This is a genomic window from Pedobacter sp. UYP30 (assembly GCF_040547165.1).
In the GTDB taxonomy this organism is placed as follows: domain Bacteria; phylum Bacteroidota; class Bacteroidia; order Sphingobacteriales; family Sphingobacteriaceae; genus Pedobacter.
Map to the genome: position 1 here is coordinate 1 of NZ_JBEPPD010000011.1, position 57,671 is coordinate 57,671.

Consider the following 57,671-nt stretch of genomic DNA (forward strand, 5'->3'; position numbering starts at 1 on the left):
ATTTTATGAAGGCTAAAATATTCTCACCCCTAAAAATATTGTTCATATATTCGATTTTGATACTAATATACGTGTTTATTAAGTAAGTAACTCGAAATATTTTTATCATGAGGGTAGTTTGTAATTGAATAAAAAAGGTTTTCAATTTATAAAACTGAAAACCCTTTATTTTTAAAACCTCGTTTACGAAGCTGCCATCTTTTGCAATGCTTCTGGATATCGGTCGCCTTTCATAGCACCAATTGCGAAAGTTTTATTTAATAGATTCATTTCTTCGGCAGTAAATTCAATTGACAACGCTGCGATGTTTTCATCTACCCGTTTTGGTTTGCTCATGCCGACAATCGGAATAATATCTTCTCCTTGATGTAAAGCCCAAGCTAAAGCAAGCTGACTAGCAGAAACGTTTTTTTGACTGGCCATATCCTTTAAAAATTCAATCAGTTTTAAGTTATGTTCTATATTTCCTCGCTGAAATCTTGGAAGCATATTTCTATAATCCTCTTTTGGAAGCGGAAAAGTCATATTTCCAGTTAGCAAACCATAACTCAATACAGAATACGGAACCACACTTACTCCTAATTCTCGTGCGGTAGGTAAAATTTCATTCTCTATAAATCGGGTTGCTAAAGAATATTCAATTTCTAAAGCAGATACAGGATGAACTTTATTTGCTCGAATCAACTGTTCAGCATTCGCTTCTGAAAGCCCTAAATAACGAACTTTCCCTTCATCGATTAAATCTTTTATAGCACCTACAGTTTCTTCAATAGGTACATTTGGATCAATTCTAGAAGGTTGATACAAATCGATTTCATCAACTCCTAATCGGGTTAAGGAATAGGCACATGAATTTTTTATTGCGTTAGGTCGTCCGTCTAATCCAAGGAAATGACCTTTATGATCTCTCAAAGCTCCAGTTTTAACACTTATAAAAGTCTTGTCTCTTCTGCCTTTTATTGCCTCCGCTAGCATCAATTCACTTATTCCCATACCGTAAAAATCGGCAGTATTTAGAAAGTTAAGACCCGAATCAATTCCGTATTCCAATGTTTGAATGGATTGTTTTCTTGCAGTTTCTAACTCTTTTGGATCTTCAATTATTAATCTAGAACCCATAGATATAGCTGAAACTTCTGGTCCGTTTATTCCTAACTTTCTCATTTTCATAATCTCTTCGCTTTAATTAATTTGATAGTATAAAGATAGCATTGATAAAGAAGAGAGAAAAGATTTGAATTGCTGTAAAAATGTTCTAATTGTCGTTTTTTTAAGACAAGCTTTTTCGGTATTCCAAAGGACTCATTCCCGTATATCGCTTAAAAAAACTGCCAAAGTAAGAAGCTGTAGCAAAATTTAAGTGTTGCGAAATCTCCGAAATATTTAGTGCTTTAGTTTGTAATAAAACTTTAGCTTCAAGACAAACAATTTCGGTAATTATGGCACTGACAGTTTTTCCAGTTTGATTTTTTAAAATTTGCGAAAGATGTTTTGATGTTATAAAAAGTTTTTCTGCATAAAATGGAACATCTCGATGTTCTGTGAAATTTTCAGACAATAATTCCTTAAATTTCTCTGTCAGATAATAGGATCTTGAAAAGGAATTATTTTCTTTTTTGATTTGAATGTCGTTTAAACTTTCGAGTTCAAAAAGCAAAACTCGAACTAGCGCTTGAATGCTTTCTAATTTAGTCGATAAATCAGAATTTTTCTTTTCTTCAATTTGATCAAAAAGCATCTGAATTTTTACGAGCTCATCGGGATTTAGAGTAATATAATGTTGTCCGTTACTTTTGAAAAAAGAAAATTTCTTTAAAAATGAGGTGTCCACTAACCCCGAAACGATAAAATCTTGGGTAAAAAAAAGGCTTTTTGCTTCAACTGGGTATTTATTAAGAATCCATTTTCTAATATCATCCGGAGCAACTACAACTATACAGGGCGCTTTAAGCGAATAGGCTTCAATTCCAACAATAAATTCTGCTTGTCCTTTAAGAACAAGTCCAAGGCTATACATTTCAGACCGATGCGGCTCTAAATGACGATTAGGTATAATTTCCTGTGGTTTGAATATAAAGTTCTCATATTCTAAATCCAAACCAAATTTTTCATTAATTTCAACTATACCAAGTTTTTTAATTTCTTTCATGATAGCTTATTTTTAGAAAGATTAATTTAATTCAGAATATATGAATTTTATTTACTTTCCAGCAACTGCATCATTTTCAACCAAATTCTTATCAATTTTGCAACCCCGCTCCGCAAAGGCTCTGACTTTGAAGTAGCGATTCTCGGCTTTTAACCGATTTTATTTTAATTTTAATGTCAGTCAGAGACTTACGAATACGTTCACAAAGTCCGAGACTTTGCGAAGCAAAATTAGATAATTCAAATTACTCCTTTGCCGACATTTCCATAAATTCCAAAGTTTTTCTCGTTGATTTTGCAATCTCAAAAGTCAATAAAAGTATTAAACTTGTAGGCGTTTGTTTTTCATTCATTTTACAAATATTACTATAAATTTGTACCAATTGTATTTACTTGCTAAGACAGTTAAAATGGTAAGGAATGCAAGCGGAATCTATTTTGTTTAATTACCGTTTAAAAAATGCAGTATCAATTTCCCGCATTTTTCAGGATTTTCCAACCAAGGTAAATGTCCTGAATTTTGAACAGGATAAAACGTTCCATTTGGCATCGCATCGACAATTTTCTTCCCTGTTTCTTGCGATGCAAAATTATCATTTGTCCCTAAAATCAAAGCGGTTGGCTGTTGCAGTTTCGACAATTCTTCGGCTTTAATCTCTGGTATCATATTTTGAATTAGACTGATAGAGGAGATGCCATAATGTGGTAGGTTTTGAAATGCAAAGTAGGCTACTGCGAGTTGTTGTGGAAGTGTTGCAATAAAATCTTTAGAATGTCCCATAATTTTGAGCATATTCAAAGCAGCTTCTACTTTTTTGGGTCTCATTAATTTCATCGCCAACTTGGTTAACGCCGGAATCGCAATTAAGCGCATAGCTAGTGGCGGTTTTCCTCCCATAATATTTCCAGGGTTTCCCAACAAAACTAGTCTTTTTACTTTATCGGGATGTTCTAATGCCAATAAGGTACTCCAATGTGCACCCATTGAATGTGCCACTACATCCACATTTTTCAAATTCAAAGCTTCAAAAATAGTATTCAAAGTCTGATGTGCAAATTCTCGAATGTTAACAGTGTTGTGATCCATTCCTTCGCTTAAACCACCTCCGGGTCTGTTAATAGCAATTATTCGTCGCCCTTTGAATTCAGCAATAAGCGAGGCTAGTGGAAAAGCGTCGCCAGTATTTCCTGGCACAATTACTAAAGGTTCTCCCATACCAAATTCTAGAACTCGGATTTTATAACCGTTTTCGGGCAAGGTTATATATTGTTCTTTTGGTTCAATAGTATAGAAATCAAATAATGCTTTTTCTGCTTTTCTAGCTGCAATTACTTTTGGGTCATTGTTGTCTAAAGTTAATATCTCGTTTTTCATATTTTCATTTTTTTTGGTTTAAAACTAAACCGCTGATTTGAAGAAAATTTTCTTGTTAATTGAATAATTTTCAGACATTCACAATCCTTTTTTACCTTATCTTTTTAAAAAAATCGGATTGATTAAGAATTTAACCAGTCTTCCGATTCCTGATACAGTTTTGTAACCGTTTCTGGTCTATCAATCCCAGGAAGTTCATTGTTTATTTCATAACCACTTTTACTTAAAGCATACGAAACATTAGCATAACTAGGTCTGAATTTGGCAATTTCTTCGGTAGGAATAGTAATGTCAGCCGTTGGAGTCACTGGTATGAGACTATCTTTTTCATAAATACCTTCCATGGAAATTATTGACCAAGCCCCGTCAATTCTCTGTGTTTTGTATAAAAGTTTCACATAAGATTGTAATTCTACCGTGTGACCCTGCATATCCATTCGGATTTGAATTGTTGCCATCGTTATTGCAACTGCCTTATCATTGTTAATCCAAATTAAAGTATCAAATAATTTGTGTGGTGCATACGTTTCCATTTTGCTAGAAGCATCTACAAACTCATGTCCAGAACCTTTAAACCACGAAATTGTTACGGTCGAATTATCTGCAAAACATTTCTTCATTTCTTCCCATTGCGCATTGTCTCTGCAAAAACGTTCGAATTCAATTAACTCTTTGATATCAAATTTATCAACAACATTTTGAATCGAATTCTCAGTTGGTTTTTTCAAAAGTATTTTCATAATCGTATAATTTATAGGTGTTACTCAGTTTATGCTCTAATTAATAATAGGGCAAAATTAGGTCGAAACAAAAAGCTGTGCATTGACCTAAGTCAAAAAAACTATTTTGATTTAATTCTGCTCAAAGTTTCTTGTGAAATATCTAAATAGGTCGCCACTATTCTATTTGAAAGTCGCTGAATGTAGTGAGGACGCTCTTTTAAAAGTTTTTCGTAACGTTCTTTGGCAGATAAAGTCACCAAATCTTCAATCCTGTTGTTTTGGAAAGTAAAAGCAAATTCTAACATTTTTTGATAGAAAGTAGCCCAACCGGGAACTTCATTTGTAAACCTAAAAAAATCTGCTTGTGACATAGAAAGCAACTCTGAATCTTCTAAAGCATCAATAAATTCAACAGAAGGTTTTTGAGTTATAAAACTGGTAAGTGCAGTGACAGGGTTATCGCCAAACGAAATCAATCTCGTTTTCTCCTGACCTTCTTTTGTGATATAGTAAGTGCGGACACAGCCTGTTATTAAAAAATAAAAATGAGTGCAGATTTCTCCCTGAGACAAAATAATTGCATTTCGCTTTACTTTCTGATGCTTGAAATTAGCGATTATTTTGTTTAAGTCTTGTTCTTCAATTATTACCAATTGGGTTATAAATTCTTTAAATATTTCGCTCATATTAAAATTACTAGAATTGTGTTTAATGACAAGCTAATGAATAACTCAATAAATTTAATAAAATATGACTATCCGTAACTAATACTAATCGTAATATGGAAGTAACTTTAAGCATTTTTCCGAACCTTTATAATTTTATATTCTTTGCAACTCTGCGTCTTTGCAACCTCAGTTTCTCGCAAAGGCGAAGAATGTGAAGTAGATCTTAGTATAAATAACGGACGTTTTCTGACTGGCCATTTCCTTTAAAAAACTACTAATCTTTTAAGTTATGTTCTATGTTTCCTTGCTAAAATCTTGGAAACGTATTTCTATAATAACCTTTCGATAGCCGAAAAGTCAAATTTCCTGTAAGCAAATCATAACTCAACTTTTAGAGCAATTTATGTCTACTCCTTTTTTTTGTTGATCCATCCTAGTTCAACATAAATTTTATTTACTTCTGCGGGACGGTCTGTTCCAAGAAGATCTTGGCTGATAGTGCCTCCAACTAATTGACGTTTATACGAAAGCCAGCGATAAGAGGGACGAAGACCTTTTACATCTTCTGAATTGATTTTCAGGTCCTCTCCAGGTATTGCAGAAGCCAATTCATCTGATTCATTTATGGAAGTCAATGCCGTAATTTTCCATTCGCCTTTGCGTTTTTCTACTCGATAAAGTAAGCGCATGTAAGAAGTCAGAACGGCCTCAACCTTGTTTACATAAACTCCACGAGTGGTCGTCGTAGGATATTCTACGAATGATTTATCTCCATTCTGAAAAATCAGCGCGCTACCACTACGATTTACTAGAGGAAGTTCTTCTGCGACTTCATCAGGGCTTTTACCTACAAAAGTATTTACTCCTCCGCTTTGCCAACTGGTATGAATTTGGGCATCATCAGCGTAGCATTTCGCAAGTTCTTTATTCCTATGACTTGCACGATACATCCTTTATGCGACGATCAAATTGTTAATTGCTGTATAATCTACAGCTCCGGTAACAGATAGTTTTTCAGCTTTATTTCTATCGTTCATAAAAGCATCCTGTAATTCCTTAACGGGCAAAATTCGTTTAGCACTCATAATTCTAAAATTTACAGCGTACACAGCACCAACAATCAATAATAACATGATTGCTATACTAATTGGACTACCTAATTTTTTAAATATTTTTATCTTGATGGTAGGTTATAATTGAATAAAAAAAAGGTTTTCAATTTATAAAACTGAAAACGCCAACTATTTTTCATTTCCCTTCTCGCGCATTTGCTTCAAGGCAGAAGCCCAGTCTGTTAACTTATCCAACATGAGGTTTGCCGAGTTTATTAGCGCTTCATTTCCTTCAAAAACATTTTTATCATTAATAAACTGTGTAAAAAAAGGAATGCTTACCGCTTGCGGTAATGGCATCATCCCGAGGGTGGTTACAGGGAGTTTTAAATCTTGCACGGCTCTTGTGCCGCCAGAAACCCCGCCATAGCTAACAAATCCCATGGGTTTTTCTTGCCATTCTTTAACAAGAAAGTCTAACGCGTTTTTTAACGTTGCCGGATAGCCATAATTATATTCGGGCGTTACCATTACAAAGGCATCGCCCTCATCAATGGTTTTGCTCCATTGTTTTGTGTGCGCGTGGGTATATTGCTGTAAACGTGGATGCTCGGGCTCATCCATAAATGGAAGGTCTATCTCTTTTAAATCAAGCACTTCAACGTCGAAATTTGTATGTTGCCTTGCTATTTCTTCAAACCAGCGGGCCACTATGGGGCCTTTTCTTGTAGGCCTCGTACTGCCTATAATAATCTTCAATTTGTACTTCATTTTTATAAAAGTTAGGTGTTTTAATTATTTAACAATCGGGTTGTAGCGATGTTTTGCTATCTATTTTTTAATATTGCTTCGGCAGATAAATAACTGCTTGAAACTTTTTGCTTATTTTATTCGATAACTTACAAAGGCAATTCTTTTACTGTCTGGCGACCATGATGGTACATTTATGGTGCCTTGCCCGCCGAAAAATTTTGCCATTACTTTTATTTCCTTTGTCTTTAGGTTCATGAGTCTCAACATGACGTTTTTGTTGGCCGGGTGCAAACCTGCGGGCACCTCTGTGCCAAAAGTTATATAAACTATCCATTTGCCATCTGGAGACGGGTGGGCAAACCAGTCGTTGTATTTATCTCTAGTTACCTGCTCTTGGTCGCTACCGTCTGGTTTCATGCGCCAAATTTGCATGGTTCCGGTACGGGCAGAATTGAAATAGATATATTTTCCGTCGGGCGAATATTCTGGGCCATCGTCTAGCTGTTCTGCATTTGTCAACCGGGTTTCTTTACCGCCCTCTGCTGGCATAGTATATACATCAAAATTGCCGTTGCGTTCTGCACAGTATGCCAAAGTATTGCCATCGGGCGACCACCCGTGCCAGTAGGATGGGCCAGAGGTGGTAATTTTTTTTGGCATTCCACCATCAATTGGAACAGTATAAATCAACGAACCGATTCCTTGTGTATCGTTGCTTATAGCCATTGTTTTACCGTCTGCAGAAATGCCGTGATCGTTGTTAATTCTATTCGCAAATCCAGTGTTGATTTTTTCTGGAGTTCCTCCCTCAACCGGAATTTTATAGAGCGAGCCACCGCTGTTGTAGATTAGCGTCTTGCCGTCGCGCGTCCAATTTGGCGCTTCAATATGTGTATCAGTATGGTAAATCACCGTTCTATCCAAAGTGGAAACAGATATGGTTTCCAGGCTACAATCAACCTCTTGCTTAGTAGAATCAAGCTTATTGTCATCACCCTTTATAGACATCCCGTTAGATTTGGTGGTATTTACAATGGCAATCTCGCCTTCTGCTTTGAAAATCTTACGAGTTTGTGAATATCCAACCGTTGCCATCATCAAGGTTACGGTCGATAAATAAATTGCCCAAAATTTTACTTTCATTGCTTATGAGTTTAAGATTACGATTGTTGGTTTGTTATGCCAGAAATTCAAGCCCAGTTATTTTTTCCGCTAACCCCCAAAGTTTTTGAGCCACTTTTTTATCCATTGCATTTTCTTGGATGTTTGCTAAAGTTGGGTAACCTCTCAATCCACTCTCTTCTGGTTCGTACATATTTCCTCCGCTTGCCTGCTCAGAAACCGCTGCATAAAGTACCGATAAAGCACCCTGCCAAGGCTCCATAAATGTCCCGAGCCGTTCTTTTCCTATGGCGATCGCTTCGGCACTCAAATGCCTAGTTAATTCTGTATTGTTTGCACCAGGTTGGGCAGCGATGGATAATACTTGGTGTCCTTTAGCCTTAATTCTCCTATCAAGTTCTATAGAAAATATCAGGTTTGCCAATTTGCTCTGCCTGTATTCGCGCAAAGCATCATAATCTTTTTCTGCTTTGAGGTTTTCAAAATCAATTACCGCAGTTTGATAACCGTTGCTACTGAGCGTTATGATACGAGAATTTTCGGTTTTTAAAAGTAGCGGATACAATAATCCCGTAAGGTAAAAATGACCTAAAAAATTGACGCCAAATTGCATTTCAAAACCTTCGTTTGTTTTAGATTCGGGCGGTGTGGCTACCCCTGCATTATTTATGAGCAAATCTAGCCCCTGGTGTTGCTGCATAAAAGTATCGGCAAATTGTTTTACAGAGTCTAAACTTGACAGGTCAAGTATGCTAACTTCCAAGGAACCGTTGCCTTTTCGATTTTTCATTTCCTTAATGGCTTGGTCAGCTTTTTCTTTATCCCGACAGGCAATAATTACTTTAGCCCCTGCCCGATATAATGCCAATGCTGTCTCGAAACCGATGCCGGTATTGCCTCCTGTAACAATTATAGTTTTATCTTTTTGGTTGGGAATATCTTTTGCTGTCCACATATTAATTAAAGTTTTTTGAGCACTTGACAGAATTTTTTATCAGAATGAATATTAAAAAACGATTACAGCGTTGCCATATCGATTACAAAACGGTAATGCACATCGTTCTTCAATATTCTCTCGTAGGCGGTTGCTATATCTTTAATATCAATAAGCTCTATATCGGTAACAATGTTATGCTCCGCGCAAAAATCTAACATTTCTTGTGTTTCATGCAGGCCACCAGCGCCAGAACCTGTGATGGTGCGGTTGCCGCCCGATAGTAAAAAAGAAGAGACTTTTAATGGTTCTATAGGCATCCCAACTGAAATAAAAACACCGTTTGATGCCATCGATGCGATAAATGGTGTAATATCATGATCTGCGGCCACGGTATCAATTATAAAGTCGAAACTCCCTTTTACGCTATCAAATTGTTCCTCATCGGTGGTAACTACAAACTTGTGCGCACCTAGGTCTTTTGCATCTTTTTCTTTAGATGGCGACGTACTTAATACAGTAACTTCTGCACCAAAGGCAACGCCAAATTTCACTGCCATGTGTCCTAATCCGCCGAGCCCAACGACTGCAAGCTTATGCCCTTTGCCAACCTTCCATTTTTTAAGTGGTGAATACGTGGTAATGCCCGCACATAATACTGGTGCAACTGCGGCCAAGTCAAGGTTTTCTGCAACGTGGTGTGCAAATTCTGCTTTTACCACAAGGTTGTTTGAATAGCCACCATAAACAGGGTCGCCATCATGATCTTTGGAATTGTAGGTTTGCACTGGAGAAATCTGACAAAATTGTTCTTGTCCGTTGTCGCACTCTTTACAATGTCCGCAAGAATCTATCATAACACCGACAGCGGCGCGATCGCCTTTTTTAAACTTGGTAACGTTTTTACCTACTGCAGCAATATGGCCAACAATTTCGTGGCCTGGTACCATTGGGAAAATTCCGGGTCCCCATTCGTTGCGGGTTAAATGGATATCGGTATGGCAAACACCGCAAAAAGCAATGTCTATCAGTACGTCATCATCGCCAACTTCTTTACGTTCGAATGTCCATGGCTTTGGTATTGTTTTGGCATCCATTGATGCATATCCTTTAGAAGCTATCATAGTTTTTTATTTAGTATTGAATTTATATTTTTTCGAATGCCATCGCAAATTCTTTCGCAAAATCTTCCAATTTTGTCGGGCTCATTTCTGGCTTTCCGATTGCTTCACCGATAATTTCAGCAGATTGACTTGCGGTCATTTCATCACACGCCATATAAATCAAGATTTTCTTAAGCCAAAACTTAGAACTGTGCAGCTGAGACTATTCGATTAGATTAAAGGCCTCTCATTTGAAATTGTTTGTGTTTTTTATAACAAAGTTTCTCTTACGACTTTAAGATGATTAAAGTCTGGCTCTCAAAAACTTTTGTGCTTTATTAAAAAGGCATTATCCATTTCTGAGTCTGCAAATAAAAAAGCGTTGTTCAAAGTAGCAAAAAATTTTGATGCCTGATTATTTAAGTTCTTCTTGAAAATTTTAACGGTTTTAAATCCGATTTTTTCCTAACCAGATAGCCAATTAAATCAATTAAAACTCTGTCTAAATGTCACAGGAGAAAATTTTGTTTTACTTTTAAACAACCTGCTGAAAGACTGTGAATGCTCAAAACCGAGCTGGTAAGCGATTTCACTAAATTTGATAATGCAAAGATGGGAAACGCTCTTTTTTAAGATGTAGTAGAATTGAGGATTCTTGTAACTGAAATGAGGAAAGCTATTATAAAGAAGAACTCGTCAACAGATATGAATTTAGACGATATTAATCCATTATATATCTAACAGGAATAAAACTCTATTAAAATAGAAACTTGCTAGGCCATTCTAAAAGGAAACGATAAAACCATCAATAGGTATTATTTTAATTTTTTTAAAACAAACCTATGCATCAAATAGGCGGTTGTTAACGAGATTAGAAGGCCAATTAATGTTCCCCAATAAAGGCCAATAGAAGGGTATAATAACCTGATGGAGATTATATAGGCCATCACATTTATAAATCCACTAATCAACAAGGATTTTGCTAAACCAATTGACACTTTTGCGCCGCGACTGTTATGTAGGATTACAAGCGTGGATACGAAAACTGCAGGAAAAGACGCGAGTATTCCGCCGAATAAAGGATTTAAGAATTTAGATGCAAAAACCGCTGAACCGATTATAAAACCAGCAAAAAGTGCTCTTAGCAAAAGCTGTGATACTTTAAGTTCTGTCTTTTCTCCTGATATGGAAGATGCGCCAAATGTTTTTTCGAAAATAATTGCACAAACAAACAGCACCAAAATACAAATGGCCAAACCCCAATTAAAGTTATTAAAGCGAAATAAGATGATTATATAAGAGCATACAAACCAAGTTAACAAGGCACCACCCATCGACTGCCATAAACCTTTTTTAGACGCCGCTGCATACACCAGCATAAATGGGCCATTCGCCGCAAATGCCAAAGGTACAACTGCGGTAGATTTAACCACACTTTCCACCCCTTGACTTAAGCCTATGAAAAACAGAGCTACAACAACCGTACTTGGTAATCCAGCAATAAGTCCCCCAACTTTAGTCCCGAATTTGTTTACTATTACCGTACTTAAGGCAACCCAAATGCCGCCAATAATTACACTTAGCATTACTTTAATTACAAAAGCTTGATCCATATCTCTTTTAAGTCTACAACATGATTCTCGTCGAAATGTTCAATTAATTTCAAGCATACATCACAACGTTTTGACGGTAGGTTTTAGCTTTACTAGCTAGGGCCCTGACAAATATTTCCATATAAACCATAAAGACTTTTAATTTTAACGTTTGTGGCGTACAAATACAATTAAGAAAGTTATAAAATCGATTTCTTGCCCTTAATCTTTCTTGTATATTGCATATTTATTATAATTCACCAACAAATAGATTGAAGCTTATTATTCAAATTATAATGCCACAGACTTCTTCCTCAAAGATTATCCACAAACCTTTCCATGCCTTTATTCTTGCATTATTTTTTATAATTGGCGGATGCGTAACGGTTAAGGCCCAAAACCAAGCTATAAATCTGCAGGCTGAGCATTTGGATGCGCCTTTGGGTGTAGATAACAATCATCCACGGTTAACGTGGCAAATGGATGATTCGAGTCAGGGCGCAAAGCAGACCGCTTATCAACTATTGGTAAATACCGATTCTGTTCTACTGGCAAAAGGCCAAGCGCAGACATGGAATTCGGGCAAAATAAAGGCTGACATCAGCCTTGTAAATTATAATGGCAAAGCCCTACAGCCCTTTACCAAATATTATTGGCGGGTCAAACTCTGGAACAAAGCAGGGCTTAAAATGCAGGATAGCCGAATAAGCAGCTTTGAGACCGGCATGATGAAAGGAACAAACTGGAAAGGAAGCTGGATAAGTGATGGCGGAAGTATCGATACACGTCCTGCACCTTATTTCCGTAACGAATTTAGAACCACAAAAAAAATAAAGTCGGCCAGGGCGTATATTGCAGTTGGCGGCCTTTATGAACTTTCTATCAATGGCAAAAAAGTAGGCAACCATCGGCTCGACCCGATGTTTACCCGTTTTGACAGAAGGATTTTATATGTAACCTACGACGTAACGAACCAATTACAGCAGGGCAAAAATGCCATCTGTGTTTTGTTGGGGAATGGATGGTACAACATGCAATCGTTAGCTGTATGGGATTTCGACAAAGCTCCCTGGCGGAATCGTCCCGCATTTTGTATGGATCTGCGGATAACTTATGAAGATGGAACTTTTGAAGTTATCTCTACCGATGATAGTTGGAAGACGCACAGTAGCCCGATTGTTATGAACAGCATTTATACCGGCGAACATTATGATAGCCGATTGGATATGCCCGGGTGGAATAAGGCAGGCTACAATGATAAAGATTGGAGTGGTACAAGATTAAGAGCAGCACCAGCACAAAATATTGTTAGCCAATTAATGTATCCCATTAGAAATGTGGATGAAATTCCAGCACTATCCATCAAAAAATTTAGCGATTCTACGTATGTATTTGATTTGGGAAGAAACATTGCAGGCGTTACAAAAGTGAAACTAAGAGGCGATAGCGGCACGGTGGTACGTATTAAACATGGCGAGAGGTTATACCCAAACGGGCATGTAGACCTTTCTAACATCGATGTGTATTATAGGCCCAAAGATGATAGCGATCCTTTTCAAACAGACATTGTAATATTAAATGGCAAAGGTGAGGTAGAGTTTATGCCCAAGTTTAATTACAAAGGCTTTCAGTATGTAGAAATTACAAGCAGTAAACCAATTTCACTAACTAAAAACGACGTTACAGGATACTTTATGCACAGCGACGTGCCTGTTGCTGGCAGCATAAATTCATCAAATCCATTGATCAATAAGTTGTGGTGGGCAACAAACAATTCGTACCTATCAAACTTAATGGGCTATCCTACAGACTGCCCACAACGTGAGAAAAACGGGTGGACGGGCGATGGACATTTTGCGGTAGAAACAGGCTTGTTCAACTTTGACGGGATTACGGTGTATGAAAAATGGCTGGCAGACCATAGAGATGAGCAGCAACCAAACGGGGTGCTTCCAGACATCATTCCTACCGGCGGATGGGGTTATGGCCATGCGAACGGTACCGATTGGACGAGCACCATTGCTATTATCCCGTGGAATTTGTACCTTTTTTACGGCGATGGTAAACCGTTGGCAGATAATTACAACAACATAAAATCTTACGTAAACTATGTAGATAGGATAAGCCCGAAAGGCCTTACCGTATTTGGTCGGGGCGATTGGGTGCCGGTAAAATCCACCTCTTCTTTAGAATATACGTCTTCTATTTATTTCTATGTAGATGCAGAAATTTTGGCAAAAACTGCAAAGCTGTTCAATCATAAAGAAGATTATGAACACTACACAGCTTTAGCCGCGAAAATCAAAAAAGCTATAAATGATAAATATTTCAACCCAAAAACTGCGATTTATGGCAAAGGCGTGCAGACCGAACTGAGCATGGCGCTGCAATGGGGTATCGTACCAGATGAGTTTAAGAAACAAGTTGCACAAAACTTGGCAGATAGGGTTGCCGCAGACAATATGCACCTTGATGTTGGGGTACTAGGAACGAAAGCAATTTTAAATGCGTTGAGCGATAATGGACAAGCAGAAACGGCTTACAAACTTGCCGCACAAGACACATATCCATCATGGGGCTGGTGGATAAAAAATGGAGCAACGACACTTTACGAAAACTGGAAAATAGATGCTCATCGCGATATTTCTCTAAACCACATGATGTTTGGCGAAATAGGAGCTTGGTTTTTTAAAGGCTTGGGCGGGATCCATCCAGATGAAGCTCATCCAGGCTTTAAGAATATTTTATTGAAACCGAACTTTGTAAAAGAATTGGATTTTTTCGAAGCAACGCACAACAGTCCTTATGGAAAAATTGTTTCTTCATGGAAAAGGAGAGGAAAAAAGATAATTTATGAGGTAGTTGTTCCGGCCAATTCGTCTGCCACATTGACCTTTCCCCAACAAACTATCGAAGTATATCTAAATGGTAAAAAGATTAACAGTATTTCCAACTACCAAGTGGCGGCAGGCAGTTACCAGTTTACCGTTTTTCAGTAACATAGTAAGTTAAAACACCAAATATGAGTAGAAGACGATTTTTTTGTATCGTATTATCGTTCGACAGCCTCTAGTTATCTGCATAAATCTATGCATTAGTACTTAAAGTTAGTAATTATCTCAGCGCTACTGACTCTATTTTGTTTATTTAGTGAGGTATAGCAAAGCTGACCCGTCGGTAGCATAATTCACAATGTTAGTTGAGTTTGATGTTATGCCCAATTAATCATTAATCGTTCGGAGTAGTCTTTTTTTAAAAATTTTAAAATATCTCTTAGCCGCTGCACAAAATCTAAGTCTCAGGTATATTTTACTGTCGATGGCAGCCCAAAACAAACGTCGTGCAAGCGTAATTTCAAACCACAAACACCCTCAAGCTCCTTGGGCCGTGCGCGCCCAGCACCAGGCTCTGCTCAATATCTGCCGTTTTGGATGGACCGGCGATAAAGGCCCCGAAACCGTAAAATTTATCTGCAATCAGCTCATAAGCATGATGTAGTGTGGGCACTATTTTTTCTTTTTCTAATACAAAGACCAAATGCTGGGGAATAAAGGGCAGCAACCTCTCGTGATAAAGTTCATCATTTACCCAGCAAGCTCCGTTTTCTGCTACGCCAAAATGTGTGGGCAGAAGCATCAGTTCTACGTCAGCTAAATCGTGATTATCGGTGCCGCTGTATTCTCCTGCAATGGCATCCAGTTCTCGAACAGCAGATACCACCCGCTTTCCCTTTAAATCGAAATCGCTTTTAATTTGTGTGATGATCTGCTCGTAGCATTCCACCTCATAAACCGTAGCGCCAATTCTTTCTGCTGTTATTATAAAATTCTTTAGATTTCTTTCAGCGCTATCTTGGTTCTGATAGAACAGATCCAGGTTGGGCAAATCCCGTAATCCGGGCTGATTCTCTTTTACGGCGGCCAATATTTTTTCTCTACTAGTCATTGTCTTTTCTGTTTTTGCTGTACCATTCGCCAAAAGATGATCTAGGTACCTCGGGCATATCCCTATGTAAATACCATGCGTTAAACTTGTTGTTAACTACAAAGGGGGCATATTTTAGCGTCTTCCTGGCTGCCTTTCCGGCAATCCTGTATAAAGTTGGCGATGCCAGGGTCTTGGCCATTACCTGCATGGCCATCGCTTTTTTAGCATCTACATAACCCTCTTTTACAATTACCTGTCGCCATTTATACAGTTGTTCGTGTATGTCTATTTTAACCGGACAAACATTACTGCAAGAACCGCAAAGAGACGATGCAAAGGGCAAATCTGCATTTGCTTTCATATCCCAGTTGGGCGCTAGGATAGAACCAATTGGTCCTGCTATCACACTATGGTAGCTATGCCCGCCACTGCGGCGATAGACCGGACAGGTATTGAAACAAGCGGAACAGCGAATACATTTTAAAGAATTTCTAAAATCTGGCCTTCCCAGTTGTACGGTTCTTTTGTTATCTACCAAAATAATATGGAGTTCCTTCCCGTCCGCAGGTTTTGCAAAATGGCTGGAGTACGTTGTAATCGGTTGCCCGGTCGCACTGCGCGTCAACAGCCTTAAAAATACGCCCAAGTGTTTCCTTTGCGGGATGATCTTCTCGATGCCCATGCTGGCGATGTGGATGTCTGCCAAGTGGGCGCCCATATCTGCGTTCCCCTCATTGGTGCACACCACAAACTCGCCGGTCTCTGCCACCGCAAAGTTCACTCCGGTCAGTGCTGCCCTACGGGTCAGAAAGGTACTCCTCAAGCTTTGTCTCGCAGCTTCTGTCAACAGTTGTGGGTCGGCATTTCCCTTTGGTGTGCCTAGATATTTATGGAACAGCTCGCCAATTTCCTCTTTCTTTTTGTGGATACACGGCAACACAATATGACTCGGCGATTCTCCCGCCAATTGTACAATGCGTTCGCCAAGGTCAGAATCGATCACATCTATCCCATTTTCGGCCAAGAAATCGTTCATGTGGCACTCTTCGGTCAACATAGACTTGCTCTTTACCATTTCCGTGATCTTGTGCTTCTGCAATAAGTTCAGCACAATCTCATTGTGCTCTTTTGCATCTGCCGCCCAATGGATAACGATTCCGTTGGCAGTCGCATTTTTCTCGAACTCCCGCAGATAATTGTTCAGGTTGGAAAGCGTGTGGTTCTTTATCTGAGAACCAGCCTCGCGTAACTCTTCCCATTCGGGTATGGTGTGGGTTTCGATGTCCCTCTTTTTCCTTACGAACCAGAGTGTCTCATCATGCCAATCTACCCGTTTTTCATCTCTATTAAAAACTTCTGCCCTTTCTGCGTGGTCTGCTACTTTCATTTCCCTCCTCCGTTCAATATTTCTGCAATGTGGATTACTTTGAGCGTGCTCTTATCGCGGCGCAACAGGCCTTCCATGTGCATTAGGCAGGACATATCTACACCGGTAATGTATTCAACGCCATGAAGTACGTGGTCTGCCACCCTATCCTTCCCCATTTTTACCGATACCGCTTCTTCGGCCACGCAAAAGGTGCCGCCGAAACCACAGCATTCGTCTACCCTGCCCAAATCAATCAGTTCGATGCCGTCGACCATGTTCAATAGATGCACCGGTTTGGAAAAAGGCGGGGCGTTGAGCTCGCTCATCTGCGCAAGCTTTAAGCCCCTTAAACCATGACAACTTTGGTGGATACCAACTTTATACGGAAAGCTGGCCCTGATGTTTTCTACTTTTAAAATATCTGTCAAAAAGGTAATCAGCTCATAAGTTGTGGCCCTAATTTTTGCTGCTTCTTCTGGAAACCTTTCATCGTGCAGGTGGTCCTTGATGTGCAGCACGCAACTTCCGGATGGGGCCACGATGTAATCGTAACCTTTGAAATTATCCACAAAGTTTCTATCGCAACCACCTGTTAAGTGTTCGAAACCCGAGTTTGCCATCGGCTGCCCACAACAGGTCTGGTTTTTGGGGTACGTAACCTCGCACCCGAACTTTTCCAGCAGCTCTAGCGTTGCAATGGCAGCGTGCGGATAAAACTGGTCTACATAACAGGGAATAAACAACGCAACTTTCATTTCTTAATTTTTTATGGACGACACGAACAATTTTAACCCAATCATATCGGTCGGCAGGGGTTTTGTGTTCCAATGTTTATGGATGGCAACGGCAGCGCCCATGGCGGTCGCCTGTGCCATAGAAGCAGCATAGACCTCTATCTTGGGGAAGACCATGGCCAATAGATTCATAAATATTAGGTTTTTAGAGAACCCTCCATCTACAAATATTCTTTTTACCGAGGTGTCTTTCAAGACCAACTGGGTTGATTTATATTGTTTGAACACAAGCGTAAAAATCAAATAATGATAGGCTTCCAGATCGTCCTTAAAGTCTTCCATCTGCTTTTCGGCAAAGTTTAGGTCGCCATCGTTCAACGTATCAAAATATTCTGCCAGGCTACCTTTTGGCAGATACTTTTTAATGATCGCCAGCGACAACTTGGTTGTTCGGTGTTTCCCCACCGCATAGCCAAAATGCTCTGCGATGCGTTTCCCCTCTTGCTCATGCTCAAAACCGGTAAATAGTCGAGAGGCTTTTATCGGCTTTGCCTGATAAGACAAGTAACAAAGACAATCTTTATCTAATTCTGCCTTGGTTAATGGTTGATTGTTGAAGGGGTTTAAGCTAATGCACCAAGTCCCGGTAGATAACAAGATAAACGGTTCTTTGAAACTCTCGATGTATGGAATTAAAGCCGCCGAACTATCATGTAAACCAACTCCAGTTAAATAGTTTTCACTTGGGAAAGTAGATTGCATCACATCATTTCCTGGAAAAATTGGAGCTAGTTTCTCAGCTAAATGTTCTTTGTAAACCCAGTCGTGGTAATCTTGCTTTTCGAAATCCCAAAAGTTGGTATGGCAACCAATGCTGGTAATATCGCTGTGCATTTCTCCTGTAATAATAGAGCTCATGTATTGAGGCAGATGCAAAGCATATTTTATTTTTTTAAAAAGTTCGGGCTTTTCATACTTAATACGATACAACTGCATTCCCGAATTTAAACTTCCTAAGATTGGCGATGTAGTGCTAAGCGCTAACTTTTCTTCTCCGCCGTAGGCACCATAAAACTGTTCTTTTAAAGGTATTGGGTATTCCTTTAGGTAATTATATAGCGGCGCTAAAGGTCTTCCATTTTCATCGACATAAACTAAACTCGCGCCATAGGTAGAAAAATTGATTGCCTTAATATCAAATTGCTTATTTCTTAAAACTTCGTGTAAAGAATCAAAAACAGAAAGTCGTAGGCTCTCCAAATTTTCGCATGTATCCCCGTCTTCGTCTTGCGTTTCTAAAAATCTGGCCGAACGTTCAAAAACTATTTTATAATCCTCATCAAATAAAAATAGCTTTTTATTGGTTTTTCCGATATCGAATATGGCTATAACTGGAATTTTCATTTTAGGTTAGATTTGAGAAGTGAGGTTTGAGATTTGAGATTTGGGCATGCAAAACTTATAACTAAAGTTAAGACACGTAAAACTGTAAACTCCGCGGTATACTATTCGTTACACATGTTTTAAAACACTCAAGACCATTCTTCACTGATAACATTTGCGGATGAGAATATGATCGATTAGAAATCTTATGAAAAATGAAAGATTCTCATATCTCAAATCTAATATCTCATATCTTTTTTATAGTCCTGTTGCTTTGCTTTCCAAGCCTCTCTCCTTTATCAAGGTTTCTCTCACCTTAGCGGTTCTGAACAATTTTATAGGGTCTAAGGCGCCACCATTTTGTAGCCTTGCCTCTGCAATCAAGGGGCGGACATCTGTACGGTAGGCCTGTTGCAAGATCTCTTGTGCCAGCCCCACATCATTGCTTTGCTGGGCCGCTTTCAATGCCGTTCTATCGACCAACAAAGCCTGTGCGTAAGCCATCATAATCGCCTCAACCGATTGTAATAAATCTTCTAAAGGGTCCTTGATGTTGTGCGAGGCATCAATCATCCAGGCCAGACCTGCTGCGTGGTCCATCTTGGCATGATCCATGCCGTCTACCAGCTCGCTAAAAATCAGGAACAGTTGGTAAGGTTTGATGGCACCGGTTGTTAAATCATCGTCGCCATATTTAGAATCGTTAAAGTGGAAACCGCCCAACTTGCCCTCCATCAACAACAGAGAAACAATCTGCTCTATATTTGCATTTGGCAAATGGTGGCCCAGATCTACCAATGTATAGGCTTTTGGCCCTAATTTGGTTGCGTACAACAAAGACTGCCCCCAATCTGCAACCGTAGTTGAATAGAAGTTGGGCTCGTTCGATTTGTACTCTACGAACATTTTCCAATCTGCTGGCAATGCGGCGTAAATTTCTTTCAGACTGGCCAGGGTATTCTCAAAAGCTTCCCTAAAGTTAAGCTGACCCGGAAAACTAGAGCCATCTGCCAACCAGACCGTCAAAGATTTAGAGCCCAAAGCTTTGCCATGCCTGATGACTTCGATATTATGGGCGATCGCCTGGTCCCTCACATTTTTATCTACGTGTTGCAAGGAGCCGAATTTATAGCTGTATTGTTGGTCTGCCTGATCCTGAAAGGTGTTAGAGTTCATCGCATCGAACTTTAGGTTCAACGACTTTGCCAAACCCATAATCTTTTCAATATCTTCTGGAATATCCCAAGGAATATGTAGAGATATGGCACCACTAGACTGGTTTAATTGGTTTAACAAACCAATATCTTCCATTTTCTCCTCTAAACTGCTTGGCTCGCCACCGCCGTTAAAGCGGCCGAAACGCGTTCCTCCAGTTCCTAAAGCCCAGCTGGGAATGGCGATTTGAAAATCTTTTATTTTTTGAATATATGAATTAGCTCCTTCGTTATCTTCTAAAAAACTTGCTAGTTTCTTTTTATGTTTTGCAGTCAAACTTTCGTTATGCTGCTCAATATGTTTTTTATCTAATCTCATAATTGATTGTTAAGTTCCAATGGACCAATATCATTATTTAAGCGGTTTCTCTCTGCACCTCGTCATTTCGAGGTACGAGAAGTCTCACATGCAAAGTCGTCATATAGTGTTCCACACCTATTTGTGAGATATTTCACTGCGTTCAACATGACGACCTTTTTAAATAATGACATTGTCCAAAACGAAATGTAAATTTCATGATTTATCCACAATAACCCCTCTCCTCCGGAGAGGCTGGGTAAGGCTTTTTTACCTCGCAAATGCCATCGCTACCCCACCATCAACGTTCAACATATTCCCTGTCGATTTTGACAATAGACCGCCCGTAAACGCGAAGCAGGCATTTGCGATATCGACCGGAAGAATAATTTTATTCAGCAAGGTTCTTTTTGCATAGAAATCGGGGAGTTCTGCAACGGTAATCCCATAGGCCTTTGCCCTTCCCTCTGCCCAGCCTCCAGACCAGATGTTGCTGTCGCTGATCACCGCATCTGGGTTGACCACGTTTACCCTGATGCCCGCTGCGCCCAGTTCGGCGGCATTTAACCTGCTCAGATGTAACTGGGCGGCTTTTGCGCTCCCGTAACCGGCGTTGTTCGGCCCGCTTACCAAGGCGTTCTTGCTTACGATATTGATGACATCGCCGCCCATTCCCTGCTTTTTCATAACGGTTGTTGCAGCTTGGGTTACCAAGAACTGGCCTTTTACCAATACATCGTACAGTAGGTCCCAGTCCTTTTGGGTATGGTCTTCTATGGTCTTTGAGATGGACAAACCTGCATTGTTCACCACGATATCCACCCCGCCAAAGCTTAATGCCGCAACGCTCATTGCCTCCTCAATTTGTTCTTGGTTGGTCACGTCTAATATCGCAGTGGTGTAGGCATCTTTGCCAAAGTCCTTGCCGAACTCCTCGGCAGCTTCTGCCAACCGCTCGGCGTTCATGTCGTTTAAAATTACGCAAGCGCCCTCTTCTACAAACTTTCTGGCAATTGCTTTCCCGATCCCACCGGCACTGCCGGTAATCAGCGCAACCCTGCCCGATAAGGCTTTTGGCTTTGGTTGACGCTGTAATTTTGCTTCTTCCAACAACCAATATTCTATGTTAAAAGCTTCTTGACGGGGCAATGAGGTATACTCAGAAACTGCTTCTGCACCTTTCATCACGTTTATGGCATTGGTGTAAAACTCTGCCGCAACACGGGCGGTCTGTTTGTCTTTCGCAAAAGAGAACATTCCAACACCGGGGTAGATGATGATTACCGGGTTGGCATCTCTAATTGCTGGACTGTTTGCATGTTTGCATCCTTCATAGTAGTCTGCATACATTTTTCTGTAAGCTTCAAATGCAGGCGCCAATTTTTGTTTGACGGCTTGTACATCGCTCAAATCGGCATCTTTTGCCAGACCTAAGACCAACGGGCTTATTTTGGTTCTCAAAAAGTGATCTGGGCAACTGGTGCCCATGGGTGCCAATCTTTCCAAATCATTGGAGTTTATGTATTCTAAAACTCTCGCATCATCGGTAAAATGTCCAATCATAGAGCGCTCGCTAGAGCAGAATCCTCTTAATATCGGTGCCAACTCTGCTGCCTTGTTCCTTCTATCTGCGCTATCCAAACTCTCTATTTTTTGGCCACCAAAAACAGACCCTTTTTTGCCGTAGTTTTGCTCTAAATATTCGGCGCATTTTTCAACCACTTCTAGCGTATTCACATAGCTTTCGTAGGCCGTATCGCCCCAGGTAAACAGACCGTGCGAACCCAGCATAATTCCCTTAATGCCTGGATTTTTATCTAAACATTCTTTCAGTTGCAGCCCCAGGTCGAAACCCGGTTTTTGCCAGGGCACCCAACCTATCGCGCCACCAAACAACTCTTTGGTTATCTTCTCTCCATCCTTGGCCGCCGCGATCGCGATTGCCGCATCAGGGTGTAGATGGTCGATATGTTTGAAAGGCAAAAAGCCATGTAAAGGCGTATCGATAGAGGGCGCTTTTGAACTTAGGTCATAGATGCAATGGTTGAATAATTCAACCATCTCATCTTCGTGCTCCATTCCACGGTATACATTTTCTAAAGATCTTAACCTATCGACATACAGCGCCGCCAGACCGCTCTTCTTTAACGTGCCGATGTCTCCGCCAGAGCCCTTAATCCACATGACCTCTGTTTCTTCTCCGGTCAATGGGTCTTTTGCTGTTGCTTTACATGATGTGTTCCCCCCGCCGTAATTGGTCAGCCTTAGATCTGCGCCCAATAAATTCGACCTGTATATCAAGAGCGCTACCTCATCGCCCGAAAGTTTGGCCGCTTCGGTCTCGTCCCACAGGTAGCTTACATGTTTGAAAGAAGTGTTTTTAACTGACATATTATTTTAGCTAATGTTTGTTTTATTATTTGATTGAGTTTCCGTACCCCACCACAAGGACAGATAGCAATATAATGACGATTCCAGCGACGACGGTGCCAAAGGTTTTTCTCCGCACACCTTTCCATTCTTTTAATATAAGCCCCCAGAGGTTTGCAACTATAATGATAAAAGACATGTGCAGAATCCATGAGCTGGGACCATTACCTAAACGACTTTCGCCCATTCCGTAGAAGAAGAACTGTAAGAACCAGGTAGTTCCAGCAATAGCAGAAAAAAGATAATTTTTGAAAATTGGTGTTTTTTTATTGGTATAATCTCCAAAGCTTTTGTTGCGGAAATTTAAGATCATGCACCACACGAAGTTGGTAAGCAGGCCGCCCCACATAATGATGATGTAGGTTACGTTGTTCTGGTACAAAAACTCGCCCTGACCGGGATGTACCGCCTTCCATGCCTCATTCGCTACATTGGCCATATCTTTTCCAGAATCAATTCCAAAAGCAAAGCACGCGCTTAAAACTCCTGAAACTATTGCAACAAATAGCCCCAAACCAATCTTAAACTCTGTGCCAGATGCATCTGTTTCTGTACCCCCAAGGTCTTTGTCCTTCATCTTCCCCGCCACGCCGCACACGGCGATGCCGATTATGCCAACGAGCAGCCCCAGCAGGACCATCTGACCCCAGGCGGAACCTGCAATCATACCAATAGAATCTTTCCCCGCCTTTGGGTAGAACTGATAGTATACGGACGGGATTAAGGCCCCGAAAACAGAACATAGGCCCAAGATGATAGAGCTGCCCAATGCCACCCCAAGGTACCGTACGCCCAATCCGTAGGTAAGGCCGCCAATCCCCCAAAGTGCGCCGAACAGAAATGTATAGAACAGAACCGAACTAGAGGCGCCGCGAATAATATCGGCGAAACCGGGGATGGTTAGATAGGCGGCCAATGGTGGTACGATCAACCACGAAAAAACGCCGCCGACTATCCAATAACTTTCCCAAGACCATCCTTTTACCTTTTTGTATGGGATGTAAAAACTGCCCGAGGCAAAACCGCCAAAGAAATGATAGATAACTCCTACTAGTGCCTGCATATATTGGTTTTAAATTGGTCTATTATTTGGTTTCGGTAAAAATAGAAAGTAAAACCAAAAAGACTGTCATGTGCCATCATGTACCACCCAAACTCCGGCACCCCCCACAAGTTCCAAGGGAAAACTGGTAAAATTGAAACCCAAAGGTGACTACAATTGTGAAGATTTTTTCACCAAAAAAAGTAAAAAAGGAATGGCATTACCAAACATAACGAGTTTAGCAAACAATTCCAATCGGCCAAAACAAATTTTTTCTCAAATCTCTATTGGCAATATTTTTCTAGACAACTTGACAAGAAAAACTCATAGTTACCCGCCAAAATATTTCTATAAAAACAACTTACTACTTCTTTTGCTTCGCAATAAACGTTAAGAAAAACTAGATTTTGACCGTCAAATATCTCGGCCAAAAAAGAGGTTTCCTACTGGTAGCCCGGTAAAATAAACCCGGGCGAAGCGATAGCCCACAGCCCCGTTTTTTTTTACGGGGCGAGGACTTTAGCGGAGCACGGGACCTGCTGGACCTAAGAACCACAGACACTTCGTTTTCTAAAAAAAAATCCTGATGGCTAACCAGCGAATTCTATTGCTCAACTTTTTGCTCAGCCCAATTATCAGTTCTAAAGGGTACAGCCGGAAAACCTTCCTTATTTTGCAAATTGGTAACGGGATAGTTAAAAAAAGCGTAGCGAATTGCAACCGGATGTTTTACCTTATCGCAACTTAACATAACCTTATCTCCAATTATTTCTGCTTTGGCAGGATAAAAAACCTTGTTTGCGCCAGCAACGGCAAAAAATTTTGGCGCTTCGCCATCATTGGTATTTAATCCCGAACCTAAGGTTTTAGGCTCGAAATGGATAATGGCTTTTCCTTTTTGAAACCCCGCATAAACATAATGTGGGCCTTGATAAACCACGCCCGATTTTCCGTAAACTCGATTTAGAGCGGTTTTTGCCAAACGTATGCCAACTAGCCGCTTATTTTTTGGATGTAGATTTTTAGAGTCAGAAACATCTATGTTAAGTACCATTTCGGTATTGTTTAACTCCGAGACTTTTTCTTGAGCTTCTCTAAAAAAGGCATCTTCGTCCAACGATGGATCTTCCTTATCATGAAAGAAAGGTGCAATCTGTACGTAATAAAAAGGCAACTGGCCCTGCCCAAAATCTTTTCTCCAAGCTTTAATCATTTCTTCGGTTGCGCGAGTATAACTTTCGCGCTCCATGTGATTGGACTCTCCTTGATACCAAGCAAACCCTTTAATGGAAAGGTTTTTGAGCGGATAAATCATGGCATTGTAAAGCAAAAAAGGACGCATCACTTTCTCAAAAGAAAAGCCTGCATTAATTTTTTCTTTAGATTTTGGACTTTCTAAATACGGCTTTAGATAAACCCTATTTAGCATGGTATCTGCCGCCAGCACATTTTGTGGCAGATAAGCTTGCACGCCCGAAGCGCCAATGCCGCTAAAAACTAATCCTATCGGGATATCCAATTGCTTTTGAAGTTCTTCGCCAAACACATAACCAACGGCACTAAAATCCTTTACAGTTAGGGGGGTGCATTCCTTCCAATTGCCCTTAATGGTACTAATGGGTTGGGCGCTAAAATTTAGCCCGGCGTTAAAAAGCCTAATATTCGGTTTGTTAGCATTGGCCATTATGGTATCTGCGCCATCCATTTCTTTTACAGAAAATTGCATATTAGATTGCCCGCTGCAAAACCACAAATCGCCAATAAGTAGGTTGGTTATTTCTACTTTATTATCGGGAGTATTTACTGTGATAGAATGTTTAGTATAATCGCCACGCCTAATCTCGGGAACCTCTATTGTCCCGATAAAATCCCCCGAATTATTGGCGGTAACCGTTATGGGATTTGGCATCCAATCGGCCTGAATGCTAACCAATGCTTTCGGAACCGCGGTGCCCCAAACTTTAAAGGATTTGTTTCTTTGCAAAACCATGTTGCTCTGCAATACATCTGCCAGTTTTAACCCGTTGTTTACCTGTCCAAATGCCGCTTGGAAAGTCAAAGAGATTAACAATATAAGTATTTGGTTGATTTTCATTATGATCGGTCTATTTTTTTACTTATTTCCCCAATCTTTATTGGGTGCGGGGCCCATCTCCAACTCCAGCGTTCCACCATCCATAATGTTTTTGTAACTCAACCAGCATTTGTTATAATTCTTTCCATTAAGTTTAGCTCTTTGAATATACACGTTCGATGAAGAATTATTACTTGCTATAATGGTAAATGGATGATCTTTATCTGCATTTAAAGAAACTTTTTTAAACACTGGACTGGTAATTTCAAACCTAGTGCTGCCGGGCGTAATTGGATGAATTCCGCTTGCGGCCAATATATACCACGCCGACATTTGGCCCACATCTTCATTTCCTACTAAACCTTCTACGGTGTTATGATAAGCGCGTTTACAAATCAGGCGTGTCCATTTTTGAGTGAGCCATGGAGCGCCAACCCTATTAAAGAGAAAAGGAACGTGATGAACCGGTTCATTGGCATGATTGTAATAATCGTTCCACATCATGTTTCTTGGTGCTTTTCCGAAGAAATTTTCTAAATCTGCCTTTACCTTTTCGTTTCCTCCCATCAATTTTACCATCCCATCAACATCTTGCGGAACAAACCATCCCTGTTGATAAGGGTTACTTTCCAATGTTCCATACCCTTGTTTTAACCTTCCTTCGGTAGGCCATGGCACCCAATTTCCATCTTTATCTTTCGGTCTAAACCATCCTTTCTCTGCGTCAAAAATATTTTTATAGTCTTTAGATCTTTCCAAATATTTCGCCTTATCGGCAGTTTTGCCAAGGCCCTTGGCCATTTGAGAAACACACCAATCGAAATAGGAATACTCCAAAGTCTTCGAAATTCCTATGCCATCATCTGTGTAGCCTTTGTCTCCATTTCCAAATTGCTCAACACTGTTTACCGAAAGCTGGTAGGCCTTATTTACATCAAAACCTCTAATACCTTTTACATAAGCATCGGCAATAACCGAAACCGCCGGATTACCAATCATGCAGCCGCTATAAGCATTTAAAAACTCCCATCGTTCTAAATAATTTTTATTTTTCTCATCAGCCAAAGTCACCAAAGAATTAATCATATCACTTACAACTGTGGGATTAATGATGGTTTGTAAGGGCATTTGACTTCTAAAAACATCCCAACCACTAAAAATAGTTCGTTTAGTAAAATTTGCCGATTGATGGGCTTTTCCATCTCCGCCAGGATAATTCCCATCTACGTCTTCAAATATTCTCGGATCTATTTGTGTGTGATATAGCGCCGTGTAAAAAATTCTCTTTTCGTTTTCTGTGCCACCCTCAATCTTTATTTTAGATAAAGCCTTGTTCCATAGCATAACTGCCTGACGATGGACTGCATCGAAATTAAAATCTTTAATCTCAGCACTCAGATTTTTTTTAGCTCCATTTATGCTTACAAATGAAATTCCTGCTTTTAAAACAATTTGTTCTTTCTCTGCTGTTGGAAATTCTGCAAAGAAACCGAGGTGTTTACCTTCCAATTCCTTTTGCCCTTTCAAAACTTTTGCCTCGGCAATACGCTGCTGATATTTCGCACTGGTTACGTCTTCTCTTTTTCTTTTCCAGTCATCGGGAATATCTGCAGACCAAATACCTTGACTTTTAAAAGGTTTGCTAAATTTGGCGTAAAAGTAAACGGTATAATCGGCATGTCCATCGCCATCTCCCCAACCTCCGCCATCTGGTGTACACTTCATCCAGCCTTCGATGGTATGATCATCCAAAATTTTTACATATTGGGTGGTAGAGGTACCACCTACCCTTCTGGCCAGATCAATCTGAATACGTGAGTGCTCATTTTTGGGAAAGGTAAATCTTAGCATACCGCTGTGAGGGGCGGCGGTTGCCTCCGCTTTGATTTTATAGTCTGTTAAATTAGCCGAATAAAATCCTGCAGATGCTTTCTCTGTTTTCTTGTCATACCTAGAACGATAACCTCCATCGGGATTCTCTAAAGACCCCGAACTTGTTTTTAATGCGCCGATAGTTGGCATGACTAAAAAATTCCCTAAATCTCCATACCAACCCACACCACTCATTTGGGTAAATGCAAACCCCTCTATACTCTTATGTTCAGAACTATAGCCAGAGCCATTATCGCCACCGGTAATGGTATTTGGACTTACCTGCACCATGCCGTAGGGCGTTGCGGCTCCCGGAAATGTTTTGCCCAAACCATGATAAACACCTGCATCGCCCACACTGGTGCTCGCCCCGATAAATGGATTTACATATTGAGATAAATTAACAGAAATATTTTTTTCTTGTGCCTTGCAGGCGATAAATTGAAGAGAACACAGTGCCCCAACAAGGATAAGTTTACTCGAAATCATTTTAAAATTCTTGGCTTTCACGGATAGTGATGGTGTGGTTTTTTGGTTGGTTGATTTTATAAATTTCAGCAAGTTAAGGTTTTCTGGCGCTGATGACGTAATTAATCTTAACCCGCTCATCCAGAAGATAATCAAATAATACAGCTCACGAGAGACTAAAGCCGAACGCAATCAGATTTTTATATGTGATATTTCCTTATTTGGGCTAAACAACCAAAAAGCGCAAGATTTCTCGCACTAAAGAGAAGAACGAAGGGTTAAATAAAATGGAACTTCAATGTCTTGCGGAGCAGATTGGTTTTCCCTCACCAACTTTGCGGCCATACTTCCCATCCACTTAAAATCTGTAGAAACCGTAGTGATGCCATTTAACAATAATTTTTTTAAAGGCGTTTCATTGTAAGAAATTACCCCTACTTCTTTTCCCATCTTTAGGTTTAGCGATATGATACGCTCTATCAATATCACCAGATCATCTTCCATCAAATTAATGTAGACTTCGCCAGAAGCAATAGGTTCGGTTTGAATGTCTCTAACAATTGCATGATTAAAGGCATATTGTTGGCAAAAACGCCGAAAACCATTTATAATGTCTTTAGAGAAATAACTTTTTTCTGGAAAAATTATTTTTAATGTATGATATTTCGTTAACGCTTCCTTTGCTTCTGTTAACGCTCCGTAAATATCTTTTTCGAAATTTTCATAAATAGATGAATAGGGACTGTTTACACCATCGAGTTTCTTATCTAAAAGGATAAGTTTTTTTTGTGGCAATGTGTTGATAATTTCATGTGCATTTTCACCGCCCTCTACAAAATGCGGAATGATAACGTAATGGGTATAAGGGGTGTGTTTGTTCTGGATAAGCTTTTTAAAAATAGAAAAATCGTTGTTATAAATGTAAAAGTCTATAGAAACGTCCTCGCCAAGGGCAGCAACAAAAGAATCGTAAATGATTTTTTTGTGGGCTGATAACTTATTAAAAAGCAAAAAAATCTTGATTTGCTTCTTGAAATCAGCGTTTGAAATGTAAAATCCTTTGCCCGGAACAGAAACAATTACTCCTTTCTTTTTCAGGTAGCGATAGCCTTTCTCTGCAGTATCCCTTGATATTTCTAGCACATAGCTCAACTCATTTATAGATGGTAAAATATCGTTCTTTTCTAAATTTCCATCTTCTACTGCAGCAATAATAGAGTTGCTTAACTGCAAATATTTCGGGGTGGCAGAATATTCATCTACATATATAAACTTAAAGAACTCGTCTGCCTTCATAAGAAAAAATTAGAACACGAAAGTTAGCTAAATGATTTAGATATTTAGAAATGATATTTACAGAAAGAACTTATTTTTAAACTCCTATCCAACTTATAAGTCATACCTAATATTTTCCTATCGAACGATTTTTACCCCCTTTGGCGCATCAATTTCTGATTTAATTTTGCCATTTGCGAGTTTAGTGTGTTTAACCTTTAAAATACCGTAAGGAGTTGGAAAAGTGCCCTCTACAAACTTTAGATCACCCAAATGTGGTTCAATCTTAATCACTTTACAACCTGGAGCCATCACTTTTATTCCAAGCACATGCTCAGTTAGCCAAGGTGTTGGCCCAGCTGCCCAACCATGGCATAAACTCAACCGAAACCCTACATAACAATAGGCTCCGTAAGAAGAATGGATGTCTTTTTTCCCTTCTGGCACAAGCTGATCGATCCGGCCGGCATTGGGCAACCAATCCATATTAAAATCTTCCCAAAACGTGGTAGCCCCAAGGTTGATCATGGCGCCCCAAAATTTACGAATGGCATCTAAAGAACCCTGATAATCGCCTGCTTTTGCTTTTGCCTGCAACATATAATACCCATAAAAAGTAGAAAAATCCTTAACTCCCCCAACGGCAATTACTTCTTTGTTTGCTTGCTGGGCAGGCATTAATCCAGAAATGGCCAATAAAGCAGCAGCTTGTTTAGAATGGCCAGCTTCTGGCACATTTTTTTTCAATCGGTTTATGGCCTCGTCGCATTTCTTTGCGGTTTCTTGATCTTTCAAAACCAGGCTTAGTTCTTTTCCGGCATCTAAGGTCATTATCAGCAATGCCTGTAAACCTGCATGAATGGCTTTAGGATCTTCTGATGATGGCCAATCCAAAAATCTGCCTCCATCTAACTTTTCGCTATTATTTTTATCGATTTTAGACATCAAAACATTCAGTAATCCTTTCAAATACGCCTTTTGTTCCTTCAGGTAAACTAGGTCTCCATTGTGCATATACCAATCGCGCTGAATAATTACCCACCACATAGAATAAGAAACCATTCCATTCATATATTTAGGTAAAGGAGTGATGTCTCTAGCAAGATCCAAACTTTTAGGAACCACTGGGTTATTACCAAAAACTGCAGCAATGGTAGAGGTTTCTGGGTGCATGTCTCCCAGCCAAACCAAACGATCGCGTTTTATACCGTCCCACAGATAATCCTGCATATTCAAATGAACGGTATACGCACCCGTTAACCATATTTTATTTAATAAGCTATCGCTAGAATGGAAAGAACCGAGATAAGGAATGTCTCTGAAATTAAAAATAGCCCTTACTTCTTTCAATTGTAACTCAATATTATCATCCACCAAATCTACCCTCACAAACCTGAAACCAGTATTCCCCACTTCCAACTTGCCCAGCCATGGAACTTCGACAATCATATCTCGCATGGCATGATCGTTTGTAGCATTGTGTGTTGGCTCTACATCGCTCATTGCCTCCGAAGCTGATTCTCCAAAACGCAAGCGTAACTTTACCGGTTTGTGGTTTGGATACATGCCGGTGACGATTTGTAAGCCACCCTGCAATTCCTTTCCAAAATCTAACAGCAAAGCCGGATGAAGATCTTTGGTGCTTTTTAGCACACACATATTGCTGTTAGATAAATCTGCTTGGCCGTTGCCTACCAGCATTAATCGTTTTTCGTTAACAATATTGGTATCGGCTTCGGGAGTTTTCCACAGTATCTTTTCTGGAGAGAGGTACCTGCGGGTGGTTGATGTTGAGGTTGCCTCTTTAGCCCTCTCGGCAGAGAAAACAGGGGGCAGTTGCGCATACGCTCCGTTAATGATGGTGAACAGTAATATGATGCTACTTGCGAAATATTTTTTCATGATAAGGCGAATGGACTTTAATATTTTCTATTTATAATTTACGGTTTCTAGAACCACTGGCCCCATTAAACCCGAAGTTTGCAAAGGATCACCTTTTTTATAGGGGTTAAAAGTTAACCATGTTTTTCTTTCTGCCGTTGGCAGGTTTAGATCCCCAATAATTCTGTTTATCCAGTTATTGGTTACGCTTATCTCTAACATATTTTTACCGCTTTTTAGGGCTTTGGTAATATCTACATGGTATGGGTAAGTCCAGGCACCGCCCACTTCTACACCGTTTATTTTAACCTTTGCTACCGCGATGATTTTTCCGAGATCTAAAAACACCTTTTGATGATTGTTAATTTTAGAAAGCTTAAACGTGTTGTGATAGACTGCCGTACCAGAATAATATTTAATATTTTCTTCAGGACGTTTGGTCCAATCTGTTAGTTTCTCAAAGGTTACTGGTTCTGCAGGGCTCCATTTTGGGTCGAAATTTACCTGCCATGGCCCAACTACGGGTTGAATGTTTGATGGTTCCGGGAAATTAGCCAACACATTTTGTATTTCTAGATTACCTTTTGCCGGTTTTCTGAAAACAACAAATGCACTCTCTAAAGGCGCCAACCTCATTGGAATAGACGTGCCGCCATCATTAAAGCTGTAAGCAGGCAGGTCTCTCGTTGACCCATTGATGGCATCCCAAAGTTCGGGGCTTTTGCCCGTAACCCTAAATGTTGGGTCTATGGAAATTGTTTTTTCGGTTTGATTGGAAATAAAATAAATATCTCCATCTTTTAATTTTCTATGGATAAACAGCGTTGAGTCGTTTTGATCGGACTTATAATCAGGCGCAACTTTAATAAGGTTTAAAGCTTCTTGCATGTTCATTCCATCTATCACCATTCCTTTTCCATAATGGTTAACCTTTATAGATCCTCCATTTATATTTCCCCAAAGCTCTGCGGCTAAACTTTGAACTTCTTTATCAGCTTTGGGATAATTTTCAAGACTTGGTGATCCATCAGGTTTTGGCCCTAAAACCACCGCACCTTCTTTAACCAGTTCCATTATTTTTTTAAGCACTTTAGGGCGCATTGTTTTCATCTTGGGCAAAACTAAAATGCCATAATTCATCCCATCGGGTAGCGTTAGTCTTCCATTCTTAACCTGCATCCTATTTTCGATCACTTCCGCATTCATATAATCAAAAGAATACCCGTTTGGAAGTTTCGGATCCTGTGTGCCTGTCATCTTAGGCGCATCTTCTCCAATAAAATAAGCTACATCAGCTATATAAGTTCCCTTTTGAAGCATAAAATTGCACCTCTTTATGTATTGCAGGAACATATCCATATCATAAAACCAGGTATTTTTACGATTAAACTCATTGCCAAAAGGCGCATTTACACCGGGCCATTTATCTTCATAAGGTTGTTCTATAAATAAATGCAACAAGGTGTTGTTAATTCCTTCAGTAAAAAACCGGTCGCCCCGTTGTTTCATCATCTCCGGATAGCGGGCAAAGGCTTTTCCACCGGCAGTAAAAGACTCTGCTGAAACCTTCGTCTTGCCATAAATATGTGCCGCAGAAGATGCCGCACGGTTTTCTATATTTCCCAAATCGCCTTCGCTCCAAAATTCACCAGCTACTTCATCAGATTGGCCTCCATACATTAAGAAAGTGCCTGGAAATCCCCAATGGCCATAGTTTTCGAGCCAGGTATGTAAACCATGCTGATGGCTTACTTCGCGCAAACCTGCTACATATTGATATGCCACCTCATTGGCTACAAACCTTCTTAAATCCCATAAAAAACGATCTGATTTTTCTTCACTTCCCACCACCAAACCATTCATTACAGGCAAATAAGGAAGCGGACTGTAACCAAACTGCTTTGCAAATTTCTCAATCATGTTGTCTGTCCAGTTTTGGCCTCCAGTTTCATAACTATCTTCAACAGTAACTTTCCATGTTTTACGATCTGCTGCCGGAATTCTTTCCAAAATTTTACCGAGAAATGCATCAAAATGTGCTGCCACATGCTTTTTGCTCATCTTATCTACTTCAAGACCTGTTCCTTCTGGCGATGCTGGGCTGTTATGCACTCCGGTAGGCGTCATGCCTGTACGCATTATAATCCATTTACCGTTCGGCACATTCCATTTCAACTGCCCATTAGTACTCATGTACTTAGAAATGTCTATCACTTTAGACGGGTCTATAACTAGATCTTTTTCTTGAAACTTAGGCTGCGCACCCCATTCATAAGATCCCCAATATGGAAACGGCGTAGGAAACATTTTGGCCAATGTTTTCTCGGCATAATCTTCTACACGCGGTGAAGAAGAAATTTTAATTTCCCTCAATCCGTTTTTATCGGGGGTAACATTTTTAAAAACAATACGAAATTCATTTGAAGAAGTTTCGGGAACGGAAATAGAAGCAGGTGCGTAAGGCGCAAAACCCACATTTAATTCGTCGTTACTTCGATCAACCGTAAACGATTTTATGGTTTTGAAATTTCCATTTTCATTTGCCTGTATCTCCGCTTCCATTTTCATTTTTCTGTGTGCGGGATAGAACGTTATACTTCTTGCGGTAAAAGGTTCGGATGTTTTAAAATCTAATGTAAAATTGCTTTTTGAAGGAATGATCATTTCTGTAGTTGTATCGCCATCCATGCAGTTTTTAACATCGCTAATGGTTGGTATAGAAGTGATTGTCGGCTTCAAATCGCTGATTGATTTTTCAAAATCTCTTGGAGCAGGAAAAGCAATCACACGAACATCCTGAAATTCTTTTGCCGGCTGCTTTAAGCTTATATTTAACTGTTTAGGGCCTACTGCTTCTGTTTTTGAAGAGGTAAGATAGCGCATAGCCTCGCTCGGCTTTATCCAAGGACCACCAGATTGGCTCCACCCAGGACTGTTGAAAATACCAATTTCAATGTTTAATTCAGTAGCTGTTTTTAAAGCCGCATGAATAATATCCCACCACTCATTAGATAAAACTTTAACTTTTCCATACGGCACTTCATTTAATCCAATGTTGCCGATAAAAGCCCTATTGATGCCTACTTTTTTCATGGCATGAAGGTCTTTGATTACGCCTTCTTTAGAAATATTATCAGAAATCCAATACCAGTAAACACTGGTTTGTACAGAATCTGGAATGTGCTTAAAACCCTGCTCTATGTTTGCCAACGGAATAATGGCGGTAGAGTTAGATTTTTCGACTTTTCTCTTGATACCGCATGCGAAAAAAAGAGCTATTAAAACAAAGAATACAACGTGGCTGGTTTTGAGAAAAGAGAATTTCATTATCGTTAGGTAATTGCTTATTTGGTTATTTCTAAATGCCAAAATACACTAAAGAAAACAAAGAGCTATCCTGTACTTACCCGCTCCCTTGTCTTTGGTACTTTTTGTAGAATAATTACCTAACAGACTTAAACAGATTGTCACAAAAATGTTTTAACCTAAGTTCAATTGTTATCGATCAGTTTTAATGAACCTTAAGCGCTGGTAATTAAGTTACCTAAAGATTGCTTCGCACCTGCAAATGACAATTTTATATATGTGTCCGATTTATAGGCACATATATTAACCCACCAACTCTACCTCGCGTTCTCCTAACCGGAGGGGGCAAGGTCTCAAAGTTAAGGAAATCGCTGTCAATCTGAGCCCGTCGAAGACCTCTCAACAGTCAAAAACCAACAAAATAGTTATCCTTCGACTACTTGTCCCGACCATTCGTGAAGCTACCATTGATGTTATTTATAATCAATTGAATATCAAATAATTATGATATTATTTGATTTCCACCACCCCTTCATTCGACTTTTCCAAAAAGCACCAACACTCTGCCTAACGCTGTGCTAGCCGCACGGGCTTCAAACTTTTTTCTTGATAAAAAAGTTTACAAAAACCGAGCATTTCTGCGAGCTCATGAATGCAAATAAAACAATAAACACTAATGAATAAATCAAGGCTTGCACCTCTTTGGGTAAAAATTCGCCAAGCTGTTTTACATCGATGATTCGAGGCCTTTCCCCTACTCATTCCCGCGCAAGGCTGCGAATCCTCTTCGTAGCTGAAAAGTGTCCGGTTTCTGCAAGCAGCTTTAGGCGTTTTTTCCTCCAAACTGCTGCTAGGCCAAGCCCACCGGGCTGGCTATAGCGAGCTTAAACAAAAACGTCATTTATATTGATTTATATGAAATATATTAAACCTCAGGAAGACACCATTTTATTGGTTTTTCCTTAAGTTAATGATATTGAACTGGAGGCGGCGTCTCTCTTTTTCTTGATAAAAAGAGACAAAACCGTTTATCACAATAACTTGAGGCATCTCGCCGTCGCGCATCACCTACCCACAGGCTGCAAATTCTTTTGGATAGTGCCGCCTGAAAGTTTCTGTAAGTCTATTTTTGGCGTTTTTTCCTCCAAACTGCTGCTAGGCAAATCTCACCGGCTTGGAAATATTAGGTGCTGAATAAAATGTAGCTAAGCGACTTGTCCAAAACCTCACGCCTAACACCTAATACCTTTCATGCCATCTTTATTAATCTAACTTATGTTTTAAGAATTTTAATCTTCTTTATTTTTTTTTGTCGGTTAAAACAGAAATGCCTGCATCGATATATTGGCCGCCTGTTTTTTGCAAACAATGAATGGCGATTACATTTTTTCCATTTAAATTTAGTGCTTTTTTTGCGGCATCATCCATCGAAACCATTGTATAGCCTGATGCATAATTTTTTACATCGGCTGCTTTTATCCCATTAATATAGACTTCACAATCGTCATCATGGTGCAGGGATAATACTAATTTATCTTTATCGATTGTTGATAAATTATTCAACACAAATTCCTGCCTTAGCCAAATACCCTTAGTATCCCAAACCGTGCGAACTACACCGCCTGGTGTTTCTTTCGTTCCAAAACCGCCCTGTCCAGATTGCCATTTCGAGTCATCAAAATTTGCAGCGAACCAGCTAGTCATATCGGGTTTTTCAAAAGTATATTTCCATGTTCTTGCTTCAGTTTGGCTGGTTGGCAAAACTGTTGTGAGGTATAAATTTTTATTGATAACATTTATATTGGATGCACGGATTTTTTCCATATCACCTTTAAAAACTTCCCTATCATAAGTAAGTAGCCCGTTCAGTTCTGTTTCTACATCTGTTATTTGGGTATATACCGCCGCGCTTAAACCGTTGTTGGTTTTAAAAACGGTAAGATCTTTGGCAAATTCATTATATAAACTATCGTAGGCTTTTTGATTATTGATCATTACATAACCAAAACCTTTATTCCAAACATGATCCTTTACGTTATAGCCAATGCCACCATACTCGCCGCAGGCAAGGGCTTGTGTTTTACTTATAGGGTATGCTGGCGCAGGGTAACTGTGTACATCTAAAATATCACCGGCATTAAAATACGCGCCGCCGCTCGCCTGGTTTACAAGGCGCGTCGAATCTAGTTCATTCACAATTTTTACAAGACCGGCGGTATTATGTTGCCCCTGTGCTTCATTAAAAACATCCCACATAATTATAGAAGGCGAGTTAATATGCGTTGCAATCATGCGTCTTAATTCCGATTCGTATTCGGCCGTATCAACGGGAGGCGTATGTTCCGTGTATGAATTAGCAGAAGGCATATCTTGCCAAACCAAAAGGCCTAATTTATCGGCCCAGTAGTACCAGCGGTAAGGCTCTACCTTAATGTGTTTACGAACCATATTAAAGCCAACCTTCTTCATTGTTTCCAAATCAAATTTTAAAGCTTCATCTGTTGGTGCTGTGTAAATTCCATCAGGCCAAAAGCCCTGATCGAGCGGGCCGGTTTCAAATAAAAATTTATTATTGAGGAATATCTTTTTAAAACCACCATCCTCCTGAACAGCAATTTTACGCATGCCGAAATAGCTTGATATATGATCGACCGTTTTATTGTCTTTTATTAAGGAGATGGAAAGATCATACAAAAAAGGATCATCGGGCGACCATAATTTTTCGTTGCTAACGGGAATAACGATTTCTGTATTTGCTTTTCCTGTTGTAGTTTGAATTAATTTTTTTCCATCGTGTATTTTTATAGAAACGCTTAATGCAGCTGCATCGTTTGGAGTATGCACAATAAGCTTAACAACCGATTTATCTATATCTGGAACAATTTTTATATCGCTGATGTTATTTTTGGGAACGGGCTCTAACCAAACCGTTTGCCAAATGCCTGTAACAGAAGTGTACATAATGCCACGAGGATTTAATGTTTGTTTACCTCTTGGAAAGCCGCCTTTATCTGTAGGATCAAAAACACGAACCGATATTTCTTGTGGACCGCTAGTTTTTATGGCAGCTGTAATATCGAAGCTAAACGGATCATAACCACCTCTATGAACACCAAGACTTTTTCCGTTGATGAAAACTTCCGATTCAAAATCCACAGCGCCAAAATGCAGTAAAATATTTTCGCCTTTCCACTCTTTTGGTATGGTAAAACTTCTTCTGTACCAAAGCCTTTCATGATGTTCCATCACACCAGATAAGGCAGATTCGACAGCAAAAGGCACCAGTATTTGTGATGATAGCTTTCCTTTTGGCAAACGCTCAGTTGAGGAAGTACCGGGTTGATATTGCCAAAGCCCATTTAGGTTCTTCCATTTAGTACGCACCATTTGCGGCCGTGGATATTCGGGCAAAACGCTGTTGGGGTTTACATCTTTTGCAAACTTCGACATGAGAGGCGCCTTCTTTACTTGCCATTGCTGCGCAAATAACAAGGTTGGCATTATTGTAAAAATGGCGTATAAAATTAGTCTTCTGCTATTCATGGTACGGGTTTATATAGTCTTTTAATGTTGTTTATCTCTAAATTATTCAATGAAGTATTTCGGCTTTACCAGCTGAAGGTTCTGTTAATTCATTCTTTAAAATATTGTAGTAAAGGTAGGGATCCTCTGCCGGATATTTATTGTATTCTACGTCTGTATTTTTTGTATCGGCTATTCCCCAGTTAATTGCGTCGCAAGTATCGTCATACGACCCATAAACACTATATTCTGTAGCCTGTTTTACCCATTCTACTCTTCGTTGCCATTCAGCGCCATCAATATGGCGCCATGTATCTTTAGCAACACCTGCGTTAGGACAAACAAAACGCACTTTACCATCCACACTTTGAGAATAATTTCTGTATCCCCATCCATCACTTTTGCCCGGAAGTATAGGGTCGTTTACTTGTGTTGTGCCAATATGAAACTTTGACAAATATGTTTTCGAGCTGTCAGGCGCTTTATCATATCGTTCCCAATACATATCCGAAGGCTGAAACGCAATGAGCATAGGGCGGTTATCCCCAAAACCATACTTTCTGTACGATGCGTCCTGCGCCCAAGTGTTCCATATCCTTTTTGCCTTTTCGTTCCAATCTGAGAACGACCCGGCTGCGCCGATGAAAACAATGAACTGCATCTTTTTCTTTTTGCAAACCTTTTGTATGTTATTTACCATGGGGCTGTAAATATTCCAGTACTTGTTCCATTGGCTGTCGTTTGTCATGTCTATAATTACAATGTTAATGCCCGCGCTTTTTATTTTTTGCAGCACATCATCAACCTGGTTAATGTCGTTATAATCATGCGCCGGATTCCACTTTCCGTTGACCAGAAATTGCATTCCGCTGTTGTTTACCCGGCAACAAATAAGAATATGCGCACACGGAACGCCCGCCTTTGAACATGGGATGTAGATAAACATCGAGATTACTAGCAAGAGCATAATCCGTATGGTAAAAGCAGGTTTCATTTTAAAAATTTATAAGGTGAATGACAAAACTTTTTTAGCATTGTTTTCCCAATATAGTTTAGGTGATTGATTTAGCCATCCTGTACTAACCTGTTTGGTTTCGGAGCCGCAGTCTATTTAAGGAAAAGGGATAAATAAACTTTATTTCGTACTTTAGTCTATGGAATTAAATGAACCAGCCGTAGCTTATCGCAAAGGGAGGATGACCATCGAAGAATACCTCGAAATGGAAAATTCCGCTGACGCAAAGCATGAATATTACATGGGCGAAGTTTTTGCGATGTCGGGTGCTAAGATGCCTCACAACAAAATTACAAGCAACTTATTAATTGCTGTTGGTGTGAAATTAAAAGGAAAAAAATGCAACCCTTACGGTAGTGATGCCCGTATTCATATTGAGGCAAATACCTTGTTTACCTATCCTGATATTTCCATCATTTGCGGAGAAGTAATTATACTTAATAATGATGATTATAATGTGTTAAATCCAACCGTAATTATTGAAGTGCTTTCAAAATCAACAAAAAATTATGATCGTGGTGAAAAATTTAAGCTTTACCGAGCTATCGCTACCCTTAAAGAATATATCCTGATTGATTCAGAAAGCATCCACATTGAAATATTCAGGTTGAATGAAAATAATCATTGGGAACTGCAAGAATATAATTCGCTTAACGAAACTGTTATCATTAAAGCTATTGATGAAACGATTACGCTCTCAGAAATTTATGATGGCGTAGAGATGTAGTTTAAGTTCGGAACACTTCAGCAGTCTGAACCATTTCCACCTATATTTGGATTACATTTCTTATAATTGCTAAAGAAAACCTATAAATACTGCATGAAAAGTTTAGCTACATGGTTATTCCTTTTACCTTTTGCGTTGAATATTCAATTCAATAAATCCTTAAATCATAAAGCGCCTGCTGATTATAAAGTTTATGATACCACCATTACTTACCCTGTAATTCCTGGTGATTTTGCCGACCCTACCGTGATTCGTGTGGGCAATACGTATTACGCTTCTGGTACCTCATCAGAATGGGCGCCGCATTATCCGCTTTTTACCTCCACCGATTTGATACACTGGAAACAATTGGGTTATATACTTCCGAAAACTCCAGCTTGGGCGTCCTCATCGTTTTGGGCACCAGAATTATATTATCACAACAATACTTATTACGTTTATTACACGGCGCGAAAAAAAGCAGATGGAATTTCTTGTATAGGTGTGGCCACATCAAAAGACCCGGCAAAGGGATTTACAGACAAAGGGATTGTTTTGGAATTTGGCAAAGAAGCCATTGATGCTTTTATTATTGAAGACAATGGAAAACGATACATCACTTTTAAAGCGTATGGCCTGGATGATCGCCCTATTGAATTGTTGGGACAAGAATTAACTGATGATGGACTTAAACCAAAGGGAAAACCTTTTATGCTGCTGCGCGATGATGAAAAAAATGGACTGGAAGGGCAATGCATTGTCAAAAGAAATAATTATTTCTACCTGTTTTATTCGGCAGGTGGTTGTTGCGGCAGCAAATGCAGTTACAACATTAACATAGCCAGAGCTACCTCATTAAAAGGACCTTACACCAAATTTAAAAACAACCCGGCGCTTGCAGAATATGGCGAATGGAAATGCACAGGGCATGGAACTATTGTTAGTACTCCACAGGGAGAAGATTTTTATTTATACCATGCCTATAACAAACAAAATGACGTATTTACGGGCAGGCAGGGTATGTTGGCAAAATTATCGTGGAACAAAAAAACAGGCTGGCCGGCCATACATCCTGTAAGTGGCTTAAAGCCAGCAAATTTTAGAGATGATTTTGCGAATGACAAATTGAAAAATAATTGGCAATGGGATTTCAGGCATTCAACCCCTTTGATAAAGATTGAGAACGGGATGCTGCACTTATCAGGCCAAACCACGACAAATAATAAAACCGGAACAGCCTTAACCGTTCGCCCGTTCGAAAGCAATTATGAAATAAGCACGGCGGTAGTTAATAAAAATGGTTCTTTAAAAGGCTTAACTTTTTATGGCGACGCCAACCAATCTGTAGGCTTAGGAATTAAAAATAATACGCTACAGGTATTTTTTGTAAAAGGCGAGACAAGAAATATTTTAAAAGAATTACCCATAAACGATATAACTCCAGTTTACCTTAAAATGAAAGTAGAAGATGGTTCAAAGCTCAGATTCTATTGGAGCGATGTTGCCGACAAATGGAATGAAATATCAACAGACAACGATTATTTCGATGCAGCTTTTACTGTGCCATGGGATCGAAGCCCGAGACCAGGATTATTACAACAAGGGAATGAACCCGCAGCCTTCGCTTTTTTTGCGATAAAATATAGGAGTAAATAATATGAGTTTGGGCTGCTGCTGTCGGCGTTCCAAATTATCTAGAAGGTAGTTTTTTTCATGATCTACATTGCCCGTTTTATTTTATCAAGAAGCATTTAGAATCGTAAGGTTGTAATCTTACCTTTAAATCTCCGTGAGTGTGATTTATGAGTTCTTTTGTAAAAATATCCGTCAGTGAATGTGTATCAGAAAGTTCTTTTACTTCGCTAACTTTTACGGTAACATCAATTGGTTTATCATTTGTATTGATCAACACAATATACTTTCGTCCGTTATTTTCCCTAAACCATTTGGTAGGCTGTTCAGTTTCCATTAGATCTAGCGGAACACCAGGTTTACCTGGACCATATTCTGCCAACACCCCCATCAGATCCCAAATTTCTTTTTTAACGCCTGCCGGTTGGTCTGCCCAGTTAACAAGCCCGCCCAAAGCAAAGCACATGGTAGCCCAGGTTTTAGCTTGCGTATAATTAAATCCAAAATATTGCCTGTCGCCGGTTTCTAAAGCATAACCAGGAAATGCGCCCGACTTAAGTGTTTCAGGGCCTCTTCCCACAAAAAAATCTGGGTCGGTGATGAAGAGATTACCATTCATCCAGTACCTATAAGCAATGCGTTTATAAATGCCTTTTGTAACTTCCCAGTTTTCGGTAATATCGGCCATAATCCTAGCACCATCGCAAACCATAGCGCATGGAGCGACTACCGTACTGCATCCCAATAAAAAAGCATCTGGCCCAATGGCTTTTTTTATTTCAATTAGAAAATCCCTTATAACACGTTCTGGCGGAAATCTAGAATATTTATAAGGTCTATCGGTGTATGCCAAAGCCAAGAAATCTATTTTGAAAAATTTATATCCAGATTGACTGAGCTCCCTGAAACGCTCTATCACATATTTTCTAACATTTGGATCGCTTGGATCTACGCGGTAACGAATTACATGGTCGGGCACTTCTTCTTGTACCTCCATGTGGTACTTATCAACCATATCCTTATTCGACCAAAATGGAGAAATCCAAACGCCAGGTACCATTCCCGCATTGCGAACTTTCTTCTCCCAACCTTTTTCTCCTTCCGGAAATTTTTTCAAATCAAATTCCCAGCTCCCTCTTTGGGCGAACCACCCATCATCTAACGTAAAATAGCGCAGCTTTTCTGGATAAACTTTATTAAAACTATCTAAAGAATTTAAAACAGGTTTCAACTGCTTGTTAGAGATGTCGCCGCGATAAAAATCCCAAGTATTAAAGCCAGAATGTTTAACGGGTTGCATTGCCATTTTGGTGGGCTTATACATGTTGCCTATAGCCTGCCAGCCTTTCATGGCATCGAATTCCGCGCTCAGCATAATCGGGTCGAAGTCTATCTTTTCACCAGGATAAACAGGAAATTTCCTTCCTCTAAAATTTGTGTAAGCGCTTAGCAAATCCCCTTTCTTTTTAATCATAGAAGTCCATAACTGCGGAGGTTGATAAGTAATCATCCATGCAGGGCCTGTCTTATCTCGAACCGAATATAAGGCCGCGTAATAAAAACTTTCATAATCTTTATCACGGCCTACCTCGTAAGTAGCACTTTCCCACATCATGCGTAAATCATTGCCAACAGATCCTTTTAAAATGTTACCGCAATTGGCATTTAGTGGCTCGAAGGAAGCGATGTACAACGTGTCTGATGTGGGATTTAATACAGAAACATTTAGTTGAACCCATTTGCCATCGATAACTTTAAAGCTGGAATTTACATTTAAACGGTCTATTGTTTTATGAAAACCAGCATGGTCAGAAGAAGCGTTTGATAAGATATTGGCGCCGTTTAATCGAGAAGATATAGATGACAAAATTTGCGAAGCCGATGAAACGCTCCACAGGCCAGTACTCTTTTGTACATTAAATTTCGTTTGGGCCGATGCTATAAAAGGCAACAATATTATTAATAGGATTACTGTAGGCACTTTAAAAGTCTTGCTACAAATTAGCTTGTTTATCATATTTATATACTGTTATTTTTGATTTAAAGGTTGGAGCGGGTTGCCCATATTGCCATCTTCTACAATTGATATAAAACCCAGCAGCGCTCCCCAATGATAAAACTTATCGCTGTTTGGAACATCATCTCCTTCGCCGTTTTCGGCATTGTAATTTTCGTAAATGTACCTGTGGCTCGACCATGATTTTAACAATAATTCCTTCGATTTATTTACAATGTCTTTTCTTGCCTGCGGTAAATTATAATTTCTGATGCCGAGATAAACCAAAAAATTTAATGGTGCCCATATTCTTCCTCGCCAATACGTATTGTCTTTATAAGCCGTATCATTTCGCGGCGAAGATGGCAAAATCCATTTGCCCCAAAATTCTTTTGGATTGTAAAAATGTTCGTCCATCATTCTTTGCGACTGATGTGGGGTAGCTACTTTAGCTAACATCGGGTAAAAAAGCGTTGGTGATAAACGATAACTAAACTGTCCGTTTTCTAAGTTTTTGTTTAAAAACAACCCAAAAGGCTCGCTCCATAAAGTCTTCAACGATTTGGTATATTTTTCTGCACGATGATTTAGTTCCGCCACAACATCTGGCTTGTTCAGTTCTTTTGCAATATCTGCTAGCGCATGGCAATCTGCAATATAGGTGCTCATCAGACCTACATCTGCTAATTTTTGAAGTTTGCTAATACTATCATAAGGCGCACTATCATACATGGTAGAGTTATCCATGCCAGATTCCCATTTTGGCGCTTCCTTGTTTACAAGGTCTGAGCCCCAAACCAAATATCCGCCCACATCCCTTTTTTTAGGCCACCATCTATTCCACGAAAGCAATTTATCAAACACATATTCCAGCAACCATTTTTCTTTATACTTTTTGTAAATTTCTTTTATTACAATGGATCCCACCGGCGGTTGAGAACGGTCATTTGTTTTACCAAGGCCTGCGGCATAATTGGGGATAAATCCGCTATCAGTTATTTCATTGGTAATGGCGATGGCGTTTGCGTAAGCCAGATTTTTATTATCCAAAGCAAACATCCACGAGGCAAAATAAGTATCCCAGTCAAATATTACCCAACCCTTTGCGTCTACGCTCCAAATGCGGCTTACAGGAGCAATTACCCTGTCGTGTGTTGGCTCGTAAATTACATCCCATGCCAATACGTTTTGCATAGGTTTGTACAATTCCTCGTCTTTTGCATAATTTTTATAAGTGAGCAACAATTTATTTCTCGCCTGCGCAATGGTTGCTTTAATCTCATCAATCGTTTGTTTTTTGTCAATGCTAATTCCCACAATTTTATCGAGCGATGCTTCTTGGAAAATGGAATCTTTACGTGCAACAGACTTTATAAAATTGTTACCATAAATCTTAAAATTACCAGAAGATATATCAGCAGCAAAACCATCGGTCGTTTTAACTATTTTACCTTTTCTGCCCCATAACATTTCTGGGCGCACAATAACCTGATTCAATTTATTTTTATTTATGGGCGTAATTAAAATTGCTTCATCATTTCCATTTGCTGCACTTTCTATTTTTAAGTTAATTCCTTTCCATTCTATTGTTAATTCTGTGTATGAGCCGTCATAACTATGCAGCCCTGGCCTTATTGTTTCTACATTTTCACCTCTACGGCCTATTAACGATTCTTTTAAAACATTACCCGACTGGCCATCTTTCAATTCGAGGTTTAGAGCCAATCCATCTGGTAAAAAAACGTGCGACAAAACACTTCTTGTGTTCCATGTATTCCATCCAACTGCCAATTCAGCTTTTAACTTGGCGTATTCTTGCGCAGGATTTTGCTCTTGCGCATAACTATGCAGCGCAAAAATTGATAGGATTATGGTTGATAAAACTTTTATTTTCATTGGGGATGAGGTTGAGGTTGAGGTTGGTTTAATAATCTGTCCAAGTGATGAGTCCGGCGTCAATAAATTGATCAACACCGTCTTTATGGCAATGAACTGCAATTACATTTAATTGATTATTCTTGATGGCTTGTTTAGCTGCGCCGCTTATTTTTTGCAACGAATATTTATTGGCACCCGCCATATCACAAGCTTTCACCCCGTTAATGTATATTTCAACATCGGCATTATGGCTTACCGTAAGTACTAGGTTCTCTAATTCCGCAGCAGAAAAATTCCCAAATCTTATTTTTTTTCGAAGCCAAATTTCCTCTGAACTCCATGGGCTATTACCAGCCTTTCCAAAGCCGCTTAATCCACTTTTCCATAAGCTGTCATCAAAAGAAATTTTATTCCATTTTGCAGAAGGCTTGTTAAAAGAATATTTCCATTCTATTGCTTTAATTTGTTGGGAAGGCAAAATTACTTTGGCTCTTGCTTTGCCTCTAACCGGCAAAATCCTACCTCCGTTTTCTAATTGAAATTTTACAAGTGTAGGCGTAATATAAATGTTTGAAATATCATCTGTGCCAAACATAGTTCCCCAAATTTGCCCTCGCTTATCTATAAATAAGCTGCTATGCCCACCATGGCGCAAGGCAAGCCAACTATTGGTATAAGGACCATAGATATTATCGGCTACTGCAATATTTAGATCATAAGTGTTTTTGCCCATGTCTTCATTGCTTTTTGCTGAATACAAATAATATTTATTGTTTAATTTAAGTATTCCAGAACCTTCAAAGCCCACGGTCTGTCCATTGTAAGTTTTCAAAGCCCGAAAAGGCTCTGTAAAACCCGTCATACTATCATTCATTAAGGCGATGAGGCAATGATTTCTAAGAAAATAAACTTTGCCATTTTCTTCAAATAAAGAGCCGTCTATCCCTTCTGTAATTGGGCCATCTACCACATCTTTATAAGGGCCTTCTGGTTTACCAGAAACACTTCTCATTAAACCTGTTCTTATTCCCTGTGGCGCAAATGTGCCCATGCTATACACCATGTACCAATTTTTCATTTTATTGATGTAATGAATTTCGGGCGCCCAGAGCGGCCTCCTACCTTTTTCGTCATACGCTTTTTGCCAAGTTCCATCTTTTTCAATACTCCAAACTAAACCGACATGACTCCAGTTTTTAAGATCGGTTGATTTCCAAAGATGCAAACCATCGTTATGGTCCCAAGCATTTTTATGCGAAATAGTCCCGTCGAGATAACAACTTGTATGTACCATGTAGTAAACACCGTCTGGACCCAAGGTAACTTCGGGGTCGCGGCCAATAACGTTGGTCATTATACGAACCGGCGGCAACTCGGCACCTTCGGGTATGAATGCTATTGAAGGAATGAGTTGATGTGGCTGATTTTTATGCTGCCAGAAGAGTTTGCAAACCGTAGCATGGGTACTAGACAGACTTGTTCGAAATCGGTATTGAACCCCTTTTGTTAAACTAATGACTCCAGATGATTTTGCGGAAGAAGATGGCAAAGTTTGATTGATAATTAGGCTGTCATTTACCCATAACTTATAATCGCCACTGGTTTCTATTTCAAAGGTATAAAGCCCAGAATATTCGGGGACGATATAGCCTAACCATTCGACCGACAAACCATTGCCAGTTATTTTTTTATCGGGACTTTGATGAATCCAATTAAAATTTATGGCGGTATCACGGCGTTTTAAAACAGAATCTTTAAAGCCTGCTTGATTGTAATAAGTTGCCTGTAAACCTTTTTGATCGAAGGATTGTGCCATTCCTGTTATACTAAAAAAAGTACAGTACAAAAACAATATTGTTTTTAGAATGATGGACTCCGTATATTCCAACGCGGGTATTTTTTTCATCTTTTTAATTGGTATTATAATGGTAATCAAATCTCCTTTCGGGCGCTGAATCGCCGTTGGTAAAAAATTCATTAATATCATTCAGCTTTTGAATATTATCTGCCCAATGAAAATTTATTTCAATATTTTTTTTATCTAATTTTATTGCATTCAGCGAAACCTTTATCTCCATCTCATTTTTACTAAAATTGAAAGGCATATCTGTTACCGTGTACCATTTGCCGCTGGCCCATTTCTTCAGTGTTGTTGTATTCTTGTTTTTAATTTCTGAATTAATCAAATAATCATAGCCTTCCCATCCTGTTTTTTTATTGTTATCCGCATCAATAAATAGCATCATCCAATTTTTGTCTTTGTAAGAAGAAATTGGGGCGGCTGTTTTTACATAAAAGTATAAGGAGGTATTATCGCGGGCAACGCGAGATTCGATAATGTCGTTTCTTCCTGTATTATTTGTATAGTGTAATCCTGCACGCGCCCCGTCAAAATCGCGATGTTCTGTATCGCCAACAAAGTCTTTATAAATCGGTGTTACGTTTTCCCATTGGGAAAAATTTCCATCGACTTTAATTGTTTTCTTTTTGGAGACGGTTTGGGGAGGCAGCATGCCCTTATATTTTCGCATTCGTGAAACAAACTGGTAATAAAAATTATCTGTGTATCCGTTTTTCATTGGTTCAATATCGCGGTTAAATTCATCATTAAATTCATCCACGAAATACATATCGCCCTCATGCATTTTTCTCCCTTGAAACTTAAAATCCTTTTCAGCGGCAAGCTCTTTACTGGTCGGCCATGCGCCCGCTTTCCATTCATTCCACCCTGTAACTAACAAAATGGGTGCTTTTACAGAATCTGCACGGTTCCATTGCTCTCGAAAATAAGTTCCTGTTCCGGTTTCTTTTGCCAGCCAATATTTATCAAACTTAGGGGTATAGTTTATCCCGCAGCTTGAACATTTACCCTGATAATCCCATAGCGGTGCACCCAAAGATTTTGACACCACAAATTGTTCTATTTTTCCTACCGAGTCCAACGCCGCTCTTTGCGGATGGGTATCCATAAAACGCCATTGACCGCCAGCTTTTTGTCCGTCGAAGAGCGCCCAAGTTGGTCGCCATGTGAAATAATTTTCGATTTCGTTTCTTTCGCCCGAATCTTTTATTTGTTGTGCGTCGAGCAGTGGAGACATCAATAATGGCTTTCCCTGCCACCGAAACCATATATCATCATATTTACCAGATTTATAAAATTTTTCATAAAGCGCCTTTACTTTCCAGCCATATTCCGAATTTAGAAATGGAACAACATATGGCGCTCTGGTGCCTTCTTGTCTTAATTTGTGAATAGTATTTAAAAGTTCTTCAAGTTCTGTTTCGTAAATGGAACCATTGGTAAAATCTAAAAAAATAAAGTCTATACCGGCAGTGGCGAAAAGCCTGAGGTGCTTTTTCATAACCCATGGATCGGCCGAGAGATAGTACCCATTTTCCGGTTCGTTCCAATAATAATCTTCCATTCGCCAATCTGTTTTTCCAGGGTTATTCGCTAAAATCTCCGTTACATTAATAGAATCTGGGTTGGTTGCAGAGCTTCTCAAGTTATCATGCCACAACCAATAAAATAAGCCAACGTATAAGTCTGGTTTTGGCGGTCCCGTTTCTTTATATCCTGGTAATGTCCTTCCTAAGGCATCTGTCGCTGTAAGGTCTGAATTGGAAATAGCAATCTGTTTTGAATTTTGGGCATATAAGTTAACAGTTGCAATCAAAAAAAGGATAAAGCAAGCAAAAAATTTAAAGCTCATATTTTACTTATTAGAAAGTTTTATACAAAAAGGACTTGCTGGTAAATTTGCTGCATTAAATAAAGAAACTTTAGGGTTATCGCCCCAGGCATACCTTACCGCTACAGGATTTTTTATGGTGGGATTTGAAACGATTACTTTATCATTATCTATATATGCTTCCGCATTTACAAAATTATTAGGAGCAGAAACATCTGCAATAGTGAATCCCAAAAGAAGGTTACCACTTTTACTTACAAGTCGGCTTGCTTCATCATCAAAGCTCAAAACCGCTTTATTTCCACTTACTTTCATATTGCTAATTGTTGGCCCGCTGAAAACTAAGTTTCTTCGATAGTTTTTTGCCAATGCCCAAAGGGCAAGCCTTGACCCAACACTACCTTTACCAGAAGGATGAAGATTGGTAGAATCTCCAATATCTATGGTTACCACGAGGCCTGTGTGTTTTGTGTTTTTTGCCACATTAAGTTGTGCCTGCCGAATTACAGCCCATTGAATATCGCCTGATGGGTCTTTATAATTGGGAAGCTGAACGATGTAAAAAGGCAGGTTTTCGTTATTCCAATTTGAACGCCATGTATGAATCAGGTCGGTAAGCAAAAATTTATATTCTGAAGCACGTTGTTGCACAGGCCTTTTGGAATTATCGGGTAAAGTGTTCGACTCGCCTTGGTACCACACAACACCTTTCAATGGAAAAGGTATAATCGGGTTTACCACATTGCTATAAAATTCTGCAGGACGATGGTTAAACGGAATTGAATTATCGTTACGGTGTGAGTTCCAATACTGGTAAAGTGAATCTAATTCAGGATCGTTTTGGATTACATTTTCAGGCATCCAGGATTCGGCTCGGGTATCTCCGCAAGCCATCAATATAATTCCAATGGGAATTTTTTCTGTTGTCTGAATTTTTTTCGCAAAATAATATGCAACCGCAGAAAAATTTGAGGCCTGCTTTCCAACCGCGGTTATCCATTTAGAATGTTCTCTGTTTTCAGGATTTTGCACACCATCAGGCATCTTACACCGATACTCGCGAATGTTTGGATTATCAAGAGATGCTATTTCCGATGAACCATTTTTGTCGGCAGCCAAAATAAAATTCATATTAGATTGGCCAGCACAGAGCCAAACGTCTCCTATCAATATATCTTTAAAAGAAATGGCATTTTTGTTTTGGTCAACTATTTTAAGTTTATAAGGCCCTCCGGCTTTCATGGCGGGTAATTTTATTTTCCAATTTCCATCTGTATCAGAAAATGTGCTGTTATACTGTCCATTTAAAATTGCCGTAACCTTTAAATTTGCTTTACATTTTCCCCAAAAAACCAAAGGTTGATTACGCTGTAAAATCATGCTATCGCAGAAAATAGCAGGCATACTCAGTGTGTAGGTTTTTATTCCGGGTTTATTTTTTTCAAAAGAATAACGCTTCCCAAATAAGGAAAGAAAAAGTATTGTTGCTAAAGAAAAAAAAGTACTTGGGGTAAAAAAATATTTCATGTGTACTTAAAGAGTTTGAATTATTCGCAAATAGACAATAGTCTTCTTAAAGTGTCAAAGACTTGAAGGCTTCCTTTAACGTGTGCGGTCCTTTTACTATTCTCCAGTCTCCTACGCCACTTCCCGAATGCGATTAAGTTAGGCGAATCGTTTGTCAGTCTGAGCCTGTCGAAGAACATAAAAAAGTCTAAAAACTAACAAAATCACTATCCTTCGACAAACTCAAAATGACATTATTTGTTAGTTTTTCCGTAATTTAAGCATTGCCATTCCCAAAACGCAACTATAACAACTTAATTTAAAGCAGTATAGAAGCGTATTGGGATTATTTCTTTTTTTTTGTGATGTGGTAACGAAGGGTAGTCCTGCCCTCACCTATTTAAATAGCAGCGTTTTCCAATAATGTAAATAACAAAAATTGATTTCACACCTACCACCCTGGATTTTGCGCGAATGCTGGCATTACCGAAATTTCGCTTAATGGTATAGGCCAAATCAAAAATTTATCTGCGTAAGATTTTCGCCTGTCAACCACAATTCTGCTATTTGTAAAACTAGCACCATTCTTTACCCATTTCATGCCAGTTGTTAATTGATCTGTTTTATCAAGAATTTTCCAGCGGCGTACATCCCAAAACCGAAGTTCTTCGAATGCAAACTCCACTCTACGCTCGTTATGAATACGGTTGCGAAGCTGATTTTGGTTTAATCCGGATAGTGGCGGCATGTTTACACTTGGCCTTGCTCTTACCGTATTAACTCCAGAATAGGCGATATCTGTAGGGCCGTTAGCTTCGTTTTCTGCTTCTGCAAGATTTAGATAAAGCTCGGCCATACGCCATTTTTTGAATCTTGCACCGCTTGATTGCGCTTCTACCAAGTCTCCGTTTACAAATTTGTGCAAATAGTATCCATTATTGGTATAATGCCTGTCGCTAGCCAACAAACCATCCGCTCCTCCAACATAAGATTGAAGATAATATGGGCCTCCATTGATGTTGCCATAATAACCGCCATTGTAAAAGACTGTTGCGTAAAACCGGGGGTCACGATTAACGTAAGGGTTACTATCGCTATAATTTGAGGCGGCATTAATGATAGGATGTAAATGATTGTCATCGCTGTAGCCAGTTATGGGCACGGTACCGTCGGCCATTTCATAAGAATCTACGAGTTCTTGCGACGGCGATGGGCCAGCTTTATAAGCACGTATACTTGGGGAACCCGCAAAAAATTGCCATTGAGATATATTGCCATTATTTTTCATTTCCAGAAGTGTTTCTTTATCTACGGGATCGGAGCCAAGATCAGGAGTAGTGATAAAATATTTTCCATAATCGGCAACTAGGCCGTAGTTGGCATGAGTAGTGAGATCTGTAATGGCTTGTTGAGCCGCCGTAGCTGCAGCCTGCCATTTGGTTTTATCATTTGTAGGATTCCATAACGGGCTCGCATTGAACAATAAAGCTTCTGATTTTATAGCATAAGCAACCGCTTTGGTAAACCTCGATCTATCGGGTTCGCCGGTGGTAATGCGGTATGGTAAATTTGGCTCTGCAATGGCCTCATCACAGTCTTTAACTATAAATTTTACACAGTCATCAAACGAGGATCTTTTAAGGGTTTTATAATCAAACGATAACGGAAAAGCCTCTGTCTCTACTGGCATCCCACCGTATCGCTGTATCAAATCCCAATAGTAAAAAGCCCTTAATACCTTAGCCTCAGCTTTCCAACGGGCCTTATCAGAAGGATTCGTTACGTTTGCATCATCGATATGAGATAGGAATACGTTACATTTACGAATGCCGCTCCAATCATTTCCATAATAATTGCCATTCCAGCCTCCGCTCTCCAGTGGGTTGGTAGTTGGAGTTAAAGAACCATTATACCAGGCAGTAGCAGCAAGATTTTCCGTTGGATCATCGTTGTCATGGGCCTCATCAGAAAAACCTGCAAGCATGGTATGAAAAAAATAATGGCCACCATATTCCTGTAGGTATCCATAGGCCGAATTTAAATATGCTGCAGTTTGGTTGTTGTCTTTAAACACATCGCCTACAGATATTCTCCCATTTGGGGTAATGTCTAAAGGGTCTTTTTTACATCCCGAACTGAATAGGACAATAAGAAAAAATATAGAAAGTAGTTGTTTCATTTCATTAAATTTTTGAGGTAAAAGAATTAAAAAACAATGTTTACACCAAGGTTATATATTTTGTAAATAGGATAGGTAAGCGGGCCAGGACTCTCGGGGTCATATCCCTTATTTATCATCTTATCCCAAGTAAACAAATTGAATCCATTGGCATACACCCGTACTTTTTTTGCACCAATTTTTTGTACTAGTTGAACTGGAAGGTTATAACCTAGCTCCACGTTTTTCAACCGCAAATAAGAGGTATTTTCCAGCCAGTAATCACTGGGATATGCTTGACTAGAAGAGTTGGAGGCGCTTAGTGCCGGGTAACTAATTGGTGAACCGTTTGCAGCGCGTTCTGGCGTCCAAGCATTTAAATGTCTATCAGAAAAAAAACCGCTACCATAATTCTCCCAAACTCCCCACCCTCTAAAATCTTGTGTAACGTTAGCTACGCCCTGGAAGAGCATAGAAAGATCGAAGTTCTTATAATTAACTCCAACGGTTGCTCCAAAAGAATATTGAGGAACGTTAGAATATCCAATTGGGCCGAAATCTCTTTGATCAATAATCCCATCTCCGGTTAGGTCTTTAAATTTAAGGTCGCCGGGTCTTGGAGCCCTTCCTGCAAAAGTAAGGTTAGAGTGGTCAATTTCATCCTGGCTGTTCCAGAATCCATCTGATATTAAACCAAAAAACTGGCCAACGGGGTTACCTGTGCTGTAGTATTGGTAGGCATAATCGGGTGTTCTTTTAGGCTCATCTACAAATTCGAGTTTATTCTTAGAGTAGTTGAAATTAAGCTTTCCCAACAGCGATAGATTTCTATTTACAGACTTATTATAATCGAGCTCGATTTCATACCCTTGGTTTACAAGACGCCCAATGTTTTGAGGTGGTAATGCGCTATTTGGCAAACCGTTTAATTGAGGCACCGTTCCACGGTTGATCAGCATATTATTATTGATCGATTTGTATATGTCAACAGTGAGGTTAAGTTGATTAAACAAACCCAGTTCTAGACCTATGTTAGACTTTTTAGAAGTTTCCCAAGTTAGTAATGGATTGCCCACGTAAGCTTCGTTTACAACATTGCCATTAATACCTAGGGTACCACCTCCGCCAACCCAGCCACCTCCTTGTATAATGGTATTATCCAAATATAAAAACCTGTTATTGTTGATCCTGTCATTACCAACTTCCCCGTAGGAGCCTCTTATTTTCAACAGGCTGATTGCAGAGATATTTTTCATAAAATTCTCTCCAGAAATTAACCAACCTGCAGAAACAGAAGGGAAAAACCCATATCTACGCCCTTTTGCAAATTGTTCTGAGCCATTGTAACCCATATTAAATTCTGCAAAATACTTATTCTCATATCCGTAGGTAATACGAGAAGAAAGCCCCCTCAAATTAAAAGGTAACGGAAAATCTGTAGAGCTTGGGTTATCGCCTTGTTGTGGCTTGATGGTTTTATCCTGCTGCCCTAAAATTAAACCGGTAAAAGTGTGTTTACCAAATGTGCGGCTATAATTAATAAACAACTGTAAATTAGAGTAGGTTTGGAAGGTGGTATTTACAGATGGATTTAACGTAGAATTTTGATTGCCATTAGCCGGCACATACACGGTACTATCCTGTCCGCCACTACCGGGAACAATTGCCTGGTTCCATTGAGAATACGATTGTGATTCTGTAAGGTCATGTATGGCCTTGGTATCAAAAGAGATCATGAACCTGGCAGAGAGGCCAGGAGTAATAAACTTTAGGTCCTGTTCCATTCCAAAAGACGAAAGAATGTTGCTTCTGGTTTCCTGAACATAGCCAGAACGGTTAATATCTCCATAAGGTGAATTATTATTTTTGTAGACCAGCACTCTTCCATCTGGTGTTAAAGGCCCTGGGGTAATGGGCGGAGTGTTAAAAATATCCACAAGAGCATTGATAGCATTTCCAAATCCCAGACCTGCGTTACTACCTGCGGGGCTATTTACATTCTCTACGTAGCCTCCAAGATTTAAAAACGTTTTAAGGGTTTTAGATTTATTAAGATATACATCAATATTTGAACGAAAATTATACCTTTTTAAATAAGAAGAAGGATCGTAGTCTGTTTGCTCTACTTTCCATTGGCCGCCTTGGTCTAAATAACCAGCATTTATAAAGTAGTTAACATACTCGGTACCACCAGATAAATTTAAGTTATAGCGTTGTTGACCGACATACTGGCGCATCAACATTTTCTGATAGTTATTATTTGGATAATGAGTAGGATCATCTTGTAACCTAAAATGATCCAGAGCAGCCTGAGAAAATTCAAGAGGATTGCCATCGTTTGTATTTTCTTGATTTCTAAGCGTTGCCCATTCAAAGGAACTTAAAATATTGGGAAGCCGAGTAAATTCTTGTGCACCGGTTTCTGCAGAAAAACTAATTTCTGGCTTATTTGTCTTTCCTCTTCTTGTTGTAACCAAAATAACACCGTTTGCGCCACGTACGCCAAACATTGCGGTAGAGGAAGCATCTTTAAGAATGGTTACACTTTCTACTTCATTTGGATCAATGTACGTCAAATCTCTCGGCACACCATCTACCAAAATTACCGGGGTTTGGCCGTTAATGGTTCCCTGCCCCCGCAAATATAAGGATACGGCATCTTTGCCCGGCTCCCCAGATGATTGAATCGCTGTTAAGCCCGGCAGCCTACCAGCCAATGAAGCCGCCAAGTTTGCGGCAGGGCTTTGTTTCAATTCCTTAGTGCCAATAGAAGCAATAGCGCCAGTAACGGTTGCTTTCTTCTGCTTTCCATAAGCCACCACCACTACTTGATCTAGGTTTTGGTTATTAAAATCGAGTGAGACGTTTATTACAGTTTGGTTACCTACGGCAACTTCTTTTTTCTCAAACCCAATACTGCTAAACACTAAAACCGCTGCCTTATTTACTGTGATTGTATAAGCTCCAGACTTATTTGTAGCAACACCCTTGTTAGTTCCTTTTGCTGTAACATTTACTGCTGCAATTGGCGAATTTTCTGAAGATGTTACTACCCCGCTAACCGTAATGGTCTGCTGCCCATAAACCACCGCAAAAGAAAACATGATTGAGCTAAACAATAATAGGATTTTTCGATATTGATGGTATTTTAATTTTTTACTCATATCAATTAGTTTTTTAGGTTTCTTTAGTTATGGTATAATATCTAGAGGAGTGGAAAAAACACTGCTCTAGATTATTTTACAATCATCAATTTTTATGGTTTAAATTCATTCGTTGGTACAGGATAATAGTCCCACGCTCCTTTTACATATTTACTGGCAGGATTGAATGACGATGCTCCGACCTTAGGCAACTTGGCAGCCATTTGGTGAAGTCTTTGTTCGGCAATTCCCCAACGGCGAAGGTTTTCATAACGCCAGTCTTCTCCTGCAAGTTCAACCCTCGATTCATGCTGAACGGCCAAGCGCATATCCGTTTGCGACAGCCCGGGGCTAATCATCGGCAATTCGCCGGTTACTATTGTTTTTTGATAAATACGGCGTGGGTCTTTTGCTAGACTGTGATTAGCTCTTGTTCTTACCTCATTTAAATAAGTCGCTGCTTCTGCCGTGTGGCCCGTTTCGTTTAAACACTCGGCATAACAAATAACAGCGTCTGCAAAGCGCAGCCATTTTACATTAAGATCTTCTCCCGTAAGGCCTGCGTTATTAATTTGGCCAGTTCTTTCGTTGCCATTTCTTAGGTATTTATAATTGGGATACCATTCGTTATTTTTGCCTGGCCAAACCCACCCAGCATAAGATTTATCTGAATTATCTTTTATGTCATAATGCAAGGTATTTGTTGCTTTATCAACTTTTACATTCTTTATAAAAAATCTGCCTGTGGAATTATGAAGCATCGTGTCGCCGGGGATGGTTACATAAAACACGTCTCCAGGTTCTAGCATGGTGTAGGTAAATCGCTTGTCAATAATTTTTCCACTGCCATCTTTTTCAAATTCGTCATAAAGATCCGCAGTAAAACATTCCCTTGCACCAAAACCCTCGTACATATCTGGCTGTTCAAACACCTGTAAAAAATTTCCAGGCGCACCAACTTCAAGACTAATGCCTGCTCCAGGTGGGTAGTACATTTCATTTACTTCGAAAATGGACTCTTTGCTTTGATCGTGCGCTTTGTCATATACATCGCCGTAATTTGAAAGTAGGTCCAAGTCATAGTCTCCCCTTTTTGCTTTCGGTACAAAATCAGCTAACACATCTGACGCTTTTTGCCAATTTTCGGTTTTCTTAATGGGATAACCTGCAAGCTGCATATAGGTTTTAGCCAGTAAAAACTTGGAGGCCGATTGGCTGAAACGCCCTTTATTGGCGGCGTCCCAGCTTTTAGGCAAATTGGGTGTAGCTTCTGTAAGATCTTTGATTACTTGGGCATATATTTCCTCGGCATTAGAGAATTTAACTTTGTAATATTCTTCAATTGGCAACACTTCTGTAATTACCGGGCATTTTCCCCATCGGGTTGCCACCATGTAATACATCATTGCCCTTATCGTTTTACACTCGGCAGTTAGTTCATCTTTATCGGTCTGCGCAATTGGCGATTCCGCAATTTTTTGGATGGTATAGTTACATAAATAAATACCCTGGAAACAATATTTCCATCCCCATAAAAACTGAACATTATCAGGAGAGAAATTATACCAAACAGTAAAGTCATCGGTATTTGTTCTCAGTAAATCATCGCCTGCATAATCATTTAAAGCATGGCGAATAAACAAATAGATTGGCCCAAGATGTACTGTTCTATTGTAACATT

At 39.5% G+C, this 57,671-nt stretch carries 38 protein-coding genes and 1 pseudogene (1 of these 39 running past the window's edge); 3 read left to right on the forward strand and 36 right to left on the reverse strand.

Annotation, left to right across the window (positions count from 1 at the left end; translation table 11 throughout):
* Positions 1 to 183: 183 nt before the first annotated feature.
* From ABIB40_RS12970 to ABIB40_RS13035, 14 genes and pseudogenes are all read right to left on the reverse strand, one after another.
* Complete coding sequence (locus ABIB40_RS12970; protein WP_354359727.1) at positions 184 to 1,170, reverse strand: aldo/keto reductase; 987 nt, start codon at positions 1,168 to 1,170, stop codon at positions 184 to 186.
* 100 nt (positions 1,171 to 1,270) lie between these two features.
* Positions 1,271 to 2,149: a helix-turn-helix domain-containing protein gene (locus tag ABIB40_RS12975; RefSeq protein ID WP_354359729.1), complete on the reverse strand. Its 879-nt coding sequence runs from the start codon at positions 2,147 to 2,149 to the stop codon at positions 1,271 to 1,273.
* A 441-nt stretch (positions 2,150 to 2,590) separates the two neighbouring features.
* Positions 2,591 to 3,523 carry an alpha/beta fold hydrolase gene (locus tag ABIB40_RS12980; protein WP_354359731.1) on the reverse strand — a complete coding sequence of 311 codons (933 nt, stop codon included), beginning with the start codon at positions 3,521 to 3,523 and terminating at the stop codon, positions 2,591 to 2,593.
* A gap of 122 nt (positions 3,524 to 3,645) precedes the next feature.
* Entirely contained in the window at positions 3,646 to 4,263 is a 618-nt protein-coding gene (locus tag ABIB40_RS12985; protein ID WP_354359733.1) for a nuclear transport factor 2 family protein, read from the reverse strand.
* Positions 4,264 to 4,364: 101 nt separating this feature from the next.
* Positions 4,365 to 4,931: a Crp/Fnr family transcriptional regulator gene (locus ABIB40_RS12990; RefSeq protein WP_354359735.1), complete on the reverse strand. Its 567-nt coding sequence runs from the start codon at positions 4,929 to 4,931 to the stop codon at positions 4,365 to 4,367.
* Between the two features lie 389 nt (positions 4,932 to 5,320).
* The gene (locus tag ABIB40_RS12995) at positions 5,321 to 5,863 is read right to left on the reverse strand and encodes a hypothetical protein (protein WP_354359737.1); all 543 of its coding nucleotides are present in this window, start codon (positions 5,861 to 5,863) and stop codon (positions 5,321 to 5,323) included.
* A gap of 3 nt (positions 5,864 to 5,866) precedes the next feature.
* Positions 5,867 to 6,046, reverse strand: a complete 180-nt coding sequence (locus ABIB40_RS13000; RefSeq protein ID WP_354359739.1) for a hypothetical protein — start codon at positions 6,044 to 6,046, stop codon at positions 5,867 to 5,869.
* A gap of 108 nt (positions 6,047 to 6,154) precedes the next feature.
* Complete coding sequence (locus tag ABIB40_RS13005; RefSeq protein ID WP_354359741.1) at positions 6,155 to 6,736, reverse strand: NADPH-dependent FMN reductase; 582 nt, start codon at positions 6,734 to 6,736, stop codon at positions 6,155 to 6,157.
* A gap of 111 nt (positions 6,737 to 6,847) precedes the next feature.
* On the reverse strand, positions 6,848 to 7,861 hold the full coding sequence (locus ABIB40_RS13010) for a TolB family protein (protein ID WP_354359743.1): 1,014 nt from the start codon (positions 7,859 to 7,861) through the stop codon (positions 6,848 to 6,850).
* Positions 7,862 to 7,895: 34 nt separating this feature from the next.
* Positions 7,896 to 8,795 carry an oxidoreductase gene (locus tag ABIB40_RS13015; protein ID WP_354359745.1) on the reverse strand — a complete coding sequence of 300 codons (900 nt, stop codon included), beginning with the start codon at positions 8,793 to 8,795 and terminating at the stop codon, positions 7,896 to 7,898.
* Between the two features lie 62 nt (positions 8,796 to 8,857).
* A complete protein-coding gene (locus ABIB40_RS13020) occupies positions 8,858 to 9,898 on the reverse strand; it encodes an NAD(P)-dependent alcohol dehydrogenase (protein ID WP_354359747.1) in 1,041 nt (346 codons plus the stop codon).
* 22 nt (positions 9,899 to 9,920) lie between these two features.
* Complete coding sequence (locus ABIB40_RS13025) at positions 9,921 to 10,052, reverse strand: hypothetical protein (RefSeq protein WP_354359749.1); 132 nt, start codon at positions 10,050 to 10,052, stop codon at positions 9,921 to 9,923.
* Between the two features lie 311 nt (positions 10,053 to 10,363).
* Positions 10,364 to 10,480 (reverse strand): annotated as a pseudogene (locus ABIB40_RS13030) (AraC family transcriptional regulator); the annotation flags it as partial.
* Positions 10,481 to 10,692: 212 nt separating this feature from the next.
* A complete protein-coding gene (locus ABIB40_RS13035; RefSeq protein WP_354359751.1) occupies positions 10,693 to 11,490 on the reverse strand; it encodes a DUF3147 family protein in 798 nt (265 codons plus the stop codon).
* 275 nt (positions 11,491 to 11,765) lie between these two features.
* On the opposite strand from ABIB40_RS13035, the gene ABIB40_RS13040 reads away from it, so the two are divergent.
* Entirely contained in the window at positions 11,766 to 14,468 is a 2,703-nt protein-coding gene (locus tag ABIB40_RS13040; protein ID WP_354359753.1) for a glycoside hydrolase family 78 protein, read from the forward strand.
* 355 nt (positions 14,469 to 14,823) lie between these two features.
* Here the strand turns inward: ABIB40_RS13040 and ABIB40_RS13045 are convergent, their stop codons facing one another.
* From ABIB40_RS13045 to ABIB40_RS13110, 14 genes are all read right to left on the reverse strand, one after another.
* Positions 14,824 to 15,414: a LutC/YkgG family protein gene (locus tag ABIB40_RS13045; protein WP_354359755.1), complete on the reverse strand. Its 591-nt coding sequence runs from the start codon at positions 15,412 to 15,414 to the stop codon at positions 14,824 to 14,826.
* Entirely contained in the window at positions 15,407 to 16,783 is a 1,377-nt protein-coding gene (locus tag ABIB40_RS13050) for a lactate utilization protein B (protein ID WP_354359757.1), read from the reverse strand. Before ABIB40_RS13050 ends, ABIB40_RS13045 begins: the two co-directional genes overlap by 8 nt.
* Positions 16,780 to 17,520 carry a (Fe-S)-binding protein gene (locus tag ABIB40_RS13055; protein ID WP_354359759.1) on the reverse strand — a complete coding sequence of 247 codons (741 nt, stop codon included), beginning with the start codon at positions 17,518 to 17,520 and terminating at the stop codon, positions 16,780 to 16,782. Before ABIB40_RS13055 ends, ABIB40_RS13050 begins: the two co-directional genes overlap by 4 nt.
* 3 nt (positions 17,521 to 17,523) lie before the next feature.
* The gene (locus tag ABIB40_RS13060) at positions 17,524 to 18,903 is read right to left on the reverse strand and encodes an FGGY-family carbohydrate kinase (protein WP_354359761.1); all 1,380 of its coding nucleotides are present in this window, start codon (positions 18,901 to 18,903) and stop codon (positions 17,524 to 17,526) included.
* Between the two features lie 237 nt (positions 18,904 to 19,140).
* Positions 19,141 to 20,415 (reverse strand): sugar isomerase, encoded by a 1,275-nt coding sequence (locus tag ABIB40_RS13065; protein ID WP_354359763.1) that lies wholly within the window; start codon positions 20,413 to 20,415, stop codon positions 19,141 to 19,143.
* A gap of 249 nt (positions 20,416 to 20,664) precedes the next feature.
* Positions 20,665 to 22,785 carry a bifunctional aldolase/short-chain dehydrogenase gene (locus tag ABIB40_RS13070; protein ID WP_354359765.1) on the reverse strand — a complete coding sequence of 707 codons (2,121 nt, stop codon included), beginning with the start codon at positions 22,783 to 22,785 and terminating at the stop codon, positions 20,665 to 20,667.
* Between the two features lie 25 nt (positions 22,786 to 22,810).
* The gene (gene rhaT, locus ABIB40_RS13075; protein WP_354359767.1) at positions 22,811 to 23,887 is read right to left on the reverse strand and encodes an L-rhamnose/proton symporter RhaT; all 1,077 of its coding nucleotides are present in this window, start codon (positions 23,885 to 23,887) and stop codon (positions 22,811 to 22,813) included.
* Between the two features lie 583 nt (positions 23,888 to 24,470).
* On the reverse strand, positions 24,471 to 25,961 hold the full coding sequence (locus tag ABIB40_RS13080) for a sialate O-acetylesterase (protein ID WP_354359769.1): 1,491 nt from the start codon (positions 25,959 to 25,961) through the stop codon (positions 24,471 to 24,473).
* An 18-nt stretch (positions 25,962 to 25,979) separates the two neighbouring features.
* Complete coding sequence (locus ABIB40_RS13085) at positions 25,980 to 28,421, reverse strand: GH92 family glycosyl hydrolase (RefSeq protein ID WP_354359771.1); 2,442 nt, start codon at positions 28,419 to 28,421, stop codon at positions 25,980 to 25,982.
* A gap of 117 nt (positions 28,422 to 28,538) precedes the next feature.
* Complete coding sequence (locus ABIB40_RS13090; RefSeq protein ID WP_354359773.1) at positions 28,539 to 29,576, reverse strand: GntR family transcriptional regulator; 1,038 nt, start codon at positions 29,574 to 29,576, stop codon at positions 28,539 to 28,541.
* Positions 29,577 to 29,693: 117 nt separating this feature from the next.
* Positions 29,694 to 31,457, reverse strand: coding sequence for an alpha-L-rhamnosidase-related protein (locus ABIB40_RS13095; protein ID WP_354359775.1), 1,764 nt, complete (start codon positions 31,455 to 31,457; stop codon positions 29,694 to 29,696).
* Positions 31,458 to 31,484: 27 nt separating this feature from the next.
* Positions 31,485 to 34,763, reverse strand: coding sequence for a glycosyl hydrolase (locus ABIB40_RS13100; protein WP_354359777.1), 3,279 nt, complete (start codon positions 34,761 to 34,763; stop codon positions 31,485 to 31,487).
* A 1,278-nt stretch (positions 34,764 to 36,041) separates the two neighbouring features.
* Positions 36,042 to 38,285 carry a glycoside hydrolase family 2 protein gene (locus ABIB40_RS13105; protein ID WP_354359779.1) on the reverse strand — a complete coding sequence of 748 codons (2,244 nt, stop codon included), beginning with the start codon at positions 38,283 to 38,285 and terminating at the stop codon, positions 36,042 to 36,044.
* 46 nt (positions 38,286 to 38,331) lie between these two features.
* Positions 38,332 to 39,258 (reverse strand): hypothetical protein, encoded by a 927-nt coding sequence (locus ABIB40_RS13110; RefSeq protein WP_354359781.1) that lies wholly within the window; start codon positions 39,256 to 39,258, stop codon positions 38,332 to 38,334.
* Positions 39,259 to 39,418: 160 nt separating this feature from the next.
* Between ABIB40_RS13110 and ABIB40_RS13115 the strand changes: the two genes are divergently transcribed.
* Both ABIB40_RS13115 and ABIB40_RS13120 read left to right on the forward strand, forming a co-directional pair.
* The gene (locus ABIB40_RS13115) at positions 39,419 to 40,006 is read left to right on the forward strand and encodes a Uma2 family endonuclease (protein ID WP_354359783.1); all 588 of its coding nucleotides are present in this window, start codon (positions 39,419 to 39,421) and stop codon (positions 40,004 to 40,006) included.
* A 93-nt stretch (positions 40,007 to 40,099) separates the two neighbouring features.
* On the forward strand, positions 40,100 to 41,641 hold the full coding sequence (locus tag ABIB40_RS13120; RefSeq protein WP_354359785.1) for a family 43 glycosylhydrolase: 1,542 nt from the start codon (positions 40,100 to 40,102) through the stop codon (positions 41,639 to 41,641).
* A gap of 76 nt (positions 41,642 to 41,717) precedes the next feature.
* Here the strand turns inward: ABIB40_RS13120 and ABIB40_RS13125 are convergent, their stop codons facing one another.
* The 8 genes from ABIB40_RS13125 to ABIB40_RS13160 all read right to left on the reverse strand — a co-directional run.
* Complete coding sequence (locus ABIB40_RS13125; protein ID WP_354359787.1) at positions 41,718 to 43,634, reverse strand: alpha-amylase family protein; 1,917 nt, start codon at positions 43,632 to 43,634, stop codon at positions 41,718 to 41,720.
* A 12-nt stretch (positions 43,635 to 43,646) separates the two neighbouring features.
* On the reverse strand, positions 43,647 to 45,509 hold the full coding sequence (locus tag ABIB40_RS13130; protein ID WP_354359789.1) for an MGH1-like glycoside hydrolase domain-containing protein: 1,863 nt from the start codon (positions 45,507 to 45,509) through the stop codon (positions 43,647 to 43,649).
* Between the two features lie 28 nt (positions 45,510 to 45,537).
* Positions 45,538 to 47,469 (reverse strand): family 43 glycosylhydrolase, encoded by a 1,932-nt coding sequence (locus ABIB40_RS13135; protein WP_354359791.1) that lies wholly within the window; start codon positions 47,467 to 47,469, stop codon positions 45,538 to 45,540.
* Positions 47,402 to 49,204, reverse strand: coding sequence for a hypothetical protein (locus ABIB40_RS13140; protein WP_354359793.1), 1,803 nt, complete (start codon positions 49,202 to 49,204; stop codon positions 47,402 to 47,404). Before ABIB40_RS13140 ends, ABIB40_RS13135 begins: the two co-directional genes overlap by 68 nt.
* Positions 49,205 to 49,207: 3 nt before the next feature.
* Positions 49,208 to 50,710, reverse strand: a complete 1,503-nt coding sequence (locus ABIB40_RS13145; protein ID WP_354359795.1) for a sialate O-acetylesterase — start codon at positions 50,708 to 50,710, stop codon at positions 49,208 to 49,210.
* 430 nt (positions 50,711 to 51,140) lie between these two features.
* Entirely contained in the window at positions 51,141 to 52,868 is a 1,728-nt protein-coding gene (locus ABIB40_RS13150) for a RagB/SusD family nutrient uptake outer membrane protein (protein ID WP_354359797.1), read from the reverse strand.
* Positions 52,869 to 52,894: 26 nt separating this feature from the next.
* Positions 52,895 to 56,011, reverse strand: coding sequence for a SusC/RagA family TonB-linked outer membrane protein (locus ABIB40_RS13155; RefSeq protein WP_354359799.1), 3,117 nt, complete (start codon positions 56,009 to 56,011; stop codon positions 52,895 to 52,897).
* 92 nt (positions 56,012 to 56,103) lie between these two features.
* Positions 56,104 to 57,671: the 3' portion of a RagB/SusD family nutrient uptake outer membrane protein gene (locus ABIB40_RS13160; protein ID WP_354359801.1), read on the reverse strand. It continues 160 nt past the right edge of the window; only the last 1,568 of its 1,728 coding nucleotides appear in the window; its start codon lies off the right edge, out of view; the stop codon is at positions 56,104 to 56,106.

Excerpts from the sequence above, each read along its gene's own strand:
- ABIB40_RS12970 (WP_354359727.1), bottom strand. The coding sequence starts at position 1,170 with ATGAAAATGAGAAAGTTAGGAATAAACGGACCAGAAGTTTCAGCTATA.
- ABIB40_RS12975 (WP_354359729.1), bottom strand. The coding sequence starts at position 2,149 with ATGAAAGAAATTAAAAAACTTGGTATAGTTGAAATTAATGAAAAATTT.
- ABIB40_RS12980 (WP_354359731.1), bottom strand. The coding sequence starts at position 3,523 with ATGAAAAACGAGATATTAACTTTAGACAACAATGACCCAAAAGTAATT.
- ABIB40_RS12985 (WP_354359733.1), bottom strand. The coding sequence starts at position 4,263 with ATGAAAATACTTTTGAAAAAACCAACTGAGAATTCGATTCAAAATGTT.
- ABIB40_RS12990 (WP_354359735.1), bottom strand. The coding sequence starts at position 4,931 with ATGAGCGAAATATTTAAAGAATTTATAACCCAATTGGTAATAATTGAA.
- ABIB40_RS12995 (WP_354359737.1), bottom strand. The coding sequence starts at position 5,863 with ATGTATCGTGCAAGTCATAGGAATAAAGAACTTGCGAAATGCTACGCT.
- ABIB40_RS13000 (WP_354359739.1), bottom strand. The coding sequence starts at position 6,046 with ATGTTATTATTGATTGTTGGTGCTGTGTACGCTGTAAATTTTAGAATT.
- ABIB40_RS13005 (WP_354359741.1), bottom strand. The coding sequence starts at position 6,736 with ATGAAGTACAAATTGAAGATTATTATAGGCAGTACGAGGCCTACAAGA.
- ABIB40_RS13010 (WP_354359743.1), bottom strand. The coding sequence starts at position 7,861 with ATGAAAGTAAAATTTTGGGCAATTTATTTATCGACCGTAACCTTGATG.
- ABIB40_RS13015 (WP_354359745.1), bottom strand. The coding sequence starts at position 8,795 with ATGTGGACAGCAAAAGATATTCCCAACCAAAAAGATAAAACTATAATT.
- ABIB40_RS13020 (WP_354359747.1), bottom strand. The coding sequence starts at position 9,898 with ATGATAGCTTCTAAAGGATATGCATCAATGGATGCCAAAACAATACCA.
- ABIB40_RS13025 (WP_354359749.1), bottom strand. The coding sequence starts at position 10,052 with ATGGCGTGTGATGAAATGACCGCAAGTCAATCTGCTGAAATTATCGGT.
- ABIB40_RS13035 (WP_354359751.1), bottom strand. The coding sequence starts at position 11,490 with ATGGATCAAGCTTTTGTAATTAAAGTAATGCTAAGTGTAATTATTGGC.
- ABIB40_RS13040 (WP_354359753.1), top strand. The coding sequence starts at position 11,766 with ATGCCACAGACTTCTTCCTCAAAGATTATCCACAAACCTTTCCATGCC.
- ABIB40_RS13045 (WP_354359755.1), bottom strand. The coding sequence starts at position 15,414 with ATGACTAGTAGAGAAAAAATATTGGCCGCCGTAAAAGAGAATCAGCCC.
- ABIB40_RS13050 (WP_354359757.1), bottom strand. The coding sequence starts at position 16,783 with ATGAAAGTAGCAGACCACGCAGAAAGGGCAGAAGTTTTTAATAGAGAT.
- ABIB40_RS13055 (WP_354359759.1), bottom strand. The coding sequence starts at position 17,520 with ATGAAAGTTGCGTTGTTTATTCCCTGTTATGTAGACCAGTTTTATCCG.
- ABIB40_RS13060 (WP_354359761.1), bottom strand. The coding sequence starts at position 18,903 with ATGAAAATTCCAGTTATAGCCATATTCGATATCGGAAAAACCAATAAA.
- ABIB40_RS13065 (WP_354359763.1), bottom strand. The coding sequence starts at position 20,415 with ATGAGATTAGATAAAAAACATATTGAGCAGCATAACGAAAGTTTGACT.
- ABIB40_RS13070 (WP_354359765.1), bottom strand. The coding sequence starts at position 22,785 with ATGTCAGTTAAAAACACTTCTTTCAAACATGTAAGCTACCTGTGGGAC.
- rhaT (WP_354359767.1), bottom strand. The coding sequence starts at position 23,887 with ATGCAGGCACTAGTAGGAGTTATCTATCATTTCTTTGGCGGTTTTGCC.
- ABIB40_RS13080 (WP_354359769.1), bottom strand. The coding sequence starts at position 25,961 with ATGAAAATCAACCAAATACTTATATTGTTAATCTCTTTGACTTTCCAA.
- ABIB40_RS13085 (WP_354359771.1), bottom strand. The coding sequence starts at position 28,421 with ATGAGCGGGTTAAGATTAATTACGTCATCAGCGCCAGAAAACCTTAAC.
- ABIB40_RS13090 (WP_354359773.1), bottom strand. The coding sequence starts at position 29,576 with ATGAAGGCAGACGAGTTCTTTAAGTTTATATATGTAGATGAATATTCT.
- ABIB40_RS13095 (WP_354359775.1), bottom strand. The coding sequence starts at position 31,457 with ATGAAAAAATATTTCGCAAGTAGCATCATATTACTGTTCACCATCATT.
- ABIB40_RS13100 (WP_354359777.1), bottom strand. The coding sequence starts at position 34,763 with ATGAAATTCTCTTTTCTCAAAACCAGCCACGTTGTATTCTTTGTTTTA.
- ABIB40_RS13105 (WP_354359779.1), bottom strand. The coding sequence starts at position 38,285 with ATGAATAGCAGAAGACTAATTTTATACGCCATTTTTACAATAATGCCA.
- ABIB40_RS13110 (WP_354359781.1), bottom strand. The coding sequence starts at position 39,258 with ATGAAACCTGCTTTTACCATACGGATTATGCTCTTGCTAGTAATCTCG.
- ABIB40_RS13115 (WP_354359783.1), top strand. The coding sequence starts at position 39,419 with ATGGAATTAAATGAACCAGCCGTAGCTTATCGCAAAGGGAGGATGACC.
- ABIB40_RS13120 (WP_354359785.1), top strand. The coding sequence starts at position 40,100 with ATGAAAAGTTTAGCTACATGGTTATTCCTTTTACCTTTTGCGTTGAAT.
- ABIB40_RS13125 (WP_354359787.1), bottom strand. The coding sequence starts at position 43,634 with ATGATAAACAAGCTAATTTGTAGCAAGACTTTTAAAGTGCCTACAGTA.
- ABIB40_RS13130 (WP_354359789.1), bottom strand. The coding sequence starts at position 45,509 with ATGAAAATAAAAGTTTTATCAACCATAATCCTATCAATTTTTGCGCTG.
- ABIB40_RS13135 (WP_354359791.1), bottom strand. The coding sequence starts at position 47,469 with ATGAATTTTTTACCAACGGCGATTCAGCGCCCGAAAGGAGATTTGATT.
- ABIB40_RS13140 (WP_354359793.1), bottom strand. The coding sequence starts at position 49,204 with ATGAGCTTTAAATTTTTTGCTTGCTTTATCCTTTTTTTGATTGCAACT.
- ABIB40_RS13145 (WP_354359795.1), bottom strand. The coding sequence starts at position 50,710 with ATGAAATATTTTTTTACCCCAAGTACTTTTTTTTCTTTAGCAACAATA.
- ABIB40_RS13150 (WP_354359797.1), bottom strand. The coding sequence starts at position 52,868 with ATGAAACAACTACTTTCTATATTTTTTCTTATTGTCCTATTCAGTTCG.
- ABIB40_RS13155 (WP_354359799.1), bottom strand. The coding sequence starts at position 56,011 with ATGAGTAAAAAATTAAAATACCATCAATATCGAAAAATCCTATTATTG.